The 55473-nt window shown below is 72.8% G+C and carries 56 protein-coding genes and 1 pseudogene; 34 read left to right on the forward strand and 23 right to left on the reverse strand.

Translation table 11 applies throughout. From position 1 onward, the window contains the following. Positions 1-212: 212 nt before the first annotated feature. From VFJ21_00265 to VFJ21_00275, 3 genes are all read left to right on the forward strand, one after another. On the forward strand, positions 213-497 hold the full coding sequence (locus tag VFJ21_00265) for a metalloregulator ArsR/SmtB family transcription factor (GenBank protein ID HET7405556.1): 285 nt from the start codon (positions 213-215) through the stop codon (positions 495-497). Next, entirely contained in the window at positions 494-889 is a 396-nt protein-coding gene (locus tag VFJ21_00270) for a VOC family protein (protein ID HET7405557.1), read from the forward strand. The genes VFJ21_00265 and VFJ21_00270 overlap by 4 nt, the downstream gene beginning before the upstream one ends. A gap of 289 nt (positions 890-1178) precedes the next feature. After that, on the forward strand, positions 1179-2933 hold the full coding sequence (locus VFJ21_00275; protein ID HET7405558.1) for an acyl-CoA dehydrogenase family protein: 1755 nt from the start codon (positions 1179-1181) through the stop codon (positions 2931-2933). A gap of 105 nt (positions 2934-3038) precedes the next feature. Here VFJ21_00275 and VFJ21_00280 read toward each other — a convergent pair whose 3' ends face one another. After that, a complete protein-coding gene (locus tag VFJ21_00280; protein HET7405559.1) occupies positions 3039-4262 on the reverse strand; it encodes a helix-turn-helix domain-containing protein in 1224 nt (407 codons plus the stop codon). Positions 4263-4334: 72 nt separating this feature from the next. On the opposite strand from VFJ21_00280, the gene VFJ21_00285 reads away from it, so the two are divergent. The 3 genes and pseudogenes from VFJ21_00285 (at position 4335) to VFJ21_00295 (ending at position 7791) form a co-directional block, all read left to right on the forward strand. Next, the gene (locus tag VFJ21_00285; GenBank protein ID HET7405560.1) at positions 4335-5327 is read left to right on the forward strand and encodes an NAD(P)H-quinone oxidoreductase; all 993 of its coding nucleotides are present in this window, start codon (positions 4335-4337) and stop codon (positions 5325-5327) included. A gap of 9 nt (positions 5328-5336) precedes the next feature. Continuing rightward, positions 5337-7264: pseudogene (locus VFJ21_00290) on the forward strand (acyl-CoA dehydrogenase family protein). After that, entirely contained in the window at positions 7261-7791 is a 531-nt protein-coding gene (locus VFJ21_00295; protein HET7405561.1) for a bacterial proteasome activator family protein, read from the forward strand. The pseudogene VFJ21_00290 and the gene VFJ21_00295 overlap by 4 nt, the downstream one beginning before the upstream one ends. On the opposite strand, the gene VFJ21_00300 is transcribed toward VFJ21_00295, so the two are convergent. Genes VFJ21_00300 through VFJ21_00310 form a run of 3 tightly spaced genes read right to left on the reverse strand, consistent with a single transcriptional unit; the run spans position 7782 to position 10939 of the window. Beyond that, on the reverse strand, positions 7782-8585 hold the full coding sequence (locus tag VFJ21_00300; protein HET7405562.1) for an HAD family hydrolase: 804 nt from the start codon (positions 8583-8585) through the stop codon (positions 7782-7784). The genes VFJ21_00295 and VFJ21_00300 overlap by 10 nt on opposite strands. A gap of 31 nt (positions 8586-8616) precedes the next feature. Then, positions 8617-9885: a serine--tRNA ligase gene (gene serS / locus VFJ21_00305; protein HET7405563.1), complete on the reverse strand. Its 1269-nt coding sequence runs from the start codon at positions 9883-9885 to the stop codon at positions 8617-8619. Positions 9886-9922: 37 nt separating this feature from the next. Next, positions 9923-10939, reverse strand: a complete 1017-nt coding sequence (locus VFJ21_00310; protein HET7405564.1) for a putative sulfate exporter family transporter — start codon at positions 10937-10939, stop codon at positions 9923-9925. A gap of 70 nt (positions 10940-11009) precedes the next feature. On the opposite strand from VFJ21_00310, the gene VFJ21_00315 reads away from it, so the two are divergent. Continuing rightward, a complete protein-coding gene (locus tag VFJ21_00315) occupies positions 11010-11903 on the forward strand; it encodes a LysR family transcriptional regulator (GenBank protein HET7405565.1) in 894 nt (297 codons plus the stop codon). A gap of 97 nt (positions 11904-12000) precedes the next feature. Continuing rightward, positions 12001-12765 carry a PP2C family protein-serine/threonine phosphatase gene (locus tag VFJ21_00320; GenBank protein ID HET7405566.1) on the forward strand — a complete coding sequence of 255 codons (765 nt, stop codon included), beginning with the start codon at positions 12001-12003 and terminating at the stop codon, positions 12763-12765. A gap of 15 nt (positions 12766-12780) precedes the next feature. Here the strand turns inward: VFJ21_00320 and VFJ21_00325 are convergent, their stop codons facing one another. Continuing rightward, the gene (locus VFJ21_00325) at positions 12781-13080 is read right to left on the reverse strand and encodes a hypothetical protein (GenBank protein HET7405567.1); all 300 of its coding nucleotides are present in this window, start codon (positions 13078-13080) and stop codon (positions 12781-12783) included. Between the two features lie 55 nt (positions 13081-13135). Between VFJ21_00325 and VFJ21_00330 the strand changes: the two genes are divergently transcribed. After that, the gene (locus tag VFJ21_00330; protein ID HET7405568.1) at positions 13136-13981 is read left to right on the forward strand and encodes a 3-hydroxybutyryl-CoA dehydrogenase; all 846 of its coding nucleotides are present in this window, start codon (positions 13136-13138) and stop codon (positions 13979-13981) included. Here VFJ21_00330 and VFJ21_00335 read toward each other — a convergent pair. Beyond that, the gene (locus VFJ21_00335; GenBank protein ID HET7405569.1) at positions 13965-15473 is read right to left on the reverse strand and encodes a potassium/proton antiporter; all 1509 of its coding nucleotides are present in this window, start codon (positions 15471-15473) and stop codon (positions 13965-13967) included. The genes VFJ21_00330 and VFJ21_00335 overlap by 17 nt on opposite strands. 62 nt (positions 15474-15535) lie before the next feature. Here VFJ21_00335 and VFJ21_00340 point away from each other — a divergent pair, with 62 nt between their 5' ends. From VFJ21_00340 to VFJ21_00375, 8 genes are all read left to right on the forward strand, one after another. Continuing rightward, a complete protein-coding gene (locus tag VFJ21_00340; GenBank protein ID HET7405570.1) occupies positions 15536-16246 on the forward strand; it encodes a response regulator transcription factor in 711 nt (236 codons plus the stop codon). After that, positions 16243-17664, forward strand: a complete 1422-nt coding sequence (locus VFJ21_00345; protein ID HET7405571.1) for a HAMP domain-containing sensor histidine kinase — start codon at positions 16243-16245, stop codon at positions 17662-17664. Before VFJ21_00340 ends, VFJ21_00345 begins: the two co-directional genes overlap by 4 nt. Next, positions 17661-18455: an acyl-CoA thioesterase domain-containing protein gene (locus tag VFJ21_00350; protein HET7405572.1), complete on the forward strand. Its 795-nt coding sequence runs from the start codon at positions 17661-17663 to the stop codon at positions 18453-18455. The genes VFJ21_00345 and VFJ21_00350 overlap by 4 nt, the downstream gene beginning before the upstream one ends. A 38-nt stretch (positions 18456-18493) precedes the next feature. Beyond that, on the forward strand, positions 18494-18763 hold the full coding sequence (locus VFJ21_00355) for a hypothetical protein (protein ID HET7405573.1): 270 nt from the start codon (positions 18494-18496) through the stop codon (positions 18761-18763). A 192-nt stretch (positions 18764-18955) separates the two neighbouring features. Further along, positions 18956-19891: an ABC transporter ATP-binding protein gene (locus VFJ21_00360; GenBank protein HET7405574.1), complete on the forward strand. Its 936-nt coding sequence runs from the start codon at positions 18956-18958 to the stop codon at positions 19889-19891. 2 nt (positions 19892-19893) lie between these two features. Further along, positions 19894-20664: an ABC transporter permease gene (locus VFJ21_00365; protein ID HET7405575.1), complete on the forward strand. Its 771-nt coding sequence runs from the start codon at positions 19894-19896 to the stop codon at positions 20662-20664. Beyond that, positions 20661-21479 carry an ABC transporter permease gene (locus VFJ21_00370; protein ID HET7405576.1) on the forward strand — a complete coding sequence of 273 codons (819 nt, stop codon included), beginning with the start codon at positions 20661-20663 and terminating at the stop codon, positions 21477-21479. The genes VFJ21_00365 and VFJ21_00370 overlap by 4 nt, the downstream gene beginning before the upstream one ends. A 34-nt stretch (positions 21480-21513) precedes the next feature. Next, positions 21514-22620, forward strand: a complete 1107-nt coding sequence (locus VFJ21_00375) for an enolase C-terminal domain-like protein (protein ID HET7405577.1) — start codon at positions 21514-21516, stop codon at positions 22618-22620. A gap of 29 nt (positions 22621-22649) precedes the next feature. Here the strand turns inward: VFJ21_00375 and VFJ21_00380 are convergent, their stop codons facing one another. The 7 genes from VFJ21_00380 to VFJ21_00410 form a co-directional block, all read right to left on the reverse strand. Continuing rightward, positions 22650-23420, reverse strand: coding sequence for a phosphatase PAP2 family protein (locus VFJ21_00380; protein ID HET7405578.1), 771 nt, complete (start codon positions 23418-23420; stop codon positions 22650-22652). Between the two features lie 79 nt (positions 23421-23499). After that, positions 23500-24450: a nitronate monooxygenase gene (locus VFJ21_00385; GenBank protein ID HET7405579.1), complete on the reverse strand. Its 951-nt coding sequence runs from the start codon at positions 24448-24450 to the stop codon at positions 23500-23502. A 29-nt stretch (positions 24451-24479) separates the two neighbouring features. After that, a complete protein-coding gene (locus VFJ21_00390) occupies positions 24480-25298 on the reverse strand; it encodes an exodeoxyribonuclease III (GenBank protein ID HET7405580.1) in 819 nt (272 codons plus the stop codon). Then, the gene (locus VFJ21_00395) at positions 25295-26440 is read right to left on the reverse strand and encodes a CaiB/BaiF CoA-transferase family protein (GenBank protein ID HET7405581.1); all 1146 of its coding nucleotides are present in this window, start codon (positions 26438-26440) and stop codon (positions 25295-25297) included. The genes VFJ21_00390 and VFJ21_00395 overlap by 4 nt, the downstream gene beginning before the upstream one ends. Beyond that, positions 26440-27342, reverse strand: coding sequence for an SDR family oxidoreductase (locus VFJ21_00400; GenBank protein HET7405582.1), 903 nt, complete (start codon positions 27340-27342; stop codon positions 26440-26442). The genes VFJ21_00395 and VFJ21_00400 overlap by 1 nt, the downstream gene beginning before the upstream one ends. Positions 27343-27396: 54 nt before the next feature. Continuing rightward, a complete protein-coding gene (locus tag VFJ21_00405; GenBank protein ID HET7405583.1) occupies positions 27397-28488 on the reverse strand; it encodes an acyl-CoA dehydrogenase family protein in 1092 nt (363 codons plus the stop codon). Between the two features lie 3 nt (positions 28489-28491). Next, positions 28492-29712 carry an acyl-CoA dehydrogenase family protein gene (locus VFJ21_00410; GenBank protein HET7405584.1) on the reverse strand — a complete coding sequence of 407 codons (1221 nt, stop codon included), beginning with the start codon at positions 29710-29712 and terminating at the stop codon, positions 28492-28494. A 95-nt stretch (positions 29713-29807) separates the two neighbouring features. Between VFJ21_00410 and VFJ21_00415 the strand changes: the two genes are divergently transcribed. From VFJ21_00415 to VFJ21_00430, 4 genes are read left to right on the forward strand one after another with little or no spacing between them, the layout of a single operon-like run. After that, positions 29808-30818, forward strand: a complete 1011-nt coding sequence (locus VFJ21_00415; GenBank protein HET7405585.1) for a phosphotransferase family protein — start codon at positions 29808-29810, stop codon at positions 30816-30818. A 9-nt stretch (positions 30819-30827) separates the two neighbouring features. After that, complete coding sequence (locus tag VFJ21_00420; GenBank protein HET7405586.1) at positions 30828-31193, forward strand: DUF6285 domain-containing protein; 366 nt, start codon at positions 30828-30830, stop codon at positions 31191-31193. Then, positions 31190-31915: a TetR/AcrR family transcriptional regulator gene (locus VFJ21_00425; GenBank protein HET7405587.1), complete on the forward strand. Its 726-nt coding sequence runs from the start codon at positions 31190-31192 to the stop codon at positions 31913-31915. The genes VFJ21_00420 and VFJ21_00425 overlap by 4 nt, the downstream gene beginning before the upstream one ends. Further along, the gene (locus VFJ21_00430) at positions 31902-33059 is read left to right on the forward strand and encodes a thiolase family protein (GenBank protein HET7405588.1); all 1158 of its coding nucleotides are present in this window, start codon (positions 31902-31904) and stop codon (positions 33057-33059) included. Before VFJ21_00425 ends, VFJ21_00430 begins: the two co-directional genes overlap by 14 nt. Before the next feature lie 170 nt (positions 33060-33229). Here the strand turns inward: VFJ21_00430 and VFJ21_00435 are convergent, their stop codons facing one another. Continuing rightward, the gene (locus VFJ21_00435; protein HET7405589.1) at positions 33230-34177 is read right to left on the reverse strand and encodes an LLM class F420-dependent oxidoreductase; all 948 of its coding nucleotides are present in this window, start codon (positions 34175-34177) and stop codon (positions 33230-33232) included. Between the two features lie 67 nt (positions 34178-34244). Between VFJ21_00435 and VFJ21_00440 the strand changes: the two genes are divergently transcribed. Further along, positions 34245-35549 carry an MFS transporter gene (locus VFJ21_00440; protein HET7405590.1) on the forward strand — a complete coding sequence of 435 codons (1305 nt, stop codon included), beginning with the start codon at positions 34245-34247 and terminating at the stop codon, positions 35547-35549. Between the two features lie 26 nt (positions 35550-35575). Continuing rightward, positions 35576-36001, forward strand: coding sequence for a cyclic nucleotide-binding domain-containing protein (locus VFJ21_00445; protein ID HET7405591.1), 426 nt, complete (start codon positions 35576-35578; stop codon positions 35999-36001). Between the two features lie 14 nt (positions 36002-36015). Here the strand turns inward: VFJ21_00445 and VFJ21_00450 are convergent, their stop codons facing one another. Beyond that, complete coding sequence (locus VFJ21_00450; GenBank protein ID HET7405592.1) at positions 36016-37320, reverse strand: D-arabinono-1,4-lactone oxidase; 1305 nt, start codon at positions 37318-37320, stop codon at positions 36016-36018. A gap of 27 nt (positions 37321-37347) precedes the next feature. Between VFJ21_00450 and VFJ21_00455 the strand changes: the two genes are divergently transcribed. Continuing rightward, positions 37348-38361 (forward strand): alanine racemase, encoded by a 1014-nt coding sequence (locus VFJ21_00455; GenBank protein HET7405593.1) that lies wholly within the window; start codon positions 37348-37350, stop codon positions 38359-38361. Next, positions 38361-39488, forward strand: a complete 1128-nt coding sequence (gene galK / locus VFJ21_00460) for a galactokinase (protein HET7405594.1) — start codon at positions 38361-38363, stop codon at positions 39486-39488. Before VFJ21_00455 ends, galK begins: the two co-directional genes overlap by 1 nt. 15 nt (positions 39489-39503) lie before the next feature. Here the strand turns inward: galK and VFJ21_00465 are convergent, their stop codons facing one another. Then, complete coding sequence (locus VFJ21_00465) at positions 39504-40313, reverse strand: ATP-binding cassette domain-containing protein (GenBank protein HET7405595.1); 810 nt, start codon at positions 40311-40313, stop codon at positions 39504-39506. Between the two features lie 69 nt (positions 40314-40382). Between VFJ21_00465 and VFJ21_00470 the strand changes: the two genes are divergently transcribed. Beyond that, on the forward strand, positions 40383-41270 hold the full coding sequence (locus VFJ21_00470) for a DUF1206 domain-containing protein (GenBank protein ID HET7405596.1): 888 nt from the start codon (positions 40383-40385) through the stop codon (positions 41268-41270). A gap of 99 nt (positions 41271-41369) precedes the next feature. Beyond that, positions 41370-42068 (forward strand): YrzE family protein, encoded by a 699-nt coding sequence (locus VFJ21_00475; protein ID HET7405597.1) that lies wholly within the window; start codon positions 41370-41372, stop codon positions 42066-42068. Positions 42069-42081: 13 nt separating this feature from the next. Here the strand turns inward: VFJ21_00475 and VFJ21_00480 are convergent, their stop codons facing one another. Beyond that, complete coding sequence (locus VFJ21_00480; protein ID HET7405598.1) at positions 42082-42729, reverse strand: TetR/AcrR family transcriptional regulator; 648 nt, start codon at positions 42727-42729, stop codon at positions 42082-42084. A gap of 80 nt (positions 42730-42809) precedes the next feature. Between VFJ21_00480 and VFJ21_00485 the strand changes: the two genes are divergently transcribed. Further along, the gene (locus VFJ21_00485; GenBank protein ID HET7405599.1) at positions 42810-44027 is read left to right on the forward strand and encodes an acyl-CoA dehydrogenase family protein; all 1218 of its coding nucleotides are present in this window, start codon (positions 42810-42812) and stop codon (positions 44025-44027) included. Positions 44028-44070: 43 nt separating this feature from the next. Here VFJ21_00485 and VFJ21_00490 read toward each other — a convergent pair whose 3' ends face one another. Continuing rightward, positions 44071-44505 carry a MarR family winged helix-turn-helix transcriptional regulator gene (locus VFJ21_00490; protein HET7405600.1) on the reverse strand — a complete coding sequence of 145 codons (435 nt, stop codon included), beginning with the start codon at positions 44503-44505 and terminating at the stop codon, positions 44071-44073. A gap of 112 nt (positions 44506-44617) precedes the next feature. On the opposite strand from VFJ21_00490, the gene VFJ21_00495 reads away from it, so the two are divergent. Next, a complete protein-coding gene (locus tag VFJ21_00495) occupies positions 44618-45064 on the forward strand; it encodes a DoxX family protein (protein HET7405601.1) in 447 nt (148 codons plus the stop codon). A 55-nt stretch (positions 45065-45119) separates the two neighbouring features. Here VFJ21_00495 and VFJ21_00500 read toward each other — a convergent pair whose 3' ends face one another. The 3 genes from VFJ21_00500 to VFJ21_00510 all read right to left on the reverse strand — a co-directional run bounded on the left by VFJ21_00500 (position 45120) and on the right by VFJ21_00510 (position 47009). Continuing rightward, positions 45120-45683, reverse strand: coding sequence for a DUF309 domain-containing protein (locus tag VFJ21_00500; GenBank protein HET7405602.1), 564 nt, complete (start codon positions 45681-45683; stop codon positions 45120-45122). Continuing rightward, entirely contained in the window at positions 45668-46495 is an 828-nt protein-coding gene (locus VFJ21_00505) for an alpha/beta hydrolase (GenBank protein ID HET7405603.1), read from the reverse strand. The genes VFJ21_00500 and VFJ21_00505 overlap by 16 nt, the downstream gene beginning before the upstream one ends. Before the next feature lie 76 nt (positions 46496-46571). Then, the gene (locus tag VFJ21_00510; protein HET7405604.1) at positions 46572-47009 is read right to left on the reverse strand and encodes a phage holin family protein; all 438 of its coding nucleotides are present in this window, start codon (positions 47007-47009) and stop codon (positions 46572-46574) included. Between the two features lie 129 nt (positions 47010-47138). On the opposite strand from VFJ21_00510, the gene VFJ21_00515 reads away from it, so the two are divergent. Beyond that, positions 47139-48356 carry a cation:proton antiporter gene (locus VFJ21_00515; protein HET7405605.1) on the forward strand — a complete coding sequence of 406 codons (1218 nt, stop codon included), beginning with the start codon at positions 47139-47141 and terminating at the stop codon, positions 48354-48356. Here the strand turns inward: VFJ21_00515 and acs are convergent. Together acs and VFJ21_00525 are read right to left on the reverse strand one after the other, a co-directional pair. Further along, entirely contained in the window at positions 48353-50338 is a 1986-nt protein-coding gene (gene acs / locus VFJ21_00520; GenBank protein ID HET7405606.1) for an acetate--CoA ligase, read from the reverse strand. The two genes, VFJ21_00515 and acs, sit on opposite strands and share 4 nt — an antisense overlap. Before the next feature lie 35 nt (positions 50339-50373). After that, the gene (locus tag VFJ21_00525; GenBank protein HET7405607.1) at positions 50374-51189 is read right to left on the reverse strand and encodes an HAD family hydrolase; all 816 of its coding nucleotides are present in this window, start codon (positions 51187-51189) and stop codon (positions 50374-50376) included. Between the two features lie 404 nt (positions 51190-51593). Here VFJ21_00525 and ssd point away from each other — a divergent pair, with 404 nt between their 5' ends. Genes ssd through VFJ21_00545 form a run of 4 tightly spaced genes read left to right on the forward strand, consistent with a single transcriptional unit; the run spans position 51594 to position 55445 of the window. Beyond that, positions 51594-52688 carry a septum site-determining protein Ssd gene (gene ssd, locus VFJ21_00530; GenBank protein HET7405608.1) on the forward strand — a complete coding sequence of 365 codons (1095 nt, stop codon included), beginning with the start codon at positions 51594-51596 and terminating at the stop codon, positions 52686-52688. Then, the gene (locus VFJ21_00535; protein ID HET7405609.1) at positions 52685-53854 is read left to right on the forward strand and encodes a TadA family conjugal transfer-associated ATPase; all 1170 of its coding nucleotides are present in this window, start codon (positions 52685-52687) and stop codon (positions 53852-53854) included. Before ssd ends, VFJ21_00535 begins: the two co-directional genes overlap by 4 nt. Continuing rightward, complete coding sequence (locus tag VFJ21_00540; GenBank protein ID HET7405610.1) at positions 53851-54690, forward strand: type II secretion system F family protein; 840 nt, start codon at positions 53851-53853, stop codon at positions 54688-54690. The genes VFJ21_00535 and VFJ21_00540 overlap by 4 nt, the downstream gene beginning before the upstream one ends. Further along, on the forward strand, positions 54687-55445 hold the full coding sequence (locus tag VFJ21_00545) for a type II secretion system F family protein (GenBank protein HET7405611.1): 759 nt from the start codon (positions 54687-54689) through the stop codon (positions 55443-55445). Before VFJ21_00540 ends, VFJ21_00545 begins: the two co-directional genes overlap by 4 nt. Positions 55446-55473 lie beyond the last annotated feature (28 nt).

A 55473-nucleotide genomic window follows, 5' to 3' on the forward strand; every position in this document is an offset into this window, starting at 1 on the left:
GTCCTCGCGCTCCGCGCTCCGGGCGCTGCGTGTTGACCCCGCCCCGCGATCGACGCTGCCCACGACCATGCCGGCGACGGTCGAAGAACGCTTACAACAGAACCTTGACGGCCCCGCTCCGCTCAGGAATGTCACTACCGACGGCTCGCCGTAGGCACCCCGGCGTTGGTCCCCTTGACATGCAAGTATGCGCTTGCCTATTGTCCAGCGCGATGAGCGACGTGTTCAAGGCGCTGGCGGACCCGACTCGGCGCGCGATCCTTGACGAGCTCGTTGATCGCGACGACCAGACGCTCTTCGAGTTGTGTGCCCGGTTGACAACGAGACACGCGGTCGCGTCGACACGGCAAGCGGTCTCGCAACACATCGACGTGCTGGTCGAAGCCGGGCTCATCGCGGTACGTCGAGAAGGTCGCTACAGGTTTCACCGGCTTGACCGGCGCCCACTGGAGCACCTGACCGATCAATGGCTACGACGACAAGGAGGGGACACGTGAAGATCACAGTGACGAGCGTCCTCGTCGACGATCAGGCGAAAGCGCTCGCCTTCTACACCGACGTGCTCGGCTTCCAGAAGAAGACCGATGTTCCGCTCGGCGAGCATCGCTGGCTTACGGTTGTGTCGCCCGCGGTACCGGATGGCGTCGAGCTGGTGCTGGAGCCAGACGAGCACCCCGCCGCGAAGCAGTTCAAAGCATCGCTCGCGGCAGACGGCATCCCGTTCACGTCGTTCACCGTCGACGACATCGACCGGGAGTACGAGCGCCTACTCGCCTGCGGCGTTCGATTCACGCAGCCGCCGACGTCTATGGGGCCCGTCGTCACCGCCGTCCTCGACGACACCTGCGGCAACCTCATCCAGATCGCCACAGCTCCGAGGGCCGACTGACCTCGTTGTTTCGGCAGCAGCGAACCGAACAGAGGCGTCACTACATCGCACACCCTCAGTTGCTCGACCAGAACGTCGTGGAACGCCGGATCTCCCGCGCACGCTGTCGGCTCAGGGACGTCGTATGGCGCGCATTACGCGACCCGTGCCGGTCCGCATCACACCGATTTCCCGACCTGGGCACGAGGATAGGAAGCCGGTTCGTTCGATCGCAGCCGGCTATCACTCGTGGGACTCGGCCATCGGCGACTCCTACCGCACCTGTCGCGAGCGGTGAGACAGTGCAGTCATGACGACGTACGACGCGCCTCCGAGCCACCAGGCGACCGATCGCTCGCAGCGCTACGACACCGACCGCTACGCCGGTGCCATCGGTCTGAACTGGTATACCAGCGACCCGACGCTGCGCTTCATCCTCGCCCAGCACATGTCGTCCGATGACCTCGCGTGGGCGGAGCCGAAGCTGTCGGCGTACGGCGCCGTCTGCGGCGATCTCATCGCGCGCAACGCGGATGAGACCGACCGCCACCCGCCGCGCCTCGAGCGCTACGACCGGTGGGGTCACGACGTGAGCGAGGTGGTGCTGCCGGCGACGTTCGAGGCCAACCGTGACGCCGTCATCGCGCACAGCTTCTCCGGCAACGCGGTCCGCGCCGAGGCAGTCGCCGCGGGGATCGACCTGACGCTGCCGGGCGCGGCGTCGAGCTACCTGCTCGACCAGGCCGAGATCGGCATGATGTGCGCGCTCGGCACGGGCGGCGAGATGGTCTACCGGCTCGCCGAGCGCTACGCGCCCCCCGAGGTCCGCGCGATGCTCGACGAGATCGCCGGCCCGGGCGGCCTGATGGGTGAGACCGCGCAGTCGTTCACCGAACGCAGCGGTGGATCCGACCTCGGCGCGATCGAGACGACCGCAACCCCCGTCGGCGACGTGTGGGCGCTCAACGGCGTCAAGTGGTTCGTCTCCAACGCCAACGGCGGGGCGTGGGTCGTCATGGCGCGGCCCGAGGGTGCGCCAGACGGCGTGCGCGGGGTCGCGTCGTTCCTCGTGCTGCGGCAGCGTCGCGACGGCACGCCCAACGGCGTCCACATCCGCCGGCTGAAGGACAAGCTCGGCACGAGGGCGGTGCCGTCGGCGGAGGTCGAGTTCGCCGACGCCGAGGCGTTCCTGCTCGCCGACCCGCCCGGCGCGGGCCAGGCCAACGTCGGCGACGGCCGCGCGGTCTCGCGGCTCATGCAGCTCACCAACGCCGCCCGGCTCGGCATCGCGATGATGGGTCTCGGCTGCGCCCGCCGGGCTCTGGTCGAGTCGCTCTGCTACGCCCGGGCCCGCGAGGCGTTCGGCCGCCCGCTGACCGACCAGCCGCTCATGCGCCGCACCCTCGCCGACCTCCTCGTCGATGTCGAGGGCGCGCAGGCGCTGGTCTTCGACGCGCACGCCCGGCCGCTGCGGATGACCGCGCCGCTGGCCAAGCTGCGCGCGGCCCGGCTCGGCATCACCGCCGCCAGCACGGCGATCGAGGTACACGGTGGCAACGGCTACTGCGAGACGTGGCCGGTTGCCCGCATCCTGCGCGACGCCCAGGTCAACACGATCTGGGAGGGCGGCGACAACATCCTCTGCCTCGACGTACGCCGCGCCATGGAGCGCGAGCAGGCCCACAAGCCGTTCCTCGACAACCTTCGCGACGCGATCGCGGCCGGCCCGGCCGACGACCCGACCACCGGTCTGGTCGAGCAGCGGCTCGCCGACCTCGAGCGGGCACTCGACGGGCTGTCACGGCTCGACCCCGACGTGGGCGAGGCGCGGCTCTCCCCGCTCGCGCACCTGATGTGTGACGTCTACACGGGGGCTCTGCTGGTCGAGCAGGCCGGCCACGAGCGGCGTACGACCGGCACCGACCGCAAGGCCTTGGTCGCGCGGCTGTGGTGCGACCGGCACCTCGCCCCGCGCGACGCAGTCAGCGAGATCATCGACCCGCGCAACGACCTGGCCCGCTTCGACGAGCTGGTCGACGGGGCCTTCGTCGACGACCGCGGCTGACGCCGTCGTCTTCTGCCGCGGTGTGGGGCCTCTCAGAGATCGTTTGACCCCCACACGGCGGCAGAAGACGGTTCAACGAACCGCGGCGTACAGCCGGGACGGTAGCTACTGCTCCAGCCGGCGAGCGGTCAGCGCGGCGGCCAGGATCTGCAGCCCTCGCGTTGTCGACGTGTCCAGACCGGTGAGGTCGACGATCCGGCGCAGCCGGTAGTCGAGAGTGTTGGGGTGCACGTGCAGCGCCGCGGCTGTGCTGCGCCGGTCCTGGTCGTGCGCGAGGTAGGTCTCCAGCGTCACGAGCAGATCGGGGTTGCCGGCCAGCGGCTCCAACGCGGCCGACAGCAGCGGCAGCGCGTCGGACTCCCGCGTGAGCTGGTACTCCACGAGCACGTCGTCGAGGCGGTAGGCGCCCGGCGGCCGGCCCAGCCGCTGCACCAGGTCGAGCACGTCGCCGGCCTGGGCCATCGCCTCGGGAACGTCGGTGACGGTCTCGGCTGCCGCGCCCGCGATCGTCGCCGGTGACCCGGTCTCCGCGGTGATGTCCTCGGCCAGCACGTCGAGGTCGCCCGCCACCTGCTCGAGACCGTCGACGTCCGCCGGCAGCAGGAACGACCCGCCACCCCCGTCGAGCAGGGCCAGCACCGGCACCCCGGCGTGCCGGTCGAGGCACTCCTGCAGCTGGCGCGCCCGCCGGTGCGCGCCGGCACCGGCCTCGTCGCCCTCGGTGGGGCCGCCGACGTCGAGGATCCCGACGACGTACGCCGGCGCCAGCCCGATCCCCAGCCGGCGGGCCAGGCCGTGGGCCGGCGCACCGACGAGCAGCGCCTGCGTCAGCGACCGCCGCGCGTCGAGCTCCTCGCCGTAGATCGCCTGCTGCTCGTCGAGGTAGGCCGTCGCGACCGCCCCGGTCACGTGGCGCAGGTAGCGCAGCACCGCGTCGGCCGCCGCCAGCAGCTCCTCGCGCTCGTCGCGGCGCGCGGCATCGACGAGCATCTCCCACGCCCGGTGCGCCCCGACGTGGTACGCCGACAGCACGGCCTCCAACGGCACCCGCTCCTCCGCCCGGCGCCGGGCCGCAGCGCGCGGGCCGGCGAGCTCCTCATCGGTCGGTGGCCGCTCCTCGCGCAGGCTGCGGAAGAAGATGTGCAGGTTGTCCTCGACACCCGCGGTGAGCTCGCCCTCGCGCTGCTCCTGCGGCAGCAGGTCGTAACGCGGGATCTCCTCGAGGAAGACCTCGATGAGGGCACGGGCCAGCTCGGGCACCCGCCGCTCCACCCGCCGGTAGAGACCGGGTTCCTTCCGCGCCGTCACAGCCGCGCCCGCCCCCGCCATGAGCCGAATTGTGCTCCGTCACAACGCTCCCGACCAGGGGGGTGCGGCGGCGATGTTCGTAGGCTCCGGACCATGCACGCGATCACGCTGTCGGGCGCCGGCGGCCCGGAGGTCATGGAGTGGAACGTGGTCGGCGACCCGGTGCCGGCACCCGGCGAGGTGCTCGTCGACGTCGCCGCCAGTGCCGTCAACCGGGCCGACGTCATGCAGCGCATGGGCTTCTACCCGCCGCCGCGGGGCGCGTCCGAGCTGCTCGGCCTGGAGTGCAGCGGCCGCATCGCCGCCCTCGGCGACGGGGTGAGCGGTTGGACCGTCGGCGAGGAGGTGTGCGCGCTTCTCGCCGGCGGCGGTTACGCCGAGAAGGTCGCGGTCCCCGCCGGCCAGCTCCTGCCGGTGCCGGCCGGAGTCGACCTGGTCGACGCCGCCGGCCTGCCCGAGGTGGCCTGCACCGTGTGGTCCAACGTCTTCATGCTGGCCCGGCTGCAGCCCGGCGAGCGGTTCCTCGTGCACGGCGGCACCAGCGGCATCGGCACGTTCGCGATCCAGCTCGCCAAGCAGCACGGCGCCCACGTGCTCACGACCGCCGGCAGCGACGACAAGTGCGCGCGCGCCCGTGAGCTCGGCGCCGACGTGGCGATCAACTACCGCGAGGCGGACTTCGTCGACGTGGTGCGCGAGGAGACCGGCGGGCGCGGCGCCGACGTGATCCTCGACATCATGGGTGCGGCCTACCTGCCGCGCAACGTCGACGCCCTTGCCACGGGAGGCCGCATCGTCGTGATCGGCCTGCAGGGCGGGCGCAAGGGCGAGCTCGACCTCGGCCAGCTGCTCACGAAGCGGGGCGCGGTGCACGCCACGAGCCTGCGCGGCCGGCCGGTGGCGGAGAAGGCTGCGATCGTCGCCGAGGTGCGCGAACACGTGTGGCCGCTGGTCGCCTCGGGTGCCGTGCGGGCCGTCGTCGACCGGCGGGTGCCGATGCCCGACGCCGCTTTGGCGCACCGCCTCCTGGAGGAGAGCGGCCATGTAGGCAAGATCATTCTTTCGGTGGCGACGGTCGGGGCGTGACGGCGTACGGTGCGGGAAGGTGACCCACGGGTAACCGAGCGAAGGAGCATGCCGTGAGCAGCAACGTGAGCGAGCGTGAGGCCCGGCAGGTCGCTGAGGCGGCTCGCGAGACCGAGTGGAAGCTCCCGTCGTTCGGCAAGGAGCTGTTCCTCGGCAACTTCCGGCTCGACCTGATCCATCCGCAGCCACGGCTGTCGCCCGACCAGATCGAGAAGGGCGAGCGGTTCCTCGGCGAGCTGCGGTCGTTCCTGGAGAACAAGGTCGACCCGCTGCAGATCGAGCGCGATGCGAAGATCCCCGACGAGGTTGTCGAAGGCCTCAAGGAGCTCGGCGCGCTCGGCATGAAGATCCCGGAGGAGTACGGCGGCCTCGGCCTCTCGCAGGTCTACTACAACAAGGCCCTCGCGATGACCGGCACGTGGCACGCGTCGATCTCGACGCTGCTGTCCGCGCACCAGTCGATCGGCGTACCGGAGCCCCTGCGGCTGTTCGGCTCCGAGGAGCAGAAGAAGAAGTACCTGCCGCTGGTCGCCCGCACGCACGTGAGCGCATTCCTGCTGACCGAGCCCGACGTCGGCTCCGACCCGGCGCGGATGAGCTCGCAGGCCGTGCCCACCGACGACGGCAGCGGCTACCGCATCAGCGGCCGCAAGCTCTGGACCACCAACGGGGTCATCGCCGACATGCTCGTCGTGATGGCGGTCGTGCCCAAGAGCGAGGGGCACCGGGGCGGCATCTCGGCGTTCATCGTCGACGCCAAGTCCGAGGGCATCACCGTCGAGCACCGCAACCAGTTCATGGGCCTGCGCGGCATCGAGAACGGCGTCACCCGCTTCGACAACGTCTTCGTCCCGGCCGACAACCTTCTCGTCGGCGAGGGCCAGGGCCTGAAGATCGCGCTCACCACGCTCAACACCGGCCGGCTGTCGCTGCCCGCCATCTCCGCGCAGGCGTCCAAGTGGGCCATGAAGATCGCCCGCGAGTGGTCCAGCGAGCGGGTGCAGTGGGGCCTGCCCGTCGGCAAGCACGACGCCGTCGCGCAGAAGATCGCGTTCATCGCCGGGTCGGCGTTCGGCCTCGAGGCCATGGTCGACGTCTCCAGCCGGCTCGCCGACGAGAAGCGCAACGACATCCGCATCGAGGCCGCACTGGCCAAGCTCTACGGCTCCGAGATCGCCTGGCAGGTCATCGACGAGCTGGTGCAGGTGCGTGGCGGGCGTGGCTACGAGACCGCGGAGTCGCTGAAGGCGCGTGGCGAGAAGCCAGTGCCGGTCGAGCAGGCGCTGCGCGACATGCGCATCAACCGGATCTTCGAGGGCTCGACCGAGATCATGCACCTGCTGATCGCCCGCGAAGCCGTCGACCAGCACCTGCAGATCGCCGGCGACATCATCGAGCCCGACGTGCCGCTCGCCGACAAGGCGAAGACCGCGGTGAAGGCGGGCGGCTTCTACGCCAAGTGGTTCCCGAAGCTGACGGTCGGCGAGGGGCTCAGCCCGACGTCCTACGCCGAGTTCGGGCCACTGGCCACGCACCTGCGGTTCTGCGAGCGGTCGTCGCGCAAGCTGGCGCGGTCGACGTTCTACGGCATGAGCCGCTGGCAGGGCGGGTTGGAGAAGCGGCAGGCCTTCCTGGGCCGCATCGTCGACATCGGGGCCGAGCTCTACGCGATGGCCAGCGCGTGCGTCTACGCCGACACGCTCGCCAAGGACGAGCCGTCACGGCGGGCGAGCGTCTTCGAGCTCTGCGACCTGTTCTGCACGCAGGCCCGGCGCCGGGTCGACCAGCTGTTCCACGACCTGTGGCGCAACGACGACGACACCAACCACGCGGCGGCGATGCGGGTGCTCGACGGCGACTACCGGTGGTTCGAGGCCGACGTGCTCGACCCGTCGGGTGAGGGCCCGATGATCGCCAAGCAGCCGGACCTGGCGTGACCGAGCAGCCCCCCGCCGACCGGCTGCGCATCGTCACGGTCGGGCCCGACGGCGAGCCCGTGCAGGAGGTCCCTGCCGGCGACGTCGCCGGCGGCGGCGACGAGGACGGCGGGCTCGTCTCGATGGTCGAGCAGCCGGCCAAGGTCATGCGGATCGGCACGATGATCAAGCAGCTGCTCGAGGAGGTCCGGGCCGCACCGCTCGACGAGGCCAGCCGGGTGCGGCTGCGGGAGATCCACGAGACGTCCATCAAGGAGCTGTCCGACGGGCTCGCGCCCGAGCTGCGCGACGAGCTGCAGCGGATCACGCTGCCGTTCAGTGAGGACACCGTGCCGAGCGACGCCGAGCTGCGGGTCGCGCAAGCACAGCTCGTCGGCTGGCTCGAGGGGTTGTTCCACGGCATCCAGACCGCGCTGTTCGCCCAGCAGATGGCGGCTCGCGCGCAGCTCGACGAGATGCGCCGGCGGGCGCTGCCCGGCCCGATGCCGGGGCAGCAGCAGGGACAGGTCTCCGGCCCTTACCTGTAGAGGGTTTCGAGCACGAGCGCGACACCGTCGTCGTCGTTGCTCGCCGTGACCTCGTCGACCGCGTCGAGCACTTCCGGGTGCGCGTTCGCGACCGCGATCGCGCGGCCGGCCCACGCGAGCAACGGCAGGTCGTTGGGCATGTCGCCGAACGCAATCACGTCGGGGGCGCCGTAGCCGTGCTCGGCGACGACCCGCTCCAGGGTGGTGGCCTTCGTGATGCCGGCGGCGCTGATCTCGAGCAGGCCGTCGCGGCTGGAGTGGGTCAGCGTGGCGAGCCCCGCGGACGCTTCCCGGGCCCGGGCGAGCAGGGTGTCGGGCGCCATGCTCTCGTGGCGCACGAGCAGCTTGGCGACCGGCGCAGAGAGCAGGGCCTCGACGTCGGCGACCAGCGCGCCGTCGGGCACCGGCCAGCGCGACCGGTAGGCCGGCTCGTGCCCGAACTCCGACGCCCGCTCGACCGCGAACGCCACCTCGGGCAGCGCCTCGCGCAACACCTGCACGAGCGACGCGGCGACCGAGGGCTGCAGCAGGAACTCCTCGACCACCTGCTCGGCGTGCAGGTCGTAGACGAACGCGCCGTTGGCGCACACCGCCAGCCCACGGTGCCCGGCGGCTTCGGCGATCGGCCGCATCCACCGGGGCGGCCGGCCGGTCACGAAGACGACCATCGCCCCGGCGTCCTCCGCCGCCGCCAGCGCGCGCCGGGTGCGCTCCGAGATCGAACCGTCGCTGCGGACGATCGTGCCGTCGAGGTCGGTGGCGACCACGCGCGGCGGTGCGATCGATCGGCTCACCGGGCGCCCCACGACGCTCCTGCCGGCGGTCTCATCCGACCGGCTCGAGGACCTCGCGCCCGCCGAGGTAGGGCCGCAGCGCAGCCGGCACGCGCACCGACCCGTCGGCGCGCTGGTGGACCTCGAGCAGCGCGACGATCGTGCGGGCGATCGCCACCAGCGTGCCGTTGAGCGTCGCGACGGGTCTCGTGCCCTGCGGCGTACGCATCCGGGTCTGCAGCCGCCGCGCCTGGAACTCCGTGCAGTTGGACGTGCTGGTCAGCTCGCGGTAGCGGTCCTGCGTGGGGATCCACGCTTCGCAGTCGAACTTGCGGGCCGCGCTCGTGCCCAGGTCACCGGTCGCCACGTCGATGACGCGGAACGGCAGCTCGAGCTTGGTCAGGAACTCCTTCTCCCAGCCGAGCAGGCGCTGGTGCTCGGCCGAGGCCTCCTCCGGCGTGCAGTAGGAGAACATCTCGACCTTGTCGAACTGGTGCACCCGGATGATGCCGCGCACGTCGCGCCCGTGTGACCCCGCCTCGCGCCGGAAGCAGGTCGAGAAGCCGGCGTAGCGCAGCGGCAACGCGCCGACGTCGAGGATCTCGTCCATGTGGTAGGCCGCGAGCGGCACCTCGCTGGTCCCCACGAGGTAGAGGTCGTCCTGCGCTACCCGGTAGACGTCGTCGGCGGCGGTCTGGCCGAGGAACCCGGTGCCCTCCATCGCCTCCGGCCGCACCAGCACCGGCGTGATGACCGGGGTGAACCCCGCCTCCACCGCCTGGGCCATGGCGAGGTTGACCAGCGCCAGCTCGAGCAGCGCGCCCACGCCGGTCAGGAAGTAGAACCGCGCGCCGGACACCTTCGCGCCGCGCTCCACGTCGATCGCGCCGAGCAGCTTGCCGAGCTCCAGGTGGTCACGCACCTCGAAGTCGTAGACCGGCACGTCGCCGACCGTCTCCAGCACGGCGTAGTCGTCCTCGCCCCCCACGGGTGCGCCGTCCTCGACCAGGTTCGCGATCGCGTACGCCGCGGCGCGCAGGTCCTCGTCGGCCCGCTGCTGCTCGGCGTCGGCGGCCTTCACCGCGTCGGCGAGCTCCTTCGCCCTCGCCAGCAGCTGCTGCTTCTCGTCGCCCTGCGCCTTCGCCACCGACGCGCCCAGGGTCTTCTGCTCGGCGCGCAACCGGTCGAAGGTCGCGACCGCGGCCCGGCGGCGCTCGTCGGCTGCCAGCGCTGCGTCGACCGCCGACTCGTCGTCGCCCCGTGCCCGCTGGCTCTTGCGGAACCGGTCGGGGTCGTCGCGCAGCAGCCGCAGGTCGATCACGTGCTCAAGCCTATGAGGTGGGGCCAACGGCTATTGGTCACAGCGTGCCGGTCACGGCCTGCAGCAGCAGGCTGCTGACCCCGACCGCTGCCCACAGCACCGCGCCGAGCAGCAGTGGGCGGTGCCCGGCCTGCCGCAGTGTCGACAACCGCGTCGACAGGCCGATCGCCGCGAGCGCGACCGTGATGCAGAACACCGCCGTGTGCCCGAGCGCCGGGTGCCATCCGGCGGGAATCACGCCCGCCGTCTGCGCCGCGCTCGTTGCGACGAAGCCGACGAGGAACAGCGGGACCAGACGAGCTAGCGAGGCCCCGTCGAGCCGGCCGTCGGCGCCGGAGCGCCGGCCGCGCAGCAGCGCGAGGCCCACGGTGATCGGGATGATCGCGAGGCTGCGCGTCAGCTTGACCACCACGGCGTAGGCCCCCGCGGTCGCGCCGTAGGAGTACGCCGCCGCGACGACCGACGAGGTGTCGTTGATCGCCGTCCCCGACCACAGGCCGAACGCGTGCTGGGACAGGCCGAGCAGATGACCGACCGCCGGGAAGAGCAGCACGCCGGCCACGTTGAACGTGAAGATCGTGCCGATCGCGTAGGCCACGTCGGCCTCGGCCGCGCCGAGCACCGGGGTGATGGCGGCGATCGCCGACGCGCCGCAGACCCCGGTGCCGACCCCGATCAGCGTCCGGGCGTCGCGGGGCACGCCGAGCGCGGCGCCGACCAGGCGGGCGCCGACCAGCGCCACGGTCAGGGTGCCCGCGAGGACGGGCAACGAGGTCGCACCGACGTGCACGACCTGGCTCAGCGACAGGCCGGTGCCGAGCAGCACGATGCTCGCCTGCAGCACGTGGCTGCGCGCGAACTGCAGCCCCGGGTCCAACCGTTCGTGTCTCGGTACGACCGCCGCCAGCGCGGCGCCGAGCACGATGCCGAAGACCGGGCCGCCCACGATGGGCAGCAGCTCGCCGAGGCCGGTCGCCACCGCTGCCACCCCGACCGCGAGGAGCAGTCCGGGCACCGGCAGGCGCACCGGCCACGGTGAAGCGAGCGGGACCATGCATCTACCGTGTGCCGGCAGATCTCTCCTGTGTAGGTGCCAGTTCCGCGACGGGTCATAAGGTTTGCCTATGGCTCCTGCGCCCGACCTCGACGCCCTCGAGTTGCTGGTCTCCGTCGCCGAAATGGGCAGCATCGGTCGAGCCGCAGCGCGCCACGACCTCAGCCAGCCCGCGGTGAGCCTGCGGCTACGCGCCCTCGAGCGGCAGCTGCGCCTCGTCCTTCTCGAGCGCTCGCCGAGCGGCTCGCGGCTCACCGCCCCGGGCCGGACGGTCGTCGACTGGGCCCGCCCGCTGCTCGACGCCGCCGACGCGTTCGGCCGCAGCGTGAGCGCGCTCGCCGACCGGCACCACGACCGGCTGCGGCTGGCCGCCTCGCTGACGGTCGCGGATCATCTGGTGCCGGGCTGGCTGGTCGCCCTGCATGCGGCCCTGCCGGACGTCGCCGTCTCGTTGCAGGCGGTCAACTCCGAGAATGTCGCGGAGCTGGTGCGCGCCGGCGGCGTCGACCTGGGCTACGTGGAGGGGCCTGGAGTGCCGGCCGGGTTGCGGTCCCGGCGGGTCGGCGGCGATCAGCTCGTCACCGTGACCGCGCCAGGACATCCTTGGGCTCGCCGCCGCACACCGGTGAGCCCCGAGGAGCTCGTCGCGGCTCCCCTGGTGGTGCGAGAGATCGGCTCCGGCACCCGGGAGGCCCTCGCCTCCGCCCTGGCCGCCCACGGGCTGCCTCTTCGCACCGGCCTCGAGCTGGGATCGACCGCTGCGATCAAGGCCGCGGTGATGGCGGGTGACGGGGTCGCGGTGCTGAGCCGGCTCGCCGTGGCGGCTGACCTGGAGGCGGGCCGCCTGGTGGCGATCGCGGTCGCCGGCCTCGACCTCCGGCGCCACTTCCATGCCGTCTGGCGAGCGGGCCGCGCGCCCACCGGACCGGCCAACTCCTTGCTCGCGCTCAGCCTGCGGTCGTGATCCGCGGGCCGCGGCGCGCTCCGGCGAACGAGTGAAACCGGCACGCTCGCCCGGCCGGAATATGGAACCTGGCAAATCCGACGGCTACGGTGCTGGGGTGAGCTCCGGGGGCCGGTCGGCGAGCACGCGGCGGCGACTGCTGCGCGGCGAGGGACTGCTGCTCGACCTGTCGAGCCACCTTCGGGAGATCTCGACCCCGCCGCCCGTCCCGGCCGGCTGGCAGGTCGAGACGGCGCTGGTCGCCGCCGGCGGTGCGGAGATCGGCGGCGACTTCGTCGTCTTCGACCTCGCCGCGGACGCCAAGCGGCTGAGCGCGGTGCTCGTCGACACGTCCGGAAAGGGGTTCGCGGCGGCCACCCGGTCGCTGATGCTCGCCGGCGCGGTCAGCGGTCTGCTCGGCTCGGTGCCGACCAGCGACCTGCTCGACCGGCTCAACGCGCACATCCACCGGCGGCACAACTGGGAAGAGCACTTCGCCACCGCCGTGCACGTGGAGGTCGACCTCACCACCGGCGCCTACCAGCTGGGCGTCGGCGGGCACGTGCCGCCGGCGATCTTCCACGCCGGCCGCGGGGTCTGGCAGCTCTGCGAGGTCGGGGGGGCCGGGCTCGGGTTCAACCCCGGCGGCCAGTGGCCCTACGTCTCCGGCGTCCTCGACCCGGGCGACGCGATCCTGCTCGTGACCGACGGGGTCATCGAGCGCCGCGGGGAGGACCTGGCGAGCGGTTACGACCGGTTGCTCGGCGGCGCCGAGCGCCTGATCACCTCGGGTTTCCGCGACGCGGCCGACACGCTGCTCGCCAGCCGGCCGCCGCACGGCGACGACGATGCCGCGGTGGTCTTCATCCACCGCCAGCCCTAGGTCTGATCGCCACCCTCAGCCGTCGACCTGCGTCCGCGGCCAGGTCACCTCGAGCCGGCCCGACCGCGGCTGCCGCACCGGCGCGCGCGGCGGCCCGAGGTCACCCACCATGGCGGTGTAGGCAGACCCGTCACCGCCCCACAGCACGTCGTCGAGCGTCAGCCCGGCGGTCGCGAGCAGCGTCTCGAGATCTTCCCAGTTCTCGACGAAGCGGTGCTGCAGCTCGACGGGCAGGTCGTCGGCGGTCGGCATCATCAGCACTTCCCACCGCGCGGTCAGCCCCTCGTGTGCGCGCACCTCGGCTGTCCAGCTCATGACAGCCCGGTTCCCCGCCACCGGCCGGGTCACGCGCGCCGGTTACGGTCAGTGCATGCAGGCGGGAGTGGTCGGCGGCGGGATCATGGGCGCCGGCATCGCCGAGGTGGTCGCCGTCGCGGGCAACGACGTGACGGTCGTCGAGTCGACCGAGGCGTTCGCCGAGGCCGCGCGCGGACGCATCGACACCTCGCTGCAGCGCGCCGTGAAGGCCGGCCGCGCGACCGAGGAGCAGGCGCAGGCGGCCCTCGCGCGCATCTCGCTCGTCACCGACCTGGATGCCCTCGCCGACCGCGAGCTCGTCATCGAAGCGGTGCCGGAGGACGAGCGCATCAAGACCGAGCTGTTCGCCCGCCTCGACGCGATCGTCCGCCCCGGCGTGGTCCTGGCGACCAACACCTCGTCGATCCCGATCACCCGCATCGCGGCCGCGACCGGGCGCCCCGACCGGGTCGTCGGCATCCACTTCTTCAACCCGGTGCCGGTGCTCCCCCTGGTCGAGATCGTTGCCGGCCCGCTGACCGGCGCGCACACCGTCGAGGAGGCGGAGGAGTTCGCGCGGTCGCTCGGCAAGCGCACGATCCGCGCCAAGGACCGTGCCGGCTTCGTCGTCAACGCCCTGCTCGTCCCGTACCTCCTGTCGGCGATCCGGATGGTCGAGGCCGGCCACGCCACGCCGGAGGACATCGACGCGGGGATGGTCGCGGGCGCCAACCACCCGATGGGACCGCTCGCGCTCACCGACCTCATCGGGCTCGACACCACCGCCGCCGTCGCCGAGTCGATGTACGCCGAGTTCAAGGAGCCGCTCTACGCCCCGCCCCCGCTGCTGCGGCGGATGGTCGAGGCGGGCCTGCTCGGTCGCAAGTCGGGGCGTGGCTTCTTCAGCTACGACCGCTGACCGGCGAGGCGCTGCCGCGGTCGCCGGCCCATCGGGCGAGCTTGCCGCTGCGGTGCACCGCGCGCAGCCTCTCCTCGGTGGCGGCCAGGTCGGTCCGGGTCGTCACGACGAGCACCGAGTCGCCGCGCTCGAGCGGCGTGGTCGGCTCGGGTACGAACGCCGTACCGTCCCGCACGATCAGCGTGACCGCAGCGCCCGCCGGCAGCCGCAGCTCCCAGATCTCCACCAGGTGCAGGCGTGAGGCGGGCGGGATCTCGAGCTGGAGCAGTTCGGCGTGCATCTCGTCGAGTGGTGCCGACTCGACGGTCAGCGGCACCGCTTCGTCGTGGCGGACGAGCCCGAGTGCCGCGGCGATCGGGCGCAGCAGCGGCGCCTGCAGGAGCGTGAACACCGCAACCAGTACGAACACCACGTCGAAGATCTGCCGGGAGCCGTGCACGCCGGTCGTCAGCGGCACCGTCGTCAGCACGATGGGCACCGCCCCGCGCAGGCCGGCCCACGAGAGCAGCGCCTGCTGGCGCCACGGCAGCCGGAACGCTCCCGTGCTCGCCACGACCGACAGCGGCCGCGCCACCAGCAGCAGCACCGCCCCGATCGCCAGCGCCGGCAGCACCGCCGGGCCGAGCCGGGTCGGCGCCGAGAGCAGGCCGAGCATCACGAACAGGCTGATCTGTGCCAGCCAGCCGATGCCCTCGGCGAAGCCCAGCGTCGCCCGGCGGTGCGGGAGCGGCGCGTTGGCGATCCACAGCCCGGTGAGGTAGACGGCGAGGAACCCGCTGGCGCCCGCGGCGGTGGCCGCGGCGTACGACGCCATCGCGAACGCCATCGTCGCGAGCGGGTACAGCCCGGCGGCGGGCAAGGCGGCCTGCCGCAGCGTGTTGCTCGCCAGCAGCCCGGTGACGATGCCGATGCCGGCGCCGACGGCGAGCTCGTAGCAGAGGACTCCGGCTCCGTGTAGCGCGCCGCCGTGCTCGCCGGCGAGCAGGGTGACGAGGATGACGACCGGCGCGTCGTTGAACCCCGACTCCGCCTCGAGCACTCCGCGCAGCCGCGCCGGCAGCCGCACCGCGCGCAGCGTCGAGAAGACCGCGGCGGCATCGGTCGAGGACACGATCGCCCCGAGCAGTGCCGCCGTACGCCAGCCCGTGTCGAGCACGTAGCGCGTCGCGACCGTGGTGACCGCGACGCTCACGGCGACGCCGACGGTGGAGAGGGCCACCGCCATCGGCACGGAGGAGCGGATGTCTCCCCAGCGGGTGGTCAGCCCGCCCTCCGCGAGGATCACCGCGAGCGCGACCAGCCCGAGGTGCTGCGCCAACTTTGCGTTGTCGAAGTCGAGCCCGATCGCGTCCTGGCCGAGCACCATGCCGATGCCCAGGTAGAGCAGCAGGCTCGGAACGCCGACCTTTGCCGAGACCCGCACCCCGGCGATCGCGACCAGCAGCACCCCGGTCGTCGCCAGGATGGCGATGGCCAGGGTGGGATGGTCCATCGGCCCATCATGTCGGCCGCCGGTTTCAGGTGTCGTTCAGGCGCGTGCCGCACACTGACCGCGTGGGGGCGTCGCCGGAGTCCGCCGCCGCGCTCGTCGTCGACGACGACCCGGAGCTGCGGGCGGCGCTGCGCCGTGCCCTGAGCCTCGACGGTTACCGGGTCACCGCCGTCGGCCACGGGGTCGCGGCACTGGAGGCGGTCGCCAAGGAGCGGCCCGACGTCATCGTGCTCGACGTGATGATGCCGTACGTCGGTGGGCTCGAGGTCTGCCGCCGGCTGCGCGCCGCGGGGGACCGGACCCCGATCCTCGTGCTGACCGCGCGGGACGAGGTCGAGGACCGGGTCGCGGGCCTCGACGCGGGCGCCGACGACTACCTGGCAAAGCCGTTCGCTCTCGACGAGCTGCGTGCCCGGCTGCGCGCGCTGCTGCGCCGGGCCGCCCCGCCGGTGGCTGACGACGAGGCCGACGAGGTGCTGCGCTTCGCCGACCTGGAGCTCGACACAGGCAGTCGACGGGTGTGCCGCGGCGACCACGCCGAGGACCTCACCCGCACCGAGTTCGCGCTGCTCGCGCTGCTCATGCGCAACGCCGGTCGCGTCCTCACCCGCGAGGTCATCATGGAGCGCGTGTGGGGCTACGAGCTGGAGCCGGCGTCGAACTCCCTCGAGGTCTTCGTCGGCTACCTGCGGCGCAAGACGGAGGCGGGCGGCCGGCCGCGGCTGCTGCACACCGTCCGGGGCGTCGGCTACCAGCTGCGAGCGCCCGAGTGAGCGGGTTGCGCGGCTGGTGGCACGCCCAGTCGTTGCGCACCCGGCTCGTCGTGGCGGCCGCCGTGGCCGTCCTGGTCGGCGTCGCCGGTGTCGCGGGTGTGGGCTACCTCGCGGTGCGCCACCAGCTCTACGGCACGATCGACGACCAGCTGCGCGCGCAGGCCAACGACCTGCAGCAGCAGGCCGACTTCTTCGCCGGCCGAGGCGTGCCGCTGCGCCTGCGCACGAGGTTCGGCCAGGTCGACGGCTACGTGCAGGTCGTGCCGATGTTCGGCGAGTCCCTCCCGCCGCCGCCGGGGCAGGACGTGACGTTGCCGGTCACCCGGGAGGACCGCGCGGTCGCGCGTGGCCGGAGAGGTCCGAGCCTGCGTTCGACGTCGATCGGTGGCACGCCGGCCCGCATGCTGACCGTGCAGCTGGTGCCGGGCTTCGCGTTGCAGGTGGCGCTGCCCACGACCCACGTGCAGGACCAGTTGCACCGGCTGGCCCGGGCGTTCGTCGGGCTGGCCGCGGGTGCGCTCGCTCTTGCCGTCGGCCTGGCGTGGTTGCTCGCCCGGCGCGCGCTGGCGCCCGTGGCACAGCTGACCGCCGCCACCGAGGAGATCGCGACGACCCGCAACCTCACGACGCGCATCGTCGAGAGTCACCACGACGAGCTGGGCCGGCTGGCGGCGAGCTTCAACACGATGCTCGACGCCCTCGAGCAGTCGGTGACCGCGCAGCGCCGGCTGGTCGCCGACGCCTCCCACGAGCTGCGCACGCCGCTGGCCAGCCTGCGCACCAACGTCGAGGTTCTCGACCGCGTCGACGAGCTCTCGCCGACCGACCGGGCCGAGCTCATCGCCGGGATCGTCGGCCAGCTGCAGGAGATCACCGACCTGGTGGCCGACGTCGTCGAGCTGGCTCGCGGCGAGGAGCCGGTGCACCAGCCGCACGACGTGCCGTTCGACCGGCTGGTCGGCAACGCCGTCGAGCGGGCCCGGCTGCACTGGCCTGGCGTGCAGTTCGACTACCGCGCGGTGCCGGTAACGGTCCGCGGCGTCGGCGCGCGGCTCGACCGGGCCGTCGCCAACCTGCTCGACAACGCCGGGAAGTTCTCCGACCCGGGTGGGCTCGTCGAGGTCACCGTCGACCGCGACGCCGTGCTGCGGGTCCGTGACCACGGACCGGGCATCCCCGACGAGGCCCTGCCGCACGTGTTCGACCGCTTCTACCGGGCCGATGAGGCGCGCGCCCGTCCCGGCTCCGGCCTCGGGCTGGCGATCGTGAAGCAGGTGGCCGATGCGCACGGCGGCCGGGTCACCCTGCACAATCTGGCGTCGGGCGGCGCGGTCGCGGAGCTCACGCTGACGCCGGTGATCGTCGCGCCGGCCGCAGGTGCCGCGCCGGTGTCCACGGCGGAGGTGCTGCAAGGATGATCGACCGGCTCGTCGAGATGCTCGCCCTCGAGCGCCTCGACCGGGACCTCTTCCGCGGCCACAACCCGACCAGCGCGCGCCACGGCCGGCTCTTCGGCGGGCACGTGGCCGCGCAGGCGCTTCGCGCTGCGGCGTACACCGTCGACTCCGACCACTTCCCGCACTCGCTGCACGGCTACTTCCTGCGGCCCGGCCGGCTGGAGCTCCCGTCGACCCTGCAGGTGCACCGCATCCGCGACGGCCGGTCGTTCACCACCCGCCGGGTCGTCGTGGTCCAGGACGGGGAGGCGATCTTCAGCCTGGCGGCGTCGTTCCACCGTGACGAGCCGGGCGGGGACTACCAGGTGCCACAGCCTCTCGGCGTACCGGCTCCGGACGAGGTCGCCGCGCGTGACGACGGCGACGGTGGCCATCTGTCGCCGTTCGACGTGCGCGAGGTGCTCGACGAGACCGCCACGCATGGCCGCTCCACGCGCCAGATCTGGGTGCGCACCCGCGGGGCACTGGACGACGACCGGACACTGCACGCCAGCGTGCTGACGTATTTGTCCGACATGGGTGCGGTCGGTGCCGCCCGCCGGTCCCTGCGCCTCTACCACCGCCGGGGTCTCGGGGCGAGCCTCGACCACGCGGTGTGGTTCCACCGCCCGGTCCGCACCGACCAGTGGCTGCTCTTCGACATGCAGCCGGTGTCGGCGTCGGGCGCCCGCGCGCTCGTCGTCGGCACTCTGCACGACGGCGCCGGGGTGCTCGGAGCATCGATGGCGCAAGAGGTGCTCGTCCGAGGCTGACGAGAATTCTGCTCAGGCCCGGCGCGTAACGCGCCGATGTGCTGGAGCGTTGTACCTGGTGCAAGACCTTTCGCTCCTGGAAGCCGGTGATCGCGGTGACGCCGCAGTTGTCATCCGACGAGTGCTGTGCCTATGCGCTGTCGGTCGAGTCCGCCGACGACAGCGACACGGTGACGCTGCGCTGCGCCGTCCACGGGGCCGAGACCCACGTCGGTTTCACCGACAGCGAGTACGCCACTCGCATCGACGACTGGTTCTGCACGCACGCCGCCTGCACCCGGTCGACGCCGACGCGGCACGCCGCCTGACGTTTCGCCCCAGGCGGTTGCGGCGCCGACCGCGACGACCGGTGAAGGCTGCGCCGGGATCGCCCGCCCGGGTTCGCGGCTGACCGCGGCGACGAGCAGCACAGCGGTCTCGCCCAGCGCGCACCGGCGGCGTTTCCCGGGTCCCGAGAAACCGGTCGGACTTTGTCCGACCGACTCGGTACGGTGCACGTCATGCCCGCCGAGGAGCCGTTGATCCGTGCCCGGGGGCTGACGAAGAGGTTCGGGTCCTTCGTCGCGGTCGACGGCATCGACTTCGAGGTGCGGCCGGGCGAGGCCTTCGGGTTTCTCGGACCCAACGGCGCCGGCAAGAGCTCGACCATGCGGATGATCGGCTGCGTGTCGTCGCCGTCCGGCGGTGCGCTCGAGGTGCTCGGCATGGACGTGCACACCGACGGGCCCCGGATCCGGGCCAGGCTCGGCGTGGTGCCGCAGGAGGACAATCTCGACACCGAGCTGACCGTCTGGGACAACCTCGTCATCTACGGTCGCTACTTCGGCATGCCGCTCGCCGACATCCGGCCCCGGGTCGAGGAGCTGCTCGAGTTCGTGCAGCTGTCCGAGCGCAGCGGCGACCGGGTCGACCCGCTGTCGGGCGGCATGAAGCGCCGGCTCACGATCGCCCGCGCCCTGGTCAACTCGCCCGAGCTGATGCTCCTCGACGAGCCGACGACCGGGCTCGACCCGCAGGCCCGGCACCTGCTGTGGGACCGGCTCTACCGGTTGAAGATGCAGGGCGTCACGCTCGTCCTGACCACGCACTACATGGACGAGGCCGAGCAGCTGTGCGACCGGCTGGTCATCATGGACGGCGGCCGCATCGTCGCCGAGGGGGGACCGCAGGAGCTGATCCGCCGTTACGCGACCAAGGAGGTCGTCGAGCTGCGGTTCAGCAGTCTCGACGACAGCCGCGCCGCGCAGCCGTCGCTCGAGCGGCTCGGCGAGCGCATGGAGCCGCTGACCGACCGGGTGCTCCTCTACACCGACGACGGTGACAAGGCGGTCGAGGTCATCAACGGCGACGGCATGCGCCCGACGTCGGTGCTGGTCCGCCGCAGCACGTTGGAGGACGTCTTCCTCATCATCACCGGCCGCACCTTGCAGGAGTGACGGTGGCCACCACCCATGTCCTGCGCATCGTGGAGCGCGAGGCCCGCGTCTACCGCAAGCTGTGGCGCGGCTCCGCGTTCACGAGCTTCGTCACGCCGCTGCTCTACCTGGCCTCGATTGGCATCGGGCTCGGCGGCATCGTCGACGCGCACAACCGCTCCGTCTCCGGGCTGACCTACCTGGAGTTCGTCACCCCCGGGCTGCTCGCGGCGAGCGCCGTGCAGGCGGCCTCGGGCGACTCGCTGTGGCCGGTCATGGCCGGCTTCAAGTGGATGGGGCACTACAACGCGATGATCTCCTCGCCGGCGTCGCCGGCCGATGTCTACACCGGCGCGATCAGCTGGATCGCGTTGCGCACGACGCTGTCGGCCACGGCGTTCCTCGCCATCGCCGCGGCGCTGGGCGGGGTCACGTCGCCGTGGGCGGTGCTCGCGATCCTCGCCGCGGTCGCCGGCGCGCTGGCCTTCGCCGCACCGCTTGCCGCTTTCGCGGTGACGCAGGAGACCGACGTGGCGTTCCCCGTCGTCATGCGGCTCGCGGTCATCCCGCTGTTCCTGTTCTCCGGCACGTTCTTCCCGGTCAGCCAGCTGCCCGGCTGGGGCCAGGGGCTCGTCGTGCTCTCGCCGCTCTGGCATGCCGTCGAGCTGTGCCGCTCGGCGACCACCGGTCACGCGGGTTGGCCGGCGCTGGGTCATGTGGCCGCGCTGCTGCTGTGCATCGGTGTCGGCGTCTATGCCGGGCGGCGCAACTTCCACCGGCGGCTCACCCCGTGACCGCCTCCGACTTCCTCTCCGCCTACGTGCCGCGGGCGATCCCCGGTGTGGGGCACCGCCGCTTCCTGCGGGTGGTCGAGCGCAACGTCGCGGTCTACAAGCGGTTCTGGCCGGTCTTCCTCACCGGCTTCGCCGAGCCGCTGATGTTCCTCGGCTCCATCGGCATCGGCGTCGGCCACCTCGTGCGCACGGTCAGCGGCCCGGGCGGGGAGCAGATCTCCTACGCGCTGTTCGTCGCCCCGGGCCTGCTCGCCACCTCGGCGATGAACGGCGCGATCATCGACACGACGTTCGGCTTCTTCATCAACTTCAAGTACTCCCACACGTACGACGGGATGCTCGCCACCCCGATGCGCATCGCCGACGTCGCCCGGGGTGAGGCGACCTGGGCGCTGCTGCGGGGCACGGTCTACTCGACGGTCTTCCTCGTCACGATGGTGCTCCTCGGCTACGTGCGCTCGCCCTGGGCGGTGTGCGCGCTGCCGGTCGCCGTGCTGGTCGGCTTCGCCTTCGCCGGTGCCGGCCTGGCGTGTACGACGTGGATGCGGTCGTTCATCGACTTCGACTTCGTCAACCTCGCCCTGGTGCCGATGTTCCTGTTCTCGGCGGTGTTCTTCCCGCTGTCGCGCTACCCGGAGGCGGTCGGCTGGCTGGTGCGCATCACCCCGCTCTACCAGGGGGTCGCGCTCGAGCGCGGTCTCGTGCTGGGCCAGCTCTCGTGGCAGATGCTCGGCCACGCGGCCTACCTCGCCATCATGGGCACGGTCGGCCTGCGCATCGCCGGTCGCCGCCTGCGCCTGCTGCTGCAACCGTAGTTTCAGCGGGTCGTCCGACGGCCACGAGTCAGGCATGCCGATGGCCAGCAGTGCCGTGCCCGTCGAGTGCGTCGACGTGAGCGCCTACACGATCCCGACCGATCAGCCGGAGTCCGACGGCACGCTCCAGTGGGACTCGACGACGATGGTCCTCGTCGAGGCGAGCGCGGGAGGCCGCACCGGGATCGGCTACTCCTACACGCACGCCTCGGCCGCGGACCTCGTCAGCGGCAAGCTCGCCGGGGTCGTGCAGGGCATGGACGCCATGCGCGTGCAGGCGGCGTGGGCGAGCATGCTGCACGAGCTGCGCAACTTCGGCCAGACCGGCATCTCGATGATGGCGGTCTCCGCCGTCGACATCGCCCTGTGGGATCTCAAGTCGCGGCTGCTCGACGTGCCGCTCGTGGTCGCCATCGACGCGGTGCACGAGGCGGTCCCGATCTACGGCAGCGGCGGCTTCACGTCGTACACCAACGACGAGCTCGCCGAGCAGCTGCGCGGCTGGGCCCGGCAGGGCATCGGCCAGGTGAAGATGAAGACCGGCCGCGACCCCGACGCCGACCACGAGCGGCTGCGCGTCGCACGGCAGGCGATCGGGGCCGACGTCGACCTCTTCGTCGACGCGAACGGCGCGTTCACCCGCAAGCAGGCGCTGCGCTGGGCGCATATCTACGCCGACGCGGGCGTGCGTTGGTTCGAGGAGCCGGTCACCTCCGACGACCTCGCGGGTCTGCACCTGCTGCGCGACAGCGGGCCCGGTGGGCTCGACATCGCGGCCGGGGAGTACGGCTGGAACCTGCCCTACTTCCAGCACATGCTCGATGCCGAGGCGGTCGACTGCCTGCAGGCCGACGTGACGCGGTGCGGCGGCATCACCGGCTTCCTGCGCGTCGGGGCGCTCTGCGACGCTCGCACGATCGATCTGTCGGCACACTGCGCGCCGCAGGTCAGCGCGCAGGCGTGCACGGCGATCTGGCACCTGCGCCACCTGGAGTACTTCCACGACCACGTGCGGATCGAGCACATGGCGTTCGACGGTTGCCTGTCGCCGGAGGGTGGCGCGCTGCGGCCCGACCGAAGCCGGCCGGGCCTGGGTCTCGACCTCAAGCGCGCGGATCTCGAGCAGTGGCGGGTGCGATGACCGACGAAGACGCGGCCCCCATCGCCCGACTACGTCGCGGGCTGACCCGTAGCGCCGCCCCAGCGACGTTCGATGCGTACGCCGACGAACAGGCTCAGCAGCACGAGCGCGGCGCCGACCAGCCCGTCGAGGAAGTAGTGGTTGGCGGTCAGCACGATCGAGGTGAACATTGCCAGCGGCATGAGCAGCCCGACCAGCCGCAACGGTCGCCACCGCGCACAGAGGAACACCGCCAGCCCCATCAGCAGGTCCCAGCCGAGGTGGAAGCTCGGCATCGCGGCGTACTTGTCGACGAGGTTCGGCGGCTGCAGCACGTGGTACGCGGCGGAGTGCAGGCTCACCGTGTCGACGAGGCCGAGGCCGGCCAGGCGCGGCGGCGCCACCGGGAACCAGATGAAGAACACCAGGCCGAGCGCGAACGACACGAACAGCGCGTTGCGGGTGACGCGGAACCAGCGGCGGTGGTTGATCGCCAGCCACACCATCACCGCGATGATCACCGGCCAGTGTCCCCACACGTAGATCCAGTTGAGGACCGTCACCAGCACGTGGTTGTCGGTGATCGCGTCCTGCAGCGTGCCCTCGTGGAAGAGGCCCAGCGCCCGCTCGACGTGAACGATCGACTGCGCGTGCCGCAGCGCGTCGTCGGCGTCGGCGTGCGTGAGGGCGCGGACGCCGAAGTAGGCGCCGAAGGCCGTGAGCACGACGGCCGCGTCGCGCAGCAGCAGGAGGGCGAGGGCGCGCCGGCTGCGCCGGGCCGGGACGGCCACGACGGGTGCCCCCGGACGTGCGACCGCCATGCCGACCTCCCCCCGGAGAACCCGATGCCCTCGGCATTATCGCGCACCGCGGACCCTTCGGACAGCGGCTCGCGGCACGTCACCAGCGGCGCAGCAGCGCCTCCGCGCCTTCGGCGAGCTCGCGTACGACGTCGGCGGCCGGCCCCCTGCGGCGTACGGCGGCGACCCCCTGGCCGGCGTAGACGTTCGCGGTCGAGAAGTCGCTCGCCTTGCGCGCCGCCAGCAGCGCCACGCCGGCCTCGTCGGTGGCGGCCAGCTCGTCCTCGTGGCCGGCCCAGCGCTCGGTGAAGTCGTTGCGCAGGGCGCGGCCGCCGAACTGCGCCGGCCACGGGATCTTCTGCGCCACGTCGAAGACCCGGGTGTAAACGGTGTCGGTCTCGCGCGCCGCGACCGCTCGGTCGCGGGCGGCCGGGTCGTTGATCGCCTCGTCGGTGGCGAGCAGCGCGGTGCCGACCCACGCGCCGGTGGCGCCGGCGGCGAGCACCGCGGCGAACGCCCGCGGAGAGGTGACTCCTCCGGCGGCGAGCACCGGCACCTGCACCGCGTCGAGCACGGCCGCGAGCAGCGGCAGCGTCGCCACGGCGTCGCGCCCGTGCCCGCCTCCCTCGCTGCCGCGGGCCACCACGATGTCGACGCCGGCGTCCTGCGCCTGCACCGCTTCGGTCGCGTCGCCGACCTGGGTCGCGACGACCACGCCGGCCTCGTGCAACCGGGAGACCCACGGCTGCAGGGCGCCGAAGCTGACCGAGACCAACCTCGGGCGGGCGGCGAGCACCGCGTCGACCTGCGCGGGCACGTGTTCGAGGGCCCAGCCCATCAGCCCGATGCCGAACGGCCGTCCGGTGCCGGCGGCCTGCTCCGCCTGACCGCCGATCCACTCCAGCGGAGTTGTGCTGCCGACACCCACCATGCCGAGAGCGCCGGCCGCGCTGACGGCCGCCGCCAGCCGGCCGCCCGCGACGCCTGCCATCGGGGCGCCGACCAGCGGCACATCGAGGGAGAACGTGTCGGTCAACCAGGTCTGCAGCATGAGGACAGTCTCGCGCGCGGCCGATGCGGTCAGAGATCGAGGTCGACGACGACGGGAGCGTGGTCGCTCGGACCCTTGCCCTTGCGCGCGTCGCGGTCGACGTAGGCGTCGCGCACCTTCTCCGCGGCAGTGGCGCTGGCGTAGACCAGGTCGATGCGCATGCCCATGTTCTTGTGGAACATCCCCGCCCGGTAGTCCCAGTAGGTGTAGGGGGTGTCGTGCTTCATCGCGCGCGGCACCACGTCGGTCAGCCCGAGCGCGCGCAGGTCGGCGAGTGCGGCGCGCTCGGCGTCGGTCACGTGGGTCGAGCCGACGAACGCGCCCGGGTCCCAGACGTCGGCGTCCGTCGGCGCGATGTTGAAGTCGCCGGTCACGACGAACGGCCCGCGCGCCACCTCCGGCGCCAGCGCGTCGCGCAGGGCGGCCAGCCACTCCAGCTTGTAGGCGTAGTGCGGGCTGTCGAGAGAGCGGCCGTTGGGCACGTAGACCGACCAGATGCGCAGCGGGCCGCAGGTCGCCCCGATCGCCCGCGCCTCGACGGCCGGCGGCGTGCCGATCAGCGCCGGGTCGTCCTCGTCCGGCGGAGGAGCGTAGGCCGGCTGGCCCGAGAACCCCAGCTCGACGTCGGCCAGCCCCACGCGGGTGAGGATCGCGACGCCGTTCCAGCGGCCGTCGCCATTGGCCGCGACCTCGTAACCGCGGGACTCCGCCCCCTCGCTCGGGAACGCATCACCCCGGCACTTGATCTCCTGCAGGCACAACACGTCGGGCTCGGCCAGGTCGAGCCACTCTTCCAGGCGCGGCAGCCGGGCCCCGATCGAGTTGACGTTCCAGGTCGCGATCCTCACTGCGCTTGGACGACCGCTCCCGACTCGATCAGTGCGTCGACGTCGTCGACTCCCCAGGAGGTCAGCGCCTCGCGGGTGTTCTCCCCGGGCGCGGGCGGCTTGCGCTGCACCGCTCCCGGCGTACGGGAGAACCGCGGTGACGGCGCCGGCTGTACGACGCCGTCGCGGTCGATCAGCGTGCCGCGGGCTGCGATGTGGTGATGCTCGTGCGCCTCGCCGAGCGAGAGGACCGGCGCAACGCACGCGTCCGTGCCCTCGAAGACCTTGGCCCAGTCGTCGCGGGTGCGCTCCTTGAACCGCCCGGCGAACGTCGCCCGCAGCTCGCCCCACCGCGACCGATCGTGCTGGCCGGGTAGGTCGGCCTGGTCGAGCTCGAGCAGCCGCAGCAGCTCGGCATAGAACTGCGGCTCGAGCGCCCCGACCGCCATCCACTTGCCGTCGGAGGTCTCGTAGACGTCGTAGAACGGCGCTCCGGTGTCGAGCAGGTTCGAACCCCGCCGGTCGGCCCAGAAGCCCGAGCCCAGCATCCCGTAGATCATCGCAGCGAGGGTGGCGGTGCCGTCGACGATCGCGGCGTCGACGACCTGGCCCTTGCCCGACTTCTGGGCCTCCCACAGCGCGGCCAGCATGCCGAACGCCAGCAGCATGCCGCCGCCGCCGAAGTCGCCCAGCAGGTTCAGCGGCACCTGCGGCGGGCCGCCCTCGCGACCGATCGCGTGCAGCGCGCCAGTCAACGCGATGTAGGCGATGTCGTGGCCGGCGGTCGAGGCCATCGGCCCCTCCTGGCCCCAGCCCGTCATCCGGCCGTAGACCAGCTTCGGGTTGCGCTGCCAGCAGGCGTCCGGCCCGATGCCGAGCCGCTCGGCGACCCCGGGCCGGTAGCCCTCCATGAGGATGTCGGCCTGGGCGGCGAGCCGCAGGACGACCTCGGCACCGCCGGGGTTCTTCAGGTCGACCGCGACGGAGCGCCGGCCGCGGTTGGTGACCTCGAAGCGCGTGTCGACGACGCGACCGCTGCCGCTGGGCCGGTCGATGCGGATCACGTCCGCACCCAAGTCGGCGAGCAGCATCGCGCAGAACGGCCCGGGGCCGATGCCCGCGATCTCGACGACCTTGAGGTCGGAGAGAGGACCGCTGCCCATCACTGCAGCTTCGGCAGCAGGCCGGTCAGCTCGTCGCCGCTGGACAGCGGGACGATGTAGCCGTCGCGGTTCTCGATGTCGTCCCAGTGCTTGGCGATCTCCTCGGCGCTGGGCTTGTTGCCCTTGCCGGCGAACCAGCCGTCGGTCAGGCCGATGAAGACCCGGGAGTAGCGGCCGGCCGCCGCGCTGAACACCTCGTGGGTCACCTCGCACGCCTCGCTGGCGAGGTAGACGACCAGCGGCGTCACGAGCTCGGGGTCGAGCAGGTCGGCCGCCGGGCCGAGCAGCTCCTCGGTCATCCGGGTGCGGGCGACCGGCATCACGACGTTGCTCTTGATGCCGTACTTCGCGCCCTCGATCGCCAGGACGTTGGAGAAGCCGGTGAGCCCGGTCTTCGCCGCGCCGTAGTTGGTCTGGCCGAAGTTGCCGAACATGCCGGCGTTCGACGAGGTGAACACCAGCCGGCCGTAGCCCTGGTCCTTCATCACCCGGAAGGCCGGCTGGGTGACGTAGAACGCTCCCTTGAGGTGCACGTCGAGCACCGCGTCGAGGTCGGCCCACTCGAGGTTGGCGAAGCTCTTGTCGCGCAGGATGCCGGCGTTGTTGATGACGACGTCGATCTTGCCGAACTTGTCGATCGCGGTCTTGACGATCGCCGCGCCACCCTCGGGGGTGGCCACCGAGTCGTACGACGCGGCGGCGTCGCCGCCGGCGGCCTTGATCTCCTCGACGACCTCGTCGGCCGCCGACGAGCTGGCGCCGGTGCCGTCGCGGGCACCGCCGAGGTCGTTGACGACCACGGCCGCGCCGCGCTTGGCCAGCTCCAGCGCATAGGTCTTGCCCAGGCCGTGGCCGGCCCCGGTCACGATGACGACGCGGCCGTCGAAGGAGATGTCGGTCACGGGTTCCTCTCTCAGTGGTGCTCGGCGCCGCCCTCGGGCGTCGGGGCGACAGGTTCAGCGGGCGGGTTGCGGCTCGATCCTCGCAGCCTGCTCGAGCAGCAGGCGAGCCACCCGGTCACGGTGCTCGTGCGCATCGCCCAGGAGCAGCCGGTCGACCTTGGCGCGCCGCCAGTAGACGTGCGCGTCGTGCTCCCAGGTGAAGCCGATGCCGCCGTGGACCTGGATCAGCGTCTCGGCGACCCGCTCCACCGCGTCGGAGGCGTAGGCCGCCGCGGCGCTCGCGTGCAGGGACAGCGTCTCGGGGTCCTCGTCGGCGGTCCAGGCCGCGAGCCAGACCAGCGAACGCAGCTGCTCCTCGTAGACGTAGGCGTCGACCAGCATGTGCTTGACCGCCTGGAAGCTGCCGATCGGCCGGCCGAACGCGACCCGTTCCTTGGCGTAGGCGACCGCCTTTGCGACCGCGGCCGACGTCGTACCGAGGTCCTCCGCGGCCAGCACGATCGCCGCGATGTCGCGGGCGCGCCGCCAGACCGCGGCGACCTTCTCGTCCCCGAGCAGCACCGTCGCGTGCGCCCCGTCGAAACGCACCGGCGCGAGGCCGCGGGTCGGGTCGATGGGCTCGCGGGGCTCGATCGTGACACCCGACCCGACCTCGACCGCCACGAGCGCGCCACCGGCCAGTGTGACGACGGTCTGCGCCGCGACGGCGTCGAAGGCCGGGTGGGTCGAGCCGCTCAGCGAGCCGCCCGACAGCGAGAGCTCGGCCGGGTCGGCGACGCTGATCGCGCGGGCACCCTCGACGACCTCGGCGAGGAGCCGGGCAGCTTCGGCCGAACCGCCGGCCGCGGCGGCCTGCAGCAGCACAACGGCGCGTGCCGCCGTGCCGGTCAGCGGCACCGGGGCGATCACCCGGCCGGCCTGCTCGGCCACGACCGCGAGGTCGAGCACGGTGCCGCCGCTGCCGCCGTGCTCCTCCGCCGCGAGCAGGCCGAGGAAGCCCATCTCCGCCAGCTCCGGCCGCAGGTCGGGCAGCGTGGCGGCACCGTCGAGCAGCGAGCGCGCGATCTCGGTGCCGGGGTTCTTCTCGAAGTAGTCACGGGCGGTGCTCTGCAGAAGCCGCTGCTCCTCGGACAGCGCGAAGTCCATGGCTCAGGCCCCCTTGCGGCCGAGGATCTCGGCGGCCGGCTTGTCCTTGTCGAGGCGTGGCTCCGGCGGCAGGCCGAGCACCCGTTCGCCGAGGATGTTCTTGAGCACCTCGTTGGTGCCGCCGGCGATCGCGATGCCGGGCAGCGACGCCTGCACGTTCTGCCACCGCGCGTCACCCGCACCGCTTTGCTGGAACACCGCGTCATCGAGCTGCATCCGGACGCCCAGGTCGGCGATCCGCCGCGCCACCGCCGTGCCGGCGAGCTTGCCGGCGCTGCCCTCGGGGCCGGGCAGCTGGCCCTTCGACAGCGCGGTGAGGCGCCGGTAACCGGTGTAGCGGCAGGCGAGCGACTCGATCCAGCACTCGGCCAATTCTTGGCGGGCGACCGCCGCCCGGTCGGGCGAGAGCGACTCGATGCGCTCGGCGACGGTCTCGACCAGGCTCTCGACGCTGCCGCCGAGGTCGGTGCCGCCGCCACCGATCGCCATGCGCTCGTTCATCAGCGTGGTGATGGCGACCCGCCAGCCGTCGTTGACGTCGCCGAGCCGCCAGTCGTCGGGCACCTCGACGTCGTCGAGGAAGACCTCGTTGAAGCCGGCGTCACCGCTCATCTGCTTCAGCGGGCGGACGGTCACGCCCGGGTGGTGCAGGTCGATGATGAACATCGTGAGCCCGCGGTGCTTCGGCAGCGACGGGTCGGTGCGGGTGATGATGATCCCGTAGTCGCTGTACTGCGCGCCGGACGTCCACACCTTCTGGCCGTTGATGCGCCAGCTGCCGTTGTCGCGGACCGCCCGGGTCGACAGGGCGGCGAGGTCGCTGCCGGACCCCGGCTCGCTGAACAGCTGCGCCCAGATCTCCTCGCCGCGCAGCAGCGGCGGCAGGAACCGCGCCTTGTGCTCCTCGGTGCCGTGGCCGATGATCGTCGGCCCGCACATGCCGACGCCGATCAAGCCGATCAGCCCGGGAACCTCGGCGCGCGCGATCTCCTGGTTGGCGATCACCTGCTGCATCGGGGTGCCGCCCTGGCCGCCGTACTCCTTCGGCCACTGGATGCCGACCAACCCGCCCTCGTAGAGCACCCGCTGGTTGTGCTTGTGTGCCTCGACGTCGTCGACCTCGGCCCGGCCGCGTCCGGTGTGGAGCTCGTGGCTGTGCTCCTCCAGGTACGCGCGCACCGTCTGCCGGTACGCCGCCTCTTCCGGACTGTCGTCGATGTCCATGCAAGGACCTCCTCGCCGGGCGGGGCCTGTAATCTGAGGGTGACGTCAGGTACCACAACATCTCCCCGTGCATTCGTCAACCAAGGGAGCCCCACGTGGCCGTCGCCGCCGACGAGATCGGGCCGGCGCTCACCGCTGAGCTGGCGCGGCAGTGGGAGCAGGACGTCGAGGTGGTCGCCCTGCGCCGGCTGTCCGGCGGCGCGTCGATGGAGACCTGGAGCCTCGACGTGCGCCGCGACGCCGTGACCGTCCCCGCGATCCTGCGCTGCGACCGGCGGGGCGCCGCACCGGGCGGTGCGATGCGGGTCGACCGTCCCGACGAGCGCCGGGTGCTCGAGCTCGTGCACGACCGCGGCGTGCCGGTGCCCGCGGTGCTGGCGGGCGGCGACCGCGAGTCGGCCCTCGGCATGACCTGGCTGCTGATGGAGCGGCTCGAGGGCGAGACGATCGCGCGCAAGCTGCTTCGCGACGACGCGTTCGCGTCGGCCCGTCCGCTCGTCACCGGGCAGTGCGCCCGGGCGCTCGCCGGCATCCACACCGTCACCGCCGCGGAGGCGGCCTTCCTCGGCCCCCCGCGCGACGCCGAGTCGATGCTGCGCGAGCAGCTCGACCTCCTCGACATGCTGGGCGAGCCGTCACCGGCCTTCGAGTTCGGCGTGCGGTGGCTGCTCGGTCACCTGCCGCCACCGGTCGAGCCGGCCCTCGTGCACGGCGACTTCCGCACCGGCAACCTGATGATCGGGCCCGACGGGCTGCGCGGCGTCCTTGACTGGGAGCTCGCCCACGTCGGCGACCCGCGCGAGGACCTCGGGTGGTTCTGCGTGCGGGCCTGGCGGTTCGGCAACGACGCGGCCGTCGCCGGGGGCTTCGGCTCCCGGGAGGAGCTCGTCACGGCCTACGCCGAGGCCTCCGGGCGCGACGTCGACATCGACGCGGTGCGGTTCTGGGAGACCTGCGGCACCCTGCGATGGGGGATCATGTGCATGGTGCAGGCCGCCGGGCACCTGTCCGGCGCCGTGCGCAGCGTCGAGCTGGCGGCCATCGGGCGGCGGGTCTCGGAGAACGAGCACGACCTGCTGGAGCTCATCGCAGCGGCAGCGGGCTGAGGAGGCCGAGTGGAGAACCGTCCGACCGCCGCCGAGCTGGTCATCGCGGTCGCCGACTGGCTGCGGACCGACGCGATGCCCGCGCTGCCCGGCGCGCTCGGCTTCCAGGCTCGGGTGGCGGCCAACGCGCTGGGCATCGTCGCGCGTGAGCTCGAGGCGGGTCCGGGGCACTTCGCCGCCGACCGCGCGTCGGTGGCCGGCCTCGCGGAGGCCGAAGGCACCGACCGCGAGCTGCTCGCCGCGCTGTCGGCCCGGATCCGTGCCGGTGCTCTCGACGACCGCGCCGGCGAGGTCCTCGAGGCGCTGCGCCCGCTGGCCCGGCACAAGCTCGAGATCGACAACCCGAAGCACCTCACGACCGGGACCGCCGGATGAGCGAGCCGTCCGCGCAGCGGTGGGCCGAGCGGGTCGTCGGCGCCACCCACGTCGAAGGCCGCCGCGGCTCCGGCGCGGTCACCCCGATCGGGGCGCGCGGGCAGCGGACCCGGGCGGCACTGCTCACGGCGGCGCACCGGCTGTTCGGGGAGCAGGGCTACCAGGCCACCACCGTCGCGCAGATCGCCGAGGCGGCGGGTGTGAGCCTCGGCACCTTCTACCAGTACTTCGCCGACCGGCAGGCCATCGTCGCCGAGCTCGTCGGCCAGGCGGTCGCGCGCGTCATGGGCCCGGCCCAGGGCATGGAAGACCGCCTCTGGCGGGTGCGCGACGGCCGGCCGGGGCTGGAAAAGATGATCACCGCCTACGTCCGGCTCGTCGCCGAGGACATCCACTTCTGGCGCGCCTGGGACGAAGTGAGCCACACCGACGAGCGGCTCGCCCGCGTGCGCCGCGACCTCGGCCGCGTGCTCACCGAGTCGGTCGAACGCGAGCTGTACCGGGGACTGCGGCTCGGCGTCGTACGCCCCGCGCTCGACCCGGTGCTGACCGCCCGCGCGTTGACCGGCATGGTCGACCGCTTCGTCTACACGACCTACTTCTTCGACCCGCCCGACCCGGTACCGACCCCCGACGAGTCGGCCCGGCTGATCACCGACCTGTGGGTCGGAGCCCTCGGTCTGCAGAACCCGCCCCAAGGAGGCACTGATGAACGCTCGTGACGCCGTCATCGTCGACGCCGTCCGTACCCCCGTCGGCAAGCGTGGTGGCGCGCTGTCGCAGCTGCACGCTGTCGACGTGTCCGCACGCGTCCTCCAGGCGCTCGCCGCGCGCAACGACCTCGACCCGGTCGAGGTCGACGACGTCATCTGGGGGTGCGTCATGCAGGTCGGCGAGCAGGGGGTCAACGTCGGCCGCAACGCCGTGCTCGGCGCCGGCTGGCCCGAGTCGATCCCCGGCACCACCGTCGACCGGCAGTGCGGGTCGTCGCAGCAGTCGGTGCACTTCGCGGCGGCGGGCCTGGTCGCCGGGCACTACGACGTCGTCGTCGCCGGCGGCGTCGAGATGATGACCCGGGTGCCGATGGGCTCCTCACGCGGTCAGGACGTCGGCAAGCCGTTCGGCCCGATGGTCATGGAGCGCTACGACGGGGCGCGGTTCAACCAGGGCCTCGGGGCCGAGATGATCGCCGAGCGGTGGGGCCTGTCCCGCACTCAGCTCGACGAGTTCTCCCTGGAGTCGCACGAGAAGCTGGCGGCCGCGATCGACGAGGGCCGGTTCTCCGACGAGATCGTCCCGGTCGACCTGCCCGACGGCACCACGATGACGACCGACGAGGGCGTACGCCGCGGCGGCACGGTCGAGAAGATGGCCACGCTGAAGCCCGCCTTCAAGGAGGACGGCGTCATCACCGCCGGCAACTCCTCGCAGATCTCCGACGGGTCGGCCGCGCTGCTGATGATGACCTCGGAGAAGGCGAAGGCGCTCGGCATGGAGCCGATCGCCCGGGTGCACTCGGCCGCGCTCGCCGCCGCCGACCCGGTCATCATGCTGACCGCGCCGATCCCGGCGACCAAGAAGGTGCTCGCGCGTTCCGGCCTGACGATCGACCAGATCGGTGCCTTCGAGGTCAACGAGGCGTTCGCCCCGGTGCCGCTGGCGTGGCTCCACGACATCGGCGCCGACCCCAAGGCGGTCAACCCCAACGGTGGCGCGATCGCGATCGGGCACCCGCTCGGCGGCTCGGGCGCCCGGCTCATGACGACGCTGGTGCACCACATGCGGCACAACGGCGTCCGCTACGGGCTGCAGACGATGTGCGAAGGCGGCGGCATGGCCAACGCGACGATCCTCGAGCTGCTCTAACCCGATCGGCCAACCCGCCTCGGGTTCTCTTTCGCGTCTTCTGCCGCGGTGTAGGGCCTTGACGATCTCCATTCGGCCCCACACCGCGGCAGTAGACGCAAGGCGGCGAGCAGAGGACGGGCAGCGGTGGGGCGGGGGCCTTCGACTACCGCGGGGCGGGGGCCCTTCGACTACCGCGGGGCGAGGGCCAGTGCGGCCTCGTGGTAGCTCATGCCGAGCGGGATCGGCGCGAGCGCCGGCACGGTGACGCCGTTGTCCATGTAGGCGCGGATCACCTCGCGGCAGTGCTCGGCCGGGCCGTGGATGATCAAATCGTCGACGACCTGGTCGGGGATGGCCTCGAGGGCACCGGCGCGGTCGCCGGCCTTCCACTTCTCCCACATCGGTGCGAGCGCCTCGCCGCGGCCGAGCCAGTCGTGGAACGCCGCGTAGACCGGGACGTTGAGGTAGGCCGCGACCATCCGCCGGGCGATGGTGCGCACCGTGTCGGCGTCCTCCGACGGGCAGACGAAGATCCGCGCGACGACGTCCTTGCCGGTGCCGACGTAGGGCACCACGGTCTTCACGTCCTCGGCCGACAGCCAGTTGATGATCGCGCCGTCGCCCTCCTCGCCCGCGAGGGTCAGCATCTTCGACCGCAGCGCGGCGATCAGGATCTTCGGCGGCTGCGCGGGTGCCCGCTCGAGCCGGAAGCCCTTGACGGTGAAGGTCTCGAACGCCTCGTCGACCTTCTCCCCGGCCAGCGCCTTGCGCAGGAACCGCACGGTGTCGCGCACCCGCTGCAGCGGCTGCTCGAACGGGATGCCGTTCCAGCGCTCGACGATCACGTTCGACGACGAGCCCACGCCGAAGGTGAACCGGCCCGGCGCTGCGTCGGCCATCGTCGCCACCGACATCGCCAGCAACCCGGGTCCGCGGGTGTAGGCCGGCACGATCGCCGTGCCCAGCTGCGCCGACGGCACCCACTGCGACGCCAGCGCCAGCGGGGTGAACGCATCCGCGCCGCCCGCCTCCGCCGACCAGAAGTCGGTGTAGCCCGCGTCCGCCACCTCGCGCAGCTTGTCGGCGTGCTCGGCGAGCGGGGTGTCCATGTAAGGGATCGTCAGCCCGTAGCGCATGGCCGCGACTATCCCACCCGGTCGACCTGCCTTGAGCCGCGCACCCCGCCGCCCTAGCGTTCCCTCGGTGGGAGCAGCCGCCGGTCTGTCGCCCCAGCACCGGCGTCTGCTGTGGCTCCTCGGGGTCGCGAGCTTCTTCGAGGGCTACGACTTCAGCGCGGTCACGGTCGCGCTGCCGCAGCTGCGCGACACGTTCGGCCTCAGCCAGTCGACCGCCTCGCTGTGGGTCGCGATCCTCTACCTGGGCGCGGCGCCCGCGCTGTGGCTGAGCCGCTACGCCGACCGCGCCGGCCGCCGGCGCGCCCTGCTCATCTCCATCACCGGCTACACGATCGCCACCGCGGCCACCGCAGTCGTGCCGAGCATCGAGGCCTTCGTCGGGGTGCAGTTCGCGGCCCGGCTCTTCCTCGCGGCCGAGGTCGCCTTGGCCTGGACCGTCGTCGCGGAGGAGCTGCCGGCCGACCGTCGCGGCATCGGCTTCGGCATCCTCGCGCTGGCATCCGCGCTGGGCAGCGGCTGGGCGTCGATCCTGCAGGGCGCGCTGCTCGCGCCGCTGCACGGCAGCTGGCGGTGGCTGTACGCCGCCGCCGTACCCGTCCTCGTCGTCGCGGCGCTGCTGCGCCGGTCGCTGCCGGAGAGCAGCCGTTTCGCGACGGTGGCCCGCCGGCAGGAGCTCGCCCAGCGCTGGACCGCGATCCTGCGCCCCCCGCACCTCGGCCGCCTGGCGCTGCTCGCCGGCACCGTGTTCCTGCTGCAGCTCACCAGCCAGGCGATCGTCTTCGTCGTCGACTTCATGCAGACCCAGCGCGGCCTGTCGTCGTCGGCCGCCAACTTCACCCTCGTCGCCTCCGGTGCGTTGGCCCTCCCGTTGCTGGTCGTCGCGGGCCGGTTGTCCGACCGCATCGGGCGCAAGCCCATCGCCTGCATCGCGCTGCTCGTCGAGGCGGCCGGGCTGGCCTGCTTCTTCTTCCTCGCGCACACCGAGTGGGAGCTGTTCCTCGGGCTCGCGCTGACCTACGCGGGCACGTTCGGGGCCTGGCCCACCGCAGGCTCCTACGCCTCCGAGCTGTTCCCGACCGCGCTGCGGGCGCTGGGCAACTCGGCCGTCGGCGTGGCCAAGCTCCTCGGGCAGTTCTCGAGCTTCATGCTCGCGGGCGCGTTCATCGCGGCGACCGGAAGCCTCTCGGTCGCGGTGCTCGTCCTCACCGTCGGGCCGCTCGCCGGTGCCGTGCTGATCGCGCTGCACTTCCCGGAGACCGGCGGGCGAGATCTCGACGAGGTGAGCGCCGTCGCGCTGCCGCCCTACGCCGGTGTCACGGCGGTGCCCGAACCGGCCGCTCCGACGATGGTTCCGAAGATCCCTGGTGCGTGACCGCCGAACACCCCTATTGTGCGGCCATGGCCAACGCCGAGAAGCTCGCGCAGCTCGAGAACGTCCCGCTGTTCCGTGCCTGCACCAAGGGCGAGCTCAAGAAGATCGCGCGCCTGAGCGAGGAGCTGCGGGTCCCCGCCGACAAGGTGCTCGTGCGCCAGGGTGCCATCGGCCGCGAGTTCTTCTTCCTGCTCGACGGCGAGGTGCAGATCAGCCGCAACGGCAAGGAAGTCGCCGTGCTCGGCCCGGGGGGCTTCTTCGGAGAGCTCGCCCTCCTGGTGCGCGAGCCGCGTGACGCCACCGCCACGACGCTGACGCCCTCGGTGCTGCTCGTTATCGGGCAGCGGGAGTTCGGTGCCCTGCTCGCCGACTCCCCGACGATCGCACGCAAGCTGCTCGAGGGCATGGCGCAGCGGCTGCGTGATCTCGACCGCCAGACTGTGACCGCGTAACTCGCGACGCGTTCTCAGGGGCCGAGCACTCGCTCGGTGTAGGCGTTGGCGAAGACCCGTTGCGGGTCCACCTCGTCGCGCACCCGGCGGAAGTCGTCGAACCGGGGGTAGCGCTCGCGCAGCGTCGTCGCGTCGAGGAAGTGCAGCTTGCCCCAGTGCGGCCGGCCGCCGACCTCGCTCATGATCGACTCGACCGCGCGGAAGTAGCGCTCGTAGTCGGCCTTGAAGTACTGGTGCACGGCGACGTACGCCGACTCGCGCCCGCTCGCCGTCGACAGCCAGATGTCATCGGCGGCGGCGAAGCGCACCTCGATCGGGAACGAGATCGGCTCGCCCGAGGTGTCGATCCAGTCGCGGACCCCCCGCACCACGTCGCGGATCGACTCGCGCGGCACGGCGTACTCCATCTCGCGGAAGCGCACCCGCCGCGGTGACACGAAGACGCGGTGGGAGACGTCGGTGAACTCCCGCCCGCCGACCGAGCCGCCGGCGATGCGGTTGAGCCGGCGGATCAGCCGCGGCGCGGAGTGGCCGGTGCGCTGGGTCAGGCCGAACGCGAAGTTCGCCATCAGCTCGTCGTCGACCCACGACTTCCACCGGCCGAGCGGCGAGGCCTCGGCGTCGCCGGGCAGCCGGGTGTTGCGCTTGGTCAGGGTGCGGTCGGTGTGGGGGAACCAGTAGAACTCGAAGTGGTCGGTCTCGGCCACGAACTCGTCGAGCCGCTCGAGCACCTCGTCGAAGCGCATCGGCCCCTCGACCGCATGCATCAGGAACTTCGGCACGCACTGCAGCGTGACCGCGGTGACGACCCCCAGCGCGCCGATGCCGACCCGGGCCGCGGCGAACAGGTCCGGCCGCTCCTCGGCCGAGCACTCGACGACCGAGCCGTCGCCCAGCACCAGCTGCAGCCCCGCGATCTGGGTCGACAGCCCGCCGAACCTGGCGCCGGTGCCGTGGGTGCCCGTCGAGGTGGCGCCCGAGATCGTCTGCCGGTCGATGTCACCGAGGTTGGTCATCGCCAGCCCGCGGCCCTCGAGCTCCTGGTTCAGCCGGTGCAGCGGGATGCCCGCCTGCACGGTGACCCGGTCGGTGGAGGGGTCGGCAGCGAGCACCCGGTCGAGCGAGGTCATCCGCACCTGCACGCCGTCGGTGACCGCGGCCGAGGTGAACGAGTGGCCGGCGCCGACCGGCTTGACCCGCAGCCCGTCGCGGGCCGCGTCCTGCACCAGCGTCGAGACCTCGTCGACGTCGCGGGGCGCGGCGACGCGCTGCGGGCGGGCCAGCTGGTTGCGACCCCAGTTGCGCCAGACCTCTGCCATGGTGATCCCTTCGCTACGGTCCGGTGCATGCGTATCACCGACCTGCAGACACCCGCACTGCTCATCGACGCGGCACTGCTCGAGCACAACCTCACCACGATGAGCGCCGCGCTGCCCGGTGACCGGCTGCGCCCGCACGTCAAGGCGCACAAGTGCACGGCGCTCGCCCGGCGGCAGTACGACGCCGGCCACCACGGCTTCACGTGCGCGACGATCCGCGAGGTCGAGGGCATGGCGGCCGCCGGGCTCGGCGACGACCTCCTGCTCGCCAACGAGGTGCTCGACGCGCGGCGGCTCGGCGCCGTCGCCGCCGCCGGCGCGCGGGTGACGGTTGCCGTGGACTCGCCGGAGACCGTCGATGCGGCGGCAGCCGGCGGCGTGCGTGAGGTCGTCGTCGACGTCAACGTCGGCCTGCCCCGGTGCGGCTGCGACCCCGAGCAGGCCGGCCGGATCGCCGACCTCGCGCGACACGCCGGCCTGCAGGTGCGCGGCGTCATGGGCTACGAGGGACACGTCATGCCGGTCGAGGACCCGGCCGAGCGCGCCCGGCAGACCGAGGAGTGCATGGCCAAGCTGCTCGCCGCCCACGCGCTGGTCGGCGGTGAGCTGGTGTCCGGCGGTGGCACCGGCAACTACGACAGCAACACGTGGGTGACCGAGATCCAGGCCGGCTCCTACCTGCTCATGGACACCTACTACGCGAAGCTCGGGCTGCCGTTCGCGCAGGCCCTCACCGTGCTCGGCCGCGTCATCTCGGTGAGCGCCGGCGGCTGGGCCGTCGCCGATGTCGGCCTCAAGTCGCTCGGCATGGACCACGGAAACCCGAGCGTCGACGGGGCATCCGTGTGGTTCTGCTCCGACGAGCACGTGACGTTCTCCGCCGACGACTCCGCCGCGTCGCCCTGCCGGCCCGCGGTCGGTGACGTGGTGCGGGTGCTGCCCGCGCATATCGACCCGACCATGGCGATGCACGAGGTCGCGCACCTTGTCGACGGCGATCAGGTGGTCGAGACCTGGCCGATCGACCTGCGCGGCTGGTAGTGCCGGCCGACGCCTTCGCCCGGCTGACCGGCCGCCCGCCCGACGGCGTCTGGCTCGCGCCCGGCCGGGTGAACCTGATCGGCGAGCACACGGACTACAACGACGGGTTCGTGCTGCCCTTCGCCGTCGAGCAGTCGGTGCGCGTCGCCGCGGCAGCTCGCGGAGACGGGCGGCTGCGGTTGTGGTCGCAGCAGGAAGGCGGGCCGGTCGCGATCGAACTCGGCGACGTGCGTCCCGGCGCGGTCGGCGGGTGGGCGGCGTACGCCGCCGGGGCCGTTGCCCTGCTGGCCGGGTCGGCGGGGGTACGACGCGGGCTGGACCTCGTCGTCGACGGGTCGGTGCCCCGCGGTTCGGGCCTGTCGTCGAGCGCGGCGCTGACCTGCGCCGTTCTCGTCGCCGCGGCCGACCTGTGGCACGCCGACCTCGACCCGACCGCGCTGGCTCGGCTCGCCCAACGAGCCGAGCAGGACTACGTCGGCGTGCCCGTCGGGCTCATGGACCCGCTCGCCAGCCTGCTCGGTGTCGAGGGCCGAGCGCTGTTCATCGACACCCGCGCCGTCAGCGTGGAGGCCGTCCGGTGCGATCCGGCGGCGGCGGGGCTGGCCTTCCTCGTCGTCGACACGGGCGTCCGCCGGCGCCTGGCCGAGGGCGGCTACGCCGACCGCCGGGCCGCCTGCGAGCGGGCCGCCCGGCTGCTCGGAGTGCCCGCGCTGCGCGACGCCAGCCCCGAGCAGGTGCGCACCGCCGGCCTGGACGAGCGGCTGATCAGGAGGGCGTTGCACGTCGTCACGGAGAACGCCCGCACCGCCGCGGCTGCCGACCTGTTGCGGGCCGGCCGGCTCGCCGACGTGGGGCCGCTGCTCGACCTGTCGCACGCGTCGCTGCGCGACGACTTCGAGGTCTCCTGGCCCGCGGCGGACGCGACGGTCGAGGCGGTCCGCGCCGCAGGTGCGTTGGGCGCCCGCATGACCGGGGGCGGGTTCGGCGGCTGCGTCGTGGTGCTTGCGCCGGCCGACCGGGTCGGCGACGTCACCGCGGCGGTCGTCGAGCGGGCCGGGCGTGACGGCTTGCCGGTCCCCGGCGTCAGCACGGTGCGCCCCGCGGCCGGCGCGCGCCGAGTCTCCTGAGATCTCGGCCCGGGGTCAGCCGACCCGGCGGGCTCGGGCGGCCCAGCGGTCGCCGTACGTCCCCTCGTGCCGCGAGACCTCCAGGGGCAGCCCGAAGCACTGCGACAGCGGCCCTTCGGTGAGCACCTCGTCGGCGGGACCGGTGGCGACGACGTGGCCGTGACGCAGCAGCACCGCGTGTGTGGTCGTCGGGGGGAGGTCCTCGAGGTGGTGGGCGACGAGCACGGTCGCGAGCTCTGGGTGGTCGTGGACGAGCGAGGTCACTGCGTCGACGAGCGCCTCGCGGCCCGGTAGGTCGAGGCCGCTGGCCGGTTCGTCGAGCAGCAGCAGGAGTGGCCGTGGCATCAGCGCGCGGGCGATCCGCGCCCGGCCCATCTCGCCCGCCGAGCACGTCGTGACGTCACGGTCGGCGAGCGCGGCCATGCCGACCCGCTCCAGCAGCGCGGCCGCGCGGTCGTGCTCGGCCGGTCCGTAGCGGTCGGGCAGCGGCTGCACCGTGCCGCTCACCCCGGTCAGCACGTAGTCGTGCACCGACAGCCGGGGCACGCGCAGCCGCGCGTCGACGACGCCGACGTCGGCCCGCAGCTCCCGCAGATCCACCGCGCCGAGGCGCCGACCGAGTACCCACACCTCACCGCGGCTCGGGTGGCGCATGCCACCGGCGAGCGACAACAGCGTCGACTTGCCCGCGCCGTTGGGTCCGAGCAACGCCCAGTGCTGCCCGGGGTGCACGTCGAGGTCCACGTCGGCGAGCACCGGTGCCGTGTCGGGCGGCCACACGGTCGCCCCGCGCAGCCGGAGCAGCGGGTCGGCCGGCGCGTTCACCCGGTCAGTCTCTCGTGACGGTGCGTGACCCGGCGACTCGAGGGGCACACCTCGGGCCGAGGAGGCGCCATGACGACCGGCCTGGACCGCCGGGCGCGGAAGACGTCCCGGCGGCAGGGTCGGCGCGGGCACCGGTTGCTCGACGGCGCGCGGGCCCTCGCCGACCGGATCCGCAGCAGCTTCGCGCTGGACCGGCTCGCCCGGCTGGGTCTGATCGCCCGCACCGTGCTGTACCTGCTGCTCAGCTACCTGACCGTGCGGGTGGCCACGGGTTCGGGCACCGGCGGCAAGCAGGCCAACGCCAACGGTGCCCTGTCCGAGGTTGCCCGCACCCCGATCGGCGAGGCGCTGGTCGTCGCGGCCGCCGTCGGGTTCGCGGCGTTCGCCGTCGCCCGCTTCGTCTCCGCGGCCGCCGACCGCGACACCGGCGGGTGGCGACGGTTGAGCAGCGCCGGCTCGGGCCTGCTGTACGTCATGCTTGCGCTCGCGACCGCGTCGTGGGCGCTCGGCAACCACAGCACCGGCTCGGAGCAGGCGCACGAGGAGTCGACCGCGCGGTTCATGAGCCTGCCGGGCGGCCAGGTGATCGTGGCCGGCATCGGCGTGATCGTGGTGGCGGTCTGCGCCTGGCAGGTCCGCGTGGCGGTCACCCGTGACTACGACGACGGCTGGTGCGTCGGGGAGATGCCGTCATGGCTGCGTACGGCGATGCCGGCGGTGGCGATCAGCGGCATGGCCGCGCGCGCCGCGGTCTTCATGCCGGTGGGCATCCTGCTGGTCGCGGCCGCGGTGACCTTCGACCCGAACGACGCGAAGGGCCTCGATGCCCTGCTGCTCTCCCTGCGTGGCAGCGCGCTCGGCCTGGCGGCGCTGGCGATCGTCGCGGCCGGGTTCGGGTTGTTCAGCGTCTACTCCCTCGTAGAGACGCGCTTCCGCGACATCGAGTCGGGTGCCTGAGCGGATAAACCTCCCTCGCACGGTCAATCGGGGCGTTCCGGCGTACCGGATCGGGTACTCCCCGGACGAAGGCGTTTTCCGGATGCAGGGAGAACCGCGATGAGAGAGAGCCGCATCACCGACACCCGCCGGGTCGACCTCGGTCCCGGCTTCGCGGCGCGGCGCGCCGTCAACGACGTCCGGTGGGGTGCCGTCACCTCCGGCACGTTCGTCGGTCTGGGTTTCATGGCGCTGCTGTCGTCGCTGTGGGTCGCCTGGGGCTACGCTTCCGGCTGGGGCATCTTCAGCGACAACATCCGCTGGTGGCTGGCCGGCACGGGCATCGCCTCGTTCTTCGTGGCCGGGCTGGTCGCCGGTTACGTCTCCGGGGTCCGAGGCCCGGTCGCGGGGTTCTTCAACTCCGCCACGGTGTGGGGCCTCGTCTCGACGGTGGGCCTGGCGACCGCGCTCGGTATCGGGCTCGCGACGCTGAACCTCGACAACGCGAGCTTCACCAACCTGCACGACCAGGTCGGCAACGGCCCGCTGTGGGCCACGTTCGCCGCGATCGCGATCGGGCTGGCGGCCTGCCTGCTCGGCGGGCTGATCGGCGGCTCGATGATCCGTCGCGTCACCCACCCGGCGCTCGAGCGCCAGGGCATGGACGCCTACCCCGACGACCGCACCGCCGTCGTCGAGCGGCACGACCACGTGATGGCGGCGGGTTCCGACGACCCGGGTTACCGCGACGAGGGTCACGACCGCACGGGCTCCGGCTACGCCGCGGCCGACGTCGAGCCCGGCCGGCACCGCCGCTGACCGTCAGCCACGGTCACCGACGTTGTTGACCGACCTGCTCTGCGGGCTGATCCGGCACCCCGTGATCGGACCAACCGCCCCAGAGCAGGTCGGTCAGCTGTGTCACGAGCGTCGCCCGCGACGTGGCCCGTTTCTCGAGCCACCAGTCGCCGGCCGCCTGCACCATGCCGACGATGCCGTGCCCCCAGGCCTGGGCGAGCGGCTCGTCCTCGGGTCCGCGCCCCCGCTCCCGGGCGATGCCGGCGCCGACCTCGTCGCCGAGCCGGCGCATGAACAGCGCCACCTGCCCGCGCACCCCCGGCTCCTCGTCGGCCGCCCGGTGCATCAGGAAGCGGTAGACCTGCGGCTGCGCCTCGATCGCGCTCAGGTAGGCGTCGATCGTGGCGGCGGTCCGATCGCGTCGCGGGCCCGGAGTGGTCAGGGCGTGGCGGATGCCCGAGAGCAGCAGCTCGATGTGGCGCTCGGCCAGCGCGCGGTAGAGGCCCCCCTTGTCGCCGAAATGCCGGTAGAGGATCGGCTTGGTGATGCCGGCCTCCGCGGCGATCGTGTTCATCGACGCTTCGGGGCCGTCGCGCATGACCACGCGCTCCGCCGCGGCGAGCAGCTGCTCGCGCCGGACGGCCGACCGACTTGCCCCCGTCGGGGACGTGACCTCCGCCACGGTCACCACCACCAGTCTTGACAGAGAGTTACCTCAAGTAACAGCCTAGCGCTGACCCCCCGTCGCACGAGGAGCAGGACATGGCCGAGTTCTCGCTGCAGCTGTCCGAGGACACCCGCGAGATGCAGAAGTGGATCCACGAGTTCGCGGCCACCGTCATCCGGCCCGCGGCGCACGAGTGGGACGAGCGGGAGGAGTTCCCCTACCCGATCGTGCAGGAGGCGGCCAAGGTCGGCATCTACTCCCTCGACTTCTTCGCGGCGCAGTCCTTCGACGACTCCGGGCTCGGCCTGCCGGTCGCCATGGAGGAGGTCTTCTGGGGCGACGCCGGCATCGGCCTGTCGATCTTCGGCACCGGCCTGGCCGCCGCGGCGGTCGCGGGTAACGGCACGTCGGAGCAGATGTCCGAGTGGCTGCCCGCGATGTTCGGCACGCCCGACGACATCAAGATCGGCGCGTTCTGCAGCAGCGAGCCCGACGCCGGCTCCGACGTCGGTGCGATGAAGACCCGCGCCGTCTACGACGAGAAGACCGACGAGTGGGTGCTCAACGGCACCAAGACCTGGGCGACCAACGGCGGCATCGCCGACGTGCACGTCATCGTCGCGGTCGTCGATCCGGCGCTCGGCACCCGCGGGCAGGCCAGCTTCATCGTGCCGCCGGGCACCAAGGGCCTGTCCCAGGGGCAGAAGTTCCACAAGCACGGCATCCGGGCCTCGCACACGGCCGAGGTCGTGCTCGACGACTGCCGCATCCCCGGCGCCTGCCTGCTCGGCGGCAAGGAGAAGCTCGACGAGCGGCTCGAGCGGGCCCGCGAGGGCGAGCGCACCGGCCGCTCCCAGCCGTCGATGGCGACCTTCGAGCGCACCCGGCCCAGCGTCGCCGCGCAGGCGGTCGGCATCGCGCGGGCGGCCTACGAGTACGCCCTCGACTACGCCAAGCAGCGCGAGCAGTTCGGCCGGCCGATCATCCAGAACCAAGGCGTGGCCTTCAAGCTCGCCGACATGAAGACCGCGATCGACGCGGCCCGGTTGCTGGTCTGGCGCGCCGCGTGGATGGCCCGGCAGAGCGTGCCGTTCGAGAACGCCGAGGGCTCGATGTCGAAGCTCTTCGCGGGCGAGACCGCGGTATGGGTCACCGACGCGGCCATCCAGATCCTCGGCGGCAACGGCTACACCCGCGACTATCCCGTCGAGCGGATGCACCGCGACGCGAAGATCTACACGATCTTCGAGGGCACCAGCGAGATCCAGCGGCTCGTGATCAGCCGGGCCATCTCCGGCATGCGCATCGAGTAGCCGCGGTCACGCCGCAAACGGCCGGCCCGCAGCTCGACCCGGCCTAGCCGACCGAGCCGTCGCCCTCGGTGAGTTCCTCTGCGGCGAGGTGCTCGAGCATGGGCGCCAGGTGGCGCAGCTCGTCGAGGTGCAGCTGAGTCAGCCGCTCGAGGCGGTCCTCGCCCAGAGCCGTGAGCCGGAGGCGTACGACGCGACCGTCGCGCTCGTCGCGCATCCGCTCCACGTAGCCCGCGGCTTCCGCCCGGTTGACCAGCTCCACGGCGCTGTGGTGGCGCAGCAGCAGGTACTCACCCACGTCGCCGATCGTCGGTCCGCGGGGGTCGTCGTGACCCTTCACGCCCAGCAGGAGCTGGTGCTGGGCATGGGTCAGCCCGACCGCGCGCGCCTGCCCCTCGCTCCACCGGTCGAACCGGCGCAGCGCCGTGCGGAACGCGAGGAGGTCCGCGAAGTCGCGCTCTGTCAGCCGTCGTACGCTCACGACGCCGAATCCCTCTCATGACCTAGCCGGACACGGTGACGCCGAAGCCTCTCATGACTCGGCTGGTTACGGGTAGTGCACGGGGTGACCGCCCGCGGGAAGGACAGCTCGAATGATCGTCAGAAGCCTTGCGCGGCCACTGATGGCCGGGATCTTCGTCGTCGGGGGCATCGACACGCTGCGCAAGCCCGGGCCCAAGGCGCAGAAGGCCGAGGCCGTCATCGAGCCGGTCGCGAAGCAGGCGGGCCTGGAGGGGCTCGACCCGGAGCAGCTCACCCGCATCGATGCGGCCGTGAAGATCGTCGCCGCGCTGATGCTCGCCACCGGCCGGCTCCCGCGCGTCTCCGCCCTCGTCCTCGCTGGCAGCCTGCTGCCCACGACCGTCGCCGGGCACCGGTTCTGGGAGGAGAGCGACTCGACGGCGCGCAAAGGACAGCTCATGCACTTCCTCAAGAACTTCGCCATCCTCGGCGGGCTCATGACGATGGTCGTCGACACCGGGGGCCGGGAGTCGTTGCCGCACAAGGCCCGGCGGCTCGCCACCCGGGCCGGGGACTGACCGTGACCGCGGGCGACGACCGGCCGGTGGTGCCGGCGGCGCGCTCCGACGAGGGCTACGACCCGGAGGCGCTCGCCGAGATCGAGCTCGCCAGCGAGCTCATGATCGCGGCGAACTCCGCGGAGAAGCTGGGTGAGGGCGAGCTCGACCGGGCGCTCGGCCTGCCCGCCTCCGACGGCTGAGCCTCCTGCGTCGCCGCCGCCGCCCGGGCGCGCTCGGCGATGCGGCGTACGTCGTCGGCGCCGGGCCGGTCCTGCGCGCACCACTCGATGAGCGATGCGGCGCCCCGCTCCAGCAGGGCACCGGTTCCGGCGGGGTTGCCGCGCTGATCGTGGGTGAGCCCGACGGCGAGCTGCGCGAGCCCTCGCCACAGCGGCCGGTCTCGCGAGGGGGCGGCCTTCCACACCGCCTCCAGCACCTCGTGAGCCCGGAACGGCAGGCCGGCGGCCACCAGCCCGGCCGCGCGTCGCAGCGCCTCGGCCGCCGGCAGTGGCTCGTCAGGCTCCCGGCCGGCGTCGGTCGCGCCGTGGGGCAGCGGCCGACCGGCGGCGTCGCGGGGGCGGGCGTTGCGCGGGCGGCCGATCGGGTCGCGGTCACGATCGGTCATGTGGTCAGCCACCGGAGCAGCTCGGCGGTCACGGCCCCCGATTGCTCCTCCGGCGGGAAGTGGCCGGCCTGCTCGATCTCCCGCCAGGTGTAGGGCCCACGGACGTAGAGCCCGGACCCGCGCGCCAATCGCGCGGGCACGTAGGGATCGTCGCGGCCGTGCAGCGCCAGCGTCGGCGCGTCGACGGGTCGGCGTACGGCGCGGGCGAAGCGTCGTCCGTCCGGCCGCAGCTGCGACCGACCGGCCCACCGGTAGTACTCCATCGCGCAGTGCGCCACGCCCGGGATGAGCATCGCCTCGCGGTAGCGGCGCAGCGCCTCGTCGTCGGGCCAGCCGGAGCGAGCGCTCCACGAGCGGATCAGGGCGCCGGTGTTGACGGCGCCGTCGCGGGTGAGCCACGCCTCCGGGTAGCGCGGCAGCTGGAACAGCGCCAGGTGCGCGCCGGCGCGCAGCTGCTCGCCGGGCGTCGTGACGACGGCCGTGCGCATGCGCAGCGGGTGCGGTGCGGCGACCACGACCAGCCGGCGTACGACGGCCGGGTGCAGCGCCGCAGTGGTCCAGGCCACGACGCCGCCCTGGCCGTGCCCCACCACGGCCGCGGCCGGCTCGCCGAGCGCCCGCACCAGCGCCGCGACGTCGCCGGCGAGGGTGAACATGTCGTAGCCACGCGGCGGCTTGTCGCTGGCGCCGTAGCCGCGCAGGTCGGGCGCCACCACGCGGAACCCGGCATCGGCCAGCGCGACGAGCTGCTCGCGCCAGGCCCACCAGAACTGCGGGAACCCGTGCAACAGCAGCACCAGCGGGCCGGAGCCGAGCTCGGCCACGTGGAAGCGGATGCCGTTGGCGCTGACCTCGCGGTGGGCCCACGGCCCCTCGACGAGGACGTCGGCCGCGCTGGCGCTAGCCGATGTTCATCGCCCGTTCGGGCATCTTGTCGGGCGCGGGCGCCACGGTCGGGTGCCGCGCCCACTCGATGTCCTGACGCACGGTCTTGATCGTGCGCTCGGGCGGGCGAACCTTGACCATCTTCTTGACGCCGAGGCCGGCCAGGCCGACCGCCATCACCCCGAGGATGCCGCCCATGCAGAGGAATCCGATGGCCAGGCTCACGCCCAGGTAGGAGATGCCGAGGGCGCAGGCCGTGAGCAGCAGCAGGGTGGCCGGCAGCGCCATCGCGCCGGCCGCGCCGAGCAGGCCGATGCCCTTGCCGGCGCGCATGGCCTCCTCACGCAGCTCGGTCTTGGCGAGCTCGATCTCCTTGTGGATCAGCTGTGACAGGTCGCGGGTGGCTCCGGCAACGAGCGTGCCGAGGCTCTGCTCCTCCAGCGGCGGCGTCATCCGGTCCTCCCGTAGGGTCACCTGCACTGCAGGTCGGGCTACCCGGCGCCCCTCGGCGCGACACGCGCGGCGGGATCGGGTGACGCACACTATGGCGCGCGCCGGCGACGGCCGGGCGAAAGGGGTCGAGTGGAGCTGCTGCTCGTGTTCGCGGCAACCCTCGTGCTCGGCGTGCTCGCGAGCGGCACCGCGCAGCGCTCGATCCTGTCCACGGCGGTGCTCTTCCTGGCCGCGGGCTTCGTCGCGGGGCCCGCGGCGGTGGATGCCGTGCACCTCGATCCGCGTGACCCGATCGTCATCACGCTCTCGACGCTGGCGCTCTACTCGATCCTCTTCACCGACGGCATGCACGCGGGCGCCGGCGATCTCCGGTCGGCCTGGCGGCTGCCCGGCCGGGCCCTGCTGTTCGGCATGCCGCTGACGTTCGCCGGTACGGCGGTCTTCGCCCGCTACCTCGCCGGGCTCGACTGGAACGAGTCGATGCTCGTCGGGGCCGTGCTCGCGCCGACCGACCCGGTGTTCGCGGCGGCCCTGGTCGGCCGCAAGGAGGTGCCCTGGCGGCTGCGTCACCTGCTCAACGTCGAGAGCGGCCTCAACGACGGCCTGGCGCTGCCGGTGGTCCTGATCCTGCTGTCGGTCGTGTCCACCAACAGGCACACCTCGACGCTCGAGGTCCTGGGGGAGCTCGCTCTCGGGGTCATCGTCGGCATCGTCGTACCGCTCGTCATGCTGCGCATCGAGGCGCTGGCGTTCTTCCGCGCCGCAGAGCGCTACCAGCCGCTCAACGCGTTCGCGATCGGCATCCTCGTGCTGGCGATCTGCGAGCAGACCCAGGCCAACGCGTTCCTCGCGGCGTTCGCTGCCGGTTCGACCGTCGCCTCGGTGAGCCCGGCGGCGCGGGCCTCGTTCGAGCGTTTCGGCGAGCTGGTCTCCGAGCTGTTCAAGCTGGCCGCGATCCTCGTCTTCGGCGCGCTGCTCACGACGTCGCTGTTCACGGTCGACCCCTTCGTGTCGTGGGGCTTCGCGCTGCTGCTGCTGTTCGTCGTACGTCCGGTCTCGATCGGCATCTCGCTGTACGGCGGCGGGCTCGAGCGACGGGAGTTCGCGGCCGCCGCGTGGTTCGGACCGAAGGGGTTCGCCTCGGTGACCTACGGCCTGCTCGTGCTGCAGTCCAACGCCGTGCACGCGACCCGCATGTTCGAGCTGATCGCGATGGCGATCGCGGTGTCGATCGTGCTGCACTCCTCGACCGACGTGCCGATCGCCAAGTGGTTCCTGCCCGGCGACGCAGCGCCGGTCCCGCAGGGCGGTCCGGCGCGATCGCGTCCCCCGTCGCCGGAGGCCTAGCCTTCGCGTTCCTCGGCGCCGCGGGCGGTCATGCGCTGCTGGATGGCCGTGGTCACCGTCGGGTCGAGCAGCGTGGTGACGTCGCCGAGCTGACGGTTCTCCGCGATGTCGCGCAGCAGCCGCCTCATGATCTTGCCCGAGCGGGTCTTCGGCAGCTCCGGCGTGATGAGGATCTGCCGCGGCTTCGCGATCGGGCCGATCTCCTTGGCCACGTGGTTGCGCAACTCCTGGACGAACGCCTCGCCCTGCGCCTCGTCGTCGGCCACGCCCTCGCGGACCGTGACGAAGGCGACGATGGCCTGCCCGGTCGTCGGGTCGTTGGCACCGACCACCGCGGACTCCGCGACGTTGGGGTGGCCGACGATCGCGTGCTCGACCTCGGTGGTCGAGATGCGGTGGCCGGAGACGTTCATGACGTCGTCGACCCGGCCGAGCAGCCACAGGTCGCCGTCGTCGTCCTTCTTGGCGCCGTCGCCGGCGAAGTAGATGCCGGGGAAGCGCGACCAGTAGGTGTCGCGGTAGCGCTGCTCGTCGCCCCAGATGCCGCGCAGCATCGCCGGCCACGGCTCGGTGATGACCAGGTAGCCCCCGCCGCCGTTGCCGACCGGCGTGCCCTCGTTGTCGACCACGTCGACGCTGATGCCCGGGAAGGCGGTCATCGCGGCGCCCGGCTTCGCCGCCGTGACGCCCGGCAGCGGGGTGACCATGATCGCGCCGGTCTCGGTCTGCCACCAGGTGTCCACGACCGGCGTACGGCCGCCGCCGATGTGCTCGCGGTACCAGATCCACGCTTCCGGGTTGATCGGCTCGCCGACGCTGCCGAGCACCCGCAGGCTGGTCAGGTCGTGCGCCTCCAGGGGGCCGGTGCCCCACTTCATCAGCGTGCGGATCGTGGTGGGGGCGGTGTAGAGGATCGTGACGCCGTAGTCCTCGACGATCTTCCACCAGGTGTCCTTGTCACCCGGGTGCGGGACGCCTTCGTACATGACCGACGTGGCGCCGTTGGCGAGCGGCCCGTAGACGATGTAGCTGTGGCCGGTGACCCAGCCGATGTCGGCCGCGCACCAGTAGACGTCCCGGTCGGGCTTGAGGTCGAAGACCAGGCGGTGCGTCGAGGCGACCTGGGTCAGGTAGCCGCCCGTGGTGTGGAAGATCCCCTTCGGCTTCGCGGTCGTCCCGCTCGTGTACATGATGTAGAGCACGTGCTCGCTGTCGAAGGACGCCGGCTCGTGCGCGGCCGGCTGCCGGTCGACGATCTCGTGCCACCACACGTCGCGGCCGTCGGTCCAGGCGACGTCCTGCCCGGTGCGGCGTACGACGAGGACGTGGCGCACCCCGGGGCAGTCCTGCAGCGCCTCGTCGACAGCGGGCTTCAGCGCGCTCGGCGCGCCGCGGCGGAAACCGCCGTCGGCCGTGATCACGGCGGTCGCGTCCGAGTCGAGGATCCGGCCCTTGAGCGCGTCGGCGGAGAAGCCGCCGAAGACCAGGTTGTGGATCGCGCCGATGCGGGCGCAGGCCAGCATCGCGACGACCGCCTCGGGGATCATCGGCAGGTAGATCGCGATCCGGTCGCCGTCGCCGACGCCGAGCTCGGTCAGGGCGTTGGCGGCCTGGCACACCATGCGGTGCAGGTCGGCGTAGGTGATCGTGCGCCGGTCCCGCATGCCGTCGCCGATCCAGTGGTAGGCGACCTTGTCGCCCCGCCCCGCGGCGATGTGGCGGTCGACGCAGTTGACGCTCGCGTTGAGCCGCCCGCCGACGAACCACTGCGAGAACGGCGCCTCCCAGACCAACGAGGTGTCCCACCGACGGTCCCAGGTCAGCGCGTCGGCCTGGTGCTCCCAGAACGCGACGGGGTCGGCCGCGGCCTCGGCGTAGATGCCGGGCTGGGCGTTGGCCGCGCGCGCGAGGTCCTCCGGCGGTGCGAACCGGCGGGTCTCGTGCAGCAGGGCCGACAGGGTGGGATCGCGCTGCTCCGACATCGGGCTTCCTCCGCTGGGTGCCTGTGGGGACACGCTCACGTACGTCGACGGTGTACGGCGTACCACGCCGCCCCCGCGCCGACCGCGACGGCACCGGCCACGGCGGCCGCGCCGACGCGCGGACCGGGCGGCGGCGGCAGCCGAGGGATGCGGTCGCGCAGGGTGACCGGCCGGCGGAACTCCAGGACCGGCCAGCCGCGATCGACCGCGATCCGGCGCAACCCCTTGTCCGGGTTGACCGCGAAGGGGTGACCTACCGCCTCGAGCATCGGGACGTCGGTGACCGAGTCGCTATAGGCGTAGCTGGCCGCAAGGTCGAAGCCGTGCACCGCTGCCAGGCGACGGATCGCCGCCGCCTTCTCCTCGCCGTAGGCGTAGAAGTCGATCGCGCCCGTGTAGCAGCCTTCGTGGACCACCATGCGGGTCGCCACCACCTGGTCGGCGCCGACGAGGTCCCCGATCGGTCCGACCAGCTCCTCGCCACTGCTGGACACGATCACGACGGCGCGCCCGTCGGCTCGATGCTCCTCGATGAGCGACGCCGCCTCGTCGTAGATCAGCGGGTTGACGATCTCGTGCAGGGTCTCGGCGACGATGTCGCGGACCAACTGCACGTCCCAACCGGCGCACAGTGCGGTCAGGTAGTCGCGCATCCGGTCCATCTGCGACGCGTCGGCGCCTCCGACCAGGTAGACGAACTGCGCGTAGGTGGCTCGCAGCATCGAGCGGCGGTTGATCAGGCCGCCGGCGTAGAACGGCTTGCCGAACGCCAGCGTGCTCGACTTCGCGATGATCGTCTTGTCGAGGTCGAAGAAGGCGGCCGCCGGCGCGGAGGCAGGCGGGCTGTCCATGGCAGCGAGCATAGGGGAGCAGGGCGGGGCGTCTCTCTGGCCGGAAACCACCTGTTTGTACCAGTGTGTCCGGAGTCGGAAAGAATCTGGAAATAGCTTGGTTTGGTCCCTGCGAGGGGCGGGCAGTCGTCTTCGCAAGGGTGCACCCGAGGGGGTGCGCTCGCATGGGCACGGATTCGGCTCGTCCCCCCCGGAGTCGGATCTGTCCAAGACGACCCCCGTCACCCCCCCCGACGGGGGTCGTCTGCTGTCCCGGGCCGGCCGCCCGCGTCCGGCCGCCGTCTGCTGTCGGGTCCGGCCCCTGTGGACGTGGCGTTCGTCGTCCACAACGGCGTACGACGCCGCTGCGCCGCTGCACCGGTTGCGGCCATCGTTCGGGTCGAGTCCCGACCTTGGAGCGTGCCGTGACCGCCGCCTTCGCCCCGCCCGCAGGCAACCGCCCTCTGCTCGTCACCGCCGACGAGCAGCTGCTCGACGACCTCGTCCGGCTCGCGGCCGTCGCTGGCATCGAGACCACGGTCGTCGCGGACCTCGGCGCCGCGCGACCGCTGTGGCTTGCCGCCACCGCGGTCGTGGTGGGTGGCGACCTGGTCGCCGCTGCCGCGGCGGCGAGTCTGCCTCGCCGCGAGCGTGTGGTCGTAGTCGCCCGCGCCGACGACGAGGAGCTGTGGCGTTCCGCCGTCACGCTGGCCCCGGCCCGGGTCGGCAGCATGCCCGCGGCAGAGGAGTGGCTCATCGACCTGTTCGCCGACGCCGCGGACCGGCTGCACGGGCCGGCCGCCGACGGCCTCGTCGTCGGCGTCATCGGCGGGCGCGGCGGCGCCGGTGCCTCGACCCTCGCCTGCGCGCTGGCGGTGACCGGGGACCGAGCGGGACGGCGCACGACGCTCGTCGATGCCGATCCGCTCGGCGGCGGCATCGATCTGCTTCTGGGTGGCGAGGACACCGGGGGGTTGCGCTGGCCCGAGCTCACCGGAGCGAGCGGCCGCGTCGACGGTGCCGCACTGCGGGAGGCGCTGCCCCGAGTGGGTGAGCTGGCCGTGCTGTCCTGGGACCGCGGCGATGCGCTCGCCATCCCGCCGGCCGCGATGACCGCCGTCCTCGACGCGGCGGCGCGCGCGAGCGATCTGGTCGTGGTCGACCTGCCGCGACACGACGACCCCGCCGCGGAGGTGGTGCTGCCGCGACTCGACGCCACTCTGCTCGTCGTGCCGGCGGAGGTGCGCGCGACGGCGGCCGCGGCTCGAGTCTGCGCCCGGGTGACCGGACGGTGCCGCGACCTGCAGCTGGTCGTTCGCGGCCCGTCACCCGCAGGCCTCGACGGGGCCGGCGTCGCGCAGGTGCTCGGGCTGCCGCTGGCCGGGGAGCTGCGCCCGGAGCCCGGGCTGGCTCAGGCCCTCGAGGTCGGCGAACCGCCGGGCCGCCGCCGACGCGGCCCGCTGGCCGACTTCTGCGCGAGGCTCTTGCGCGGGCTCGACGAGGCGGGCCGAGCGGCGTGAGCGCAGCCCTGGAGGTCGGCGACCTCGTCGAGCGGGTGCGCCGGCGGCTCGCCGACGAGGGCGTCGAGCCGTCACCCGAGCGGGTGGCCCGGGCGGTGCGGCAGGAGGCGGGCACCCGGGGCGACGTGGCGCTGCTCGCCGCGCTGCGTCAGCTGCGGGCCGAGACGGTGGGCGCGGGCCCGCTGCAGGTCCTGCTCGACGACGAGGCGGTGACCGACGTCATCGTCAACGCGCCGGACGAGGTGTGGGTGGACCGCGGCCAGGGTCTCGAGCGCGCCGAGGTGACGCTGACCGACGAGGCGGCGGTGCGGCGGCTTGCGCAGCGACTGGTCGCGGCGTGCGGCCGGCGACTCGACGACGCCGCGCCGTTCGCCGACGCCCGGCTGCCCGACGGCACCCGCGTGCACGCCGTGCTCCCGCCGATCTCGCCGACCGGCACCTGCCTGTCCCTGAGGGTGCCGCCGCGGCGGGCCTTCACCCTCGACCAGCTCGGCGACGCGGGCACGGTCTCACCCGCCGGCGCGGCACTCCTGCAAGCGATCGTCACGCGGCGGCTCGCCTTCGTCGTGAGCGGCGGCACGGGCACCGGCAAGACCACGCTGCTCAGCACGCTGCTCTCGCTGGTGCCGCCGGGCCAGCGCCTGCTGCTCGTCGAGGACTCCGCCGAGCTGCGGCCGACGCACCCCCACGTCGTACGCCTGGAGGCTCGGCCGGCCAACGTCGAGGGCAGCGGCGCGGTGACGCTCGCCGTGCTGGTGCGACAGGCGCTGCGCATGCGACCGGACCGCATCGTCGTCGGCGAGGTCCGTGGCGCCGAGGTCGTCGATCTCCTGGCGGCTCTCAACACCGGTCACGACGGTGGCTGTGGCACCGTCCACGCCAACCGTGCGGTCGACGTCCCGGCGCGGCTCGAGGCCCTGGCCGCCGCGGGTGGGCTGTCGCGCGAGGCGCTGCACAGCCAGCTCGCCGTCGCCCTGCACGTGGTCGTCCACCTGACCCGCGGTCCGGACGGCCGGCGGAGGCTGGCCGACATCTGTGTGCTGCAGCGCGGGCCCGACGGGTGCGTCGTCGCGCTCCCGGCGTTCACCGACGGTCCGGACGGACTGGTCGAGGGTGCGGCAGCGCCGCTGCTGCGGGCGATGCTGCGCCGCCGGGTCGTGGCATGAGCGAGCGGGCACTACTCGCCGGCCTGCTCGTCGCGGCTGCGATCACCGTGTGGACCAGCTCGTGGCCGCTGGAGCGCGTGACTACCGTCGTCCGGGGCCCGCGGGCGGCGATCTCGCCCGCCGGCGCGGGTGATCTGTTCGTGCGCTGGGCCCGGGCGCCGCGCTGCTGGGTGGCCGTGGTTGTTGCCGCCGCCGTCGCCACGATCGTCGACGGTCCGGTCGTCGGGGCACTCGCCGCTGCGGCGACGGCGGTCGGGGCGCGGGGCCTGCTTCGCCGTCGAGAGGCTGCGCTGGAGTCCGCTCGGCGGGCCGCGGCGGTCGACGTCGCCATGGCGCTGGCTGCCGAGCTGCGGGCGGGCCAGCCGCTGGGGGTGGCGCTGGCCGCGGCGGGCGAGGTGGCGGGCCCGTTGCGGGCGGGCATCCAGGAAGCCGCCGGCGTTGCCGCACTCGGCCACGACCCCGCGCCGGTCCTCCGGGCCAACGCCGAGCTGCCCGGCGCCGGGGGACTGACGGCCATAGCAGCTGCCTGGACCGTGGCGTCGCAGGCCGGCGCCGCTCTGTCGCCGGCCCTGGTGGCCGTCGCGGCCGCGCTCGACGAGGAGGAGCGCACGCGGCACGAGGTGCAGGCCCAGCTGGCCGGCCCGCGTGCGACCGGACGCGCGCTGATGGCGCTGCCACTGCTCGGTGTCGGCATGGCGGCGTCGATCGGTGCGCACCCCGGGCAGCTGCTGCTGCACACGGGGTGGGGTGCGTTGCTCTGCACAACCGCTGTGGGGCTCGCCGCGGCAGGCCACTACTGGCTGGAGTGGCTCGCACACCGGGCCGTGGCGCCGTGACCGGCGCGCTGCCGGCGGCCGTCCTCGGTGGCGCGGCCGTCGCGCTGGCTCTGCGCGACGCGACGCCCGCCGGCCGGCGTCTCGCCGGTCTGCGGCCGCCGCCGCAGCACGCGGCCCAGCGCCTCGACGTCGCACGGCCCGTCCGGCGCGACGCCATGTTGTCGACCCGCTCGCGGTTCTTCGCGGCAGCGGCCGCCGGGCTCGGCGTCGCCCTCGTCGTCAGCGGGGCGGCGGGCGTGCTGGCGGGAGCGGTGGCCGCCCTCCTCGCGGGTCGCTGGTTGGCACGACTGCCGCCGGCCGGCGCCGTCCGCGACGCGCGGCGCCTGCGTTCGGAGCTGCCGCTTGCGCTCGACCTGCTGGCCGCCTGCCTGCAGTCGGGCCTACCGGTCGTGACTGCCCTCGACGCCGTCATCGGTGCTGTCGACCCGGTGCTCGGCGCGCGGCTGATGCCCGCGCTCACCGCGTTCCGGCTCGGGGCGGGGCCGGTCGAGGCCTGGCGTCCGCTGGCCGGCGACGACGTGGTCGGTCCGGCGGCCCGGACGCTGATGCGCGCCGGTCGCACCGGGGCGCCGTCGGCCGACGTCGTCAGCGCCCTGGCCGCGCGCCACCGCGAGCAGGTCCGGGCCGACTACGAGCGGGCGGCGCGGGCCGTGGGCGTCTGGGCGGTGGGCCCGCTCACGGTCTGCTTCCTGCCCGCGTTCGTGCTCGTCGGGGTGGTCCCCATCGTGTGGGGCCTGGTCGGCTCGATGGTCTGACGGGTCTACGGCGCCCCCGGTGCCGCGG

It is taken from the genome of Mycobacteriales bacterium (assembly GCA_035690485.1).
In the GTDB taxonomy this organism is placed as follows: Bacteria; Actinomycetota; Actinomycetes; order JAFAQI01; family DASSKL01; genus DASSKL01.

What these genes read in the sequence shown, in the direction of transcription:
- VFJ21_00265 (HET7405556.1), top strand. Translation starts at nt 213, where the DNA reads ATGAGCGACGTGTTCAAGGCGCTGGCGGACCCGACTCGGCGCGCGATC.
- VFJ21_00275 (HET7405558.1), top strand. Translation starts at nt 1,179, where the DNA reads ATGACGACGTACGACGCGCCTCCGAGCCACCAGGCGACCGATCGCTCG.
- VFJ21_00280 (HET7405559.1), bottom strand. Translation starts at nt 4,262, where the DNA reads ATGGCGGGGGCGGGCGCGGCTGTGACGGCGCGGAAGGAACCCGGTCTC.
- VFJ21_00285 (HET7405560.1), top strand. Translation starts at nt 4,335, where the DNA reads ATGCACGCGATCACGCTGTCGGGCGCCGGCGGCCCGGAGGTCATGGAG.
- VFJ21_00310 (HET7405564.1), bottom strand. Translation starts at nt 10,939, where the DNA reads ATGGTCCCGCTCGCTTCACCGTGGCCGGTGCGCCTGCCGGTGCCCGGA.
- VFJ21_00315 (HET7405565.1), top strand. Translation starts at nt 11,010, where the DNA reads ATGGCTCCTGCGCCCGACCTCGACGCCCTCGAGTTGCTGGTCTCCGTC.
- VFJ21_00325 (HET7405567.1), bottom strand. Translation starts at nt 13,080, where the DNA reads ATGAGCTGGACAGCCGAGGTGCGCGCACACGAGGGGCTGACCGCGCGG.
- VFJ21_00330 (HET7405568.1), top strand. Translation starts at nt 13,136, where the DNA reads ATGCAGGCGGGAGTGGTCGGCGGCGGGATCATGGGCGCCGGCATCGCC.
- VFJ21_00335 (HET7405569.1), bottom strand. Translation starts at nt 15,473, where the DNA reads ATGGACCATCCCACCCTGGCCATCGCCATCCTGGCGACGACCGGGGTG.
- VFJ21_00350 (HET7405572.1), top strand. Translation starts at nt 17,661, where the DNA reads ATGATCGACCGGCTCGTCGAGATGCTCGCCCTCGAGCGCCTCGACCGG.
- VFJ21_00360 (HET7405574.1), top strand. Translation starts at nt 18,956, where the DNA reads ATGCCCGCCGAGGAGCCGTTGATCCGTGCCCGGGGGCTGACGAAGAGG.
- VFJ21_00375 (HET7405577.1), top strand. Translation starts at nt 21,514, where the DNA reads ATGCCGATGGCCAGCAGTGCCGTGCCCGTCGAGTGCGTCGACGTGAGC.
- VFJ21_00380 (HET7405578.1), bottom strand. Translation starts at nt 23,420, where the DNA reads ATGGCGGTCGCACGTCCGGGGGCACCCGTCGTGGCCGTCCCGGCCCGG.
- VFJ21_00385 (HET7405579.1), bottom strand. Translation starts at nt 24,450, where the DNA reads ATGCTGCAGACCTGGTTGACCGACACGTTCTCCCTCGATGTGCCGCTG.
- VFJ21_00395 (HET7405581.1), bottom strand. Translation starts at nt 26,440, where the DNA reads ATGGGCAGCGGTCCTCTCTCCGACCTCAAGGTCGTCGAGATCGCGGGC.
- VFJ21_00405 (HET7405583.1), bottom strand. Translation starts at nt 28,488, where the DNA reads ATGGACTTCGCGCTGTCCGAGGAGCAGCGGCTTCTGCAGAGCACCGCC.
- VFJ21_00410 (HET7405584.1), bottom strand. Translation starts at nt 29,712, where the DNA reads ATGGACATCGACGACAGTCCGGAAGAGGCGGCGTACCGGCAGACGGTG.
- VFJ21_00425 (HET7405587.1), top strand. Translation starts at nt 31,190, where the DNA reads ATGAGCGAGCCGTCCGCGCAGCGGTGGGCCGAGCGGGTCGTCGGCGCC.
- VFJ21_00430 (HET7405588.1), top strand. Translation starts at nt 31,902, where the DNA reads ATGAACGCTCGTGACGCCGTCATCGTCGACGCCGTCCGTACCCCCGTC.
- VFJ21_00435 (HET7405589.1), bottom strand. Translation starts at nt 34,177, where the DNA reads ATGCGCTACGGGCTGACGATCCCTTACATGGACACCCCGCTCGCCGAG.
- VFJ21_00445 (HET7405591.1), top strand. Translation starts at nt 35,576, where the DNA reads ATGGCCAACGCCGAGAAGCTCGCGCAGCTCGAGAACGTCCCGCTGTTC.
- VFJ21_00450 (HET7405592.1), bottom strand. Translation starts at nt 37,320, where the DNA reads ATGGCAGAGGTCTGGCGCAACTGGGGTCGCAACCAGCTGGCCCGCCCG.
- VFJ21_00455 (HET7405593.1), top strand. Translation starts at nt 37,348, where the DNA reads ATGCGTATCACCGACCTGCAGACACCCGCACTGCTCATCGACGCGGCA.
- VFJ21_00470 (HET7405596.1), top strand. Translation starts at nt 40,383, where the DNA reads ATGACGACCGGCCTGGACCGCCGGGCGCGGAAGACGTCCCGGCGGCAG.
- VFJ21_00475 (HET7405597.1), top strand. Translation starts at nt 41,370, where the DNA reads ATGAGAGAGAGCCGCATCACCGACACCCGCCGGGTCGACCTCGGTCCC.
- VFJ21_00485 (HET7405599.1), top strand. Translation starts at nt 42,810, where the DNA reads ATGGCCGAGTTCTCGCTGCAGCTGTCCGAGGACACCCGCGAGATGCAG.
- VFJ21_00495 (HET7405601.1), top strand. Translation starts at nt 44,618, where the DNA reads ATGATCGTCAGAAGCCTTGCGCGGCCACTGATGGCCGGGATCTTCGTC.
- VFJ21_00510 (HET7405604.1), bottom strand. Translation starts at nt 47,009, where the DNA reads ATGACGCCGCCGCTGGAGGAGCAGAGCCTCGGCACGCTCGTTGCCGGA.
- acs (HET7405606.1), bottom strand. Translation starts at nt 50,338, where the DNA reads ATGTCGGAGCAGCGCGATCCCACCCTGTCGGCCCTGCTGCACGAGACC.
- VFJ21_00525 (HET7405607.1), bottom strand. Translation starts at nt 51,189, where the DNA reads ATGGACAGCCCGCCTGCCTCCGCGCCGGCGGCCGCCTTCTTCGACCTC.
- VFJ21_00540 (HET7405610.1), top strand. Translation starts at nt 53,851, where the DNA reads ATGAGCGAGCGGGCACTACTCGCCGGCCTGCTCGTCGCGGCTGCGATC.